This is a genomic window from Chryseobacterium sp. SN22, from assembly GCF_008329705.1.
Classification (GTDB): Bacteria; Bacteroidota; Bacteroidia; order Flavobacteriales; family Weeksellaceae; genus Chryseobacterium.
This window is the reverse complement of the sequence record NZ_VTSX01000016.1, coordinates 57,672-115,342: the sequence shown is the minus strand read 5'-3', so window position 1 is coordinate 115,342 and position 57,671 is coordinate 57,672. Positions and strand designations below refer to the sequence as shown.

At 40.9% G+C, this 57,671-nt stretch carries 59 protein-coding genes (2 of these 59 cut by a window edge); 22 read left to right on the top strand and 37 right to left on the bottom strand.

The genetic code is table 11. From position 1 onward, the window contains the following. The 23 genes from FY557_RS12435 to FY557_RS12325 form a co-directional block, all read right to left on the bottom strand. A protein-coding gene (locus FY557_RS12435) for a hypothetical protein (protein WP_149247569.1) crosses the window boundary here: on the bottom strand, positions 1-527 show its 5' portion. It extends 154 nt beyond the left edge of the window; 527 of the gene's 681 nt are visible here — the first part of the coding sequence; its start codon is at positions 525-527; its stop codon lies off the left edge, out of view. Beyond that, positions 505-1,050 carry an RNA polymerase sigma factor gene (locus FY557_RS12430; RefSeq protein WP_149247568.1) on the bottom strand — a complete coding sequence of 182 codons (546 nt, stop codon included), beginning with the start codon at positions 1,048-1,050 and terminating at the stop codon, positions 505-507. The genes FY557_RS12435 and FY557_RS12430 overlap by 23 nt, the downstream gene beginning before the upstream one ends. Positions 1,051-1,164: 114 nt before the next feature. Continuing rightward, positions 1,165-2,547: a nucleoside permease gene (locus tag FY557_RS12425; protein WP_149247567.1), complete on the bottom strand. Its 1,383-nt coding sequence runs from the start codon at positions 2,545-2,547 to the stop codon at positions 1,165-1,167. A 19-nt stretch (positions 2,548-2,566) separates the two neighbouring features. Then, a complete protein-coding gene (locus FY557_RS12420; protein ID WP_149247566.1) occupies positions 2,567-3,166 on the bottom strand; it encodes a bifunctional nuclease family protein in 600 nt (199 codons plus the stop codon). Positions 3,167-3,376: 210 nt separating this feature from the next. After that, entirely contained in the window at positions 3,377-4,324 is a 948-nt protein-coding gene (locus tag FY557_RS12415; RefSeq protein ID WP_149247565.1) for an electron transfer flavoprotein subunit alpha/FixB family protein, read from the bottom strand. A 113-nt stretch (positions 4,325-4,437) separates the two neighbouring features. After that, complete coding sequence (locus FY557_RS12410) at positions 4,438-5,184, bottom strand: electron transfer flavoprotein subunit beta/FixA family protein (RefSeq protein WP_149247564.1); 747 nt, start codon at positions 5,182-5,184, stop codon at positions 4,438-4,440. Positions 5,185-5,372: 188 nt separating this feature from the next. Further along, positions 5,373-6,080 carry an SDR family oxidoreductase gene (locus tag FY557_RS12405; protein ID WP_149247563.1) on the bottom strand — a complete coding sequence of 236 codons (708 nt, stop codon included), beginning with the start codon at positions 6,078-6,080 and terminating at the stop codon, positions 5,373-5,375. 177 nt (positions 6,081-6,257) lie between these two features. Next, positions 6,258-7,637 carry a dipeptidase gene (locus FY557_RS12400; RefSeq protein ID WP_149247562.1) on the bottom strand — a complete coding sequence of 460 codons (1,380 nt, stop codon included), beginning with the start codon at positions 7,635-7,637 and terminating at the stop codon, positions 6,258-6,260. A gap of 151 nt (positions 7,638-7,788) precedes the next feature. After that, entirely contained in the window at positions 7,789-8,091 is a 303-nt protein-coding gene (locus tag FY557_RS12395) for a hypothetical protein (RefSeq protein WP_149247561.1), read from the bottom strand. Positions 8,092-8,222: 131 nt separating this feature from the next. Beyond that, positions 8,223-9,371, bottom strand: coding sequence for a class I SAM-dependent methyltransferase (locus FY557_RS12390; protein ID WP_185151717.1), 1,149 nt, complete (start codon positions 9,369-9,371; stop codon positions 8,223-8,225). Positions 9,372-9,446: 75 nt separating this feature from the next. Next, entirely contained in the window at positions 9,447-9,887 is a 441-nt protein-coding gene (locus FY557_RS12385; RefSeq protein WP_149247560.1) for a DinB family protein, read from the bottom strand. A 57-nt stretch (positions 9,888-9,944) separates the two neighbouring features. Next, complete coding sequence (locus FY557_RS12380) at positions 9,945-11,096, bottom strand: methylmalonyl-CoA mutase family protein (protein ID WP_149247559.1); 1,152 nt, start codon at positions 11,094-11,096, stop codon at positions 9,945-9,947. 133 nt (positions 11,097-11,229) lie between these two features. Further along, positions 11,230-11,586 carry an FtsB family cell division protein gene (locus FY557_RS12375; RefSeq protein ID WP_149247558.1) on the bottom strand — a complete coding sequence of 119 codons (357 nt, stop codon included), beginning with the start codon at positions 11,584-11,586 and terminating at the stop codon, positions 11,230-11,232. Between the two features lie 2 nt (positions 11,587-11,588). Then, positions 11,589-12,203, bottom strand: coding sequence for a uridine kinase (gene udk, locus FY557_RS12370; protein WP_146939602.1), 615 nt, complete (start codon positions 12,201-12,203; stop codon positions 11,589-11,591). A 415-nt stretch (positions 12,204-12,618) separates the two neighbouring features. Next, positions 12,619-12,933 carry an ATP-dependent Clp protease adaptor ClpS gene (locus tag FY557_RS12365; protein WP_149247557.1) on the bottom strand — a complete coding sequence of 105 codons (315 nt, stop codon included), beginning with the start codon at positions 12,931-12,933 and terminating at the stop codon, positions 12,619-12,621. Between the two features lie 11 nt (positions 12,934-12,944). After that, a complete protein-coding gene (locus FY557_RS12360; RefSeq protein WP_149247556.1) occupies positions 12,945-14,303 on the bottom strand; it encodes a hemolysin family protein in 1,359 nt (452 codons plus the stop codon). A 108-nt stretch (positions 14,304-14,411) separates the two neighbouring features. Then, positions 14,412-15,275 (bottom strand): ATP synthase F1 subunit gamma, encoded by an 864-nt coding sequence (gene atpG / locus FY557_RS12355; protein WP_149247555.1) that lies wholly within the window; start codon positions 15,273-15,275, stop codon positions 14,412-14,414. 74 nt (positions 15,276-15,349) lie between these two features. After that, positions 15,350-16,927, bottom strand: coding sequence for a F0F1 ATP synthase subunit alpha (gene atpA, locus FY557_RS12350; protein WP_149247554.1), 1,578 nt, complete (start codon positions 16,925-16,927; stop codon positions 15,350-15,352). 18 nt (positions 16,928-16,945) lie between these two features. After that, the gene (gene atpH, locus FY557_RS12345; RefSeq protein WP_149247553.1) at positions 16,946-17,485 is read right to left on the bottom strand and encodes an ATP synthase F1 subunit delta; all 540 of its coding nucleotides are present in this window, start codon (positions 17,483-17,485) and stop codon (positions 16,946-16,948) included. 2 nt (positions 17,486-17,487) lie between these two features. Then, complete coding sequence (locus tag FY557_RS12340) at positions 17,488-17,985, bottom strand: F0F1 ATP synthase subunit B (protein WP_149247552.1); 498 nt, start codon at positions 17,983-17,985, stop codon at positions 17,488-17,490. An 86-nt stretch (positions 17,986-18,071) separates the two neighbouring features. Next, a complete protein-coding gene (gene atpE / locus FY557_RS12335) occupies positions 18,072-18,266 on the bottom strand; it encodes an ATP synthase F0 subunit C (RefSeq protein WP_002979108.1) in 195 nt (64 codons plus the stop codon). Between the two features lie 45 nt (positions 18,267-18,311). Then, complete coding sequence (atpB, locus tag FY557_RS12330; protein WP_149247551.1) at positions 18,312-19,412, bottom strand: F0F1 ATP synthase subunit A; 1,101 nt, start codon at positions 19,410-19,412, stop codon at positions 18,312-18,314. A 60-nt stretch (positions 19,413-19,472) separates the two neighbouring features. Then, positions 19,473-19,844, bottom strand: coding sequence for a hypothetical protein (locus FY557_RS12325; protein ID WP_149247550.1), 372 nt, complete (start codon positions 19,842-19,844; stop codon positions 19,473-19,475). Between the two features lie 196 nt (positions 19,845-20,040). Here FY557_RS12325 and ffh point away from each other — a divergent pair, with 196 nt between their 5' ends. Continuing rightward, positions 20,041-21,402 carry a signal recognition particle protein gene (gene ffh, locus FY557_RS12320; RefSeq protein WP_149247549.1) on the top strand — a complete coding sequence of 454 codons (1,362 nt, stop codon included), beginning with the start codon at positions 20,041-20,043 and terminating at the stop codon, positions 21,400-21,402. 30 nt (positions 21,403-21,432) lie between these two features. After that, the gene (locus tag FY557_RS12315; protein WP_149247548.1) at positions 21,433-21,717 is read left to right on the top strand and encodes a TM2 domain-containing protein; all 285 of its coding nucleotides are present in this window, start codon (positions 21,433-21,435) and stop codon (positions 21,715-21,717) included. Between the two features lie 90 nt (positions 21,718-21,807). On the opposite strand, the gene FY557_RS12310 is transcribed toward FY557_RS12315, so the two are convergent. The 6 genes from FY557_RS12310 to FY557_RS12285 all read right to left on the bottom strand — a co-directional run bounded on the left by FY557_RS12310 (position 21,808) and on the right by FY557_RS12285 (position 26,512). Then, positions 21,808-22,443: an OmpW family outer membrane protein gene (locus FY557_RS12310; protein ID WP_149247547.1), complete on the bottom strand. Its 636-nt coding sequence runs from the start codon at positions 22,441-22,443 to the stop codon at positions 21,808-21,810. 41 nt (positions 22,444-22,484) lie between these two features. Then, complete coding sequence (locus tag FY557_RS12305; RefSeq protein WP_149247546.1) at positions 22,485-23,153, bottom strand: outer membrane beta-barrel protein; 669 nt, start codon at positions 23,151-23,153, stop codon at positions 22,485-22,487. Between the two features lie 86 nt (positions 23,154-23,239). Next, positions 23,240-23,899, bottom strand: a complete 660-nt coding sequence (locus tag FY557_RS12300; protein WP_149247545.1) for an outer membrane protein — start codon at positions 23,897-23,899, stop codon at positions 23,240-23,242. Between the two features lie 210 nt (positions 23,900-24,109). After that, on the bottom strand, positions 24,110-24,631 hold the full coding sequence (locus FY557_RS12295) for a hypothetical protein (protein WP_149247544.1): 522 nt from the start codon (positions 24,629-24,631) through the stop codon (positions 24,110-24,112). A 109-nt stretch (positions 24,632-24,740) separates the two neighbouring features. After that, positions 24,741-25,415 carry a porin family protein gene (locus FY557_RS12290; protein WP_149247543.1) on the bottom strand — a complete coding sequence of 225 codons (675 nt, stop codon included), beginning with the start codon at positions 25,413-25,415 and terminating at the stop codon, positions 24,741-24,743. 137 nt (positions 25,416-25,552) lie between these two features. Beyond that, positions 25,553-26,512, bottom strand: coding sequence for a PhoH family protein (locus FY557_RS12285; protein WP_149247542.1), 960 nt, complete (start codon positions 26,510-26,512; stop codon positions 25,553-25,555). Between the two features lie 135 nt (positions 26,513-26,647). Here FY557_RS12285 and FY557_RS12280 point away from each other — a divergent pair, with 135 nt between their 5' ends. From FY557_RS12280 to FY557_RS12245, 8 genes are all read left to right on the top strand, one after another. Then, entirely contained in the window at positions 26,648-27,475 is an 828-nt protein-coding gene (locus FY557_RS12280; RefSeq protein WP_149247541.1) for an S-adenosyl-l-methionine hydroxide adenosyltransferase family protein, read from the top strand. Positions 27,476-27,538: 63 nt separating this feature from the next. Then, positions 27,539-28,852, top strand: coding sequence for a dihydrolipoamide acetyltransferase family protein (locus tag FY557_RS12275; protein WP_149247540.1), 1,314 nt, complete (start codon positions 27,539-27,541; stop codon positions 28,850-28,852). Between the two features lie 128 nt (positions 28,853-28,980). Further along, positions 28,981-29,604, top strand: coding sequence for a hypothetical protein (locus FY557_RS12270; RefSeq protein ID WP_149247539.1), 624 nt, complete (start codon positions 28,981-28,983; stop codon positions 29,602-29,604). Positions 29,605-29,873: 269 nt separating this feature from the next. Further along, the gene (locus FY557_RS12265) at positions 29,874-31,169 is read left to right on the top strand and encodes a GEVED domain-containing protein (protein ID WP_149247538.1); all 1,296 of its coding nucleotides are present in this window, start codon (positions 29,874-29,876) and stop codon (positions 31,167-31,169) included. A 310-nt stretch (positions 31,170-31,479) separates the two neighbouring features. Then, positions 31,480-31,821 (top strand): 30S ribosomal protein S6, encoded by a 342-nt coding sequence (gene rpsF, locus FY557_RS12260; protein WP_149247537.1) that lies wholly within the window; start codon positions 31,480-31,482, stop codon positions 31,819-31,821. 31 nt (positions 31,822-31,852) lie between these two features. After that, complete coding sequence (gene rpsR, locus FY557_RS12255; protein ID WP_002979091.1) at positions 31,853-32,155, top strand: 30S ribosomal protein S18; 303 nt, start codon at positions 31,853-31,855, stop codon at positions 32,153-32,155. Between the two features lie 110 nt (positions 32,156-32,265). Next, on the top strand, positions 32,266-32,775 hold the full coding sequence (gene rplI, locus FY557_RS12250) for a 50S ribosomal protein L9 (protein ID WP_149247536.1): 510 nt from the start codon (positions 32,266-32,268) through the stop codon (positions 32,773-32,775). A 269-nt stretch (positions 32,776-33,044) separates the two neighbouring features. Further along, positions 33,045-34,142 carry a hypothetical protein gene (locus FY557_RS12245; protein ID WP_149247535.1) on the top strand — a complete coding sequence of 366 codons (1,098 nt, stop codon included), beginning with the start codon at positions 33,045-33,047 and terminating at the stop codon, positions 34,140-34,142. A gap of 42 nt (positions 34,143-34,184) precedes the next feature. Here FY557_RS12245 and FY557_RS12240 read toward each other — a convergent pair whose 3' ends face one another. Beyond that, positions 34,185-34,754: a thioredoxin family protein gene (locus tag FY557_RS12240; protein ID WP_149247534.1), complete on the bottom strand. Its 570-nt coding sequence runs from the start codon at positions 34,752-34,754 to the stop codon at positions 34,185-34,187. A 79-nt stretch (positions 34,755-34,833) separates the two neighbouring features. Here FY557_RS12240 and FY557_RS12235 point away from each other — a divergent pair, with 79 nt between their 5' ends. The 3 genes from FY557_RS12235 to FY557_RS12225 are packed head-to-tail and all read left to right on the top strand — an operon-like array spanning position 34,834 to position 37,283. Then, positions 34,834-35,718 carry a lysophospholipid acyltransferase family protein gene (locus tag FY557_RS12235; RefSeq protein WP_149247533.1) on the top strand — a complete coding sequence of 295 codons (885 nt, stop codon included), beginning with the start codon at positions 34,834-34,836 and terminating at the stop codon, positions 35,716-35,718. Between the two features lie 6 nt (positions 35,719-35,724). Beyond that, positions 35,725-36,702, top strand: a complete 978-nt coding sequence (locus FY557_RS12230; RefSeq protein WP_149247532.1) for a glycosyltransferase family 2 protein — start codon at positions 35,725-35,727, stop codon at positions 36,700-36,702. Positions 36,703-36,728: 26 nt separating this feature from the next. After that, on the top strand, positions 36,729-37,283 hold the full coding sequence (locus FY557_RS12225; protein WP_149247531.1) for a 3'-5' exonuclease: 555 nt from the start codon (positions 36,729-36,731) through the stop codon (positions 37,281-37,283). A gap of 172 nt (positions 37,284-37,455) precedes the next feature. On the opposite strand, the gene apaG is transcribed toward FY557_RS12225, so the two are convergent. The 7 genes from apaG to glgB all read right to left on the bottom strand — a co-directional run bounded on the left by apaG (position 37,456) and on the right by glgB (position 48,215). After that, a complete protein-coding gene (apaG, locus tag FY557_RS12220; protein WP_149247530.1) occupies positions 37,456-37,845 on the bottom strand; it encodes a Co2+/Mg2+ efflux protein ApaG in 390 nt (129 codons plus the stop codon). Positions 37,846-37,926: 81 nt separating this feature from the next. Continuing rightward, positions 37,927-39,189, bottom strand: coding sequence for a 2-oxoglutarate dehydrogenase complex dihydrolipoyllysine-residue succinyltransferase (gene odhB / locus FY557_RS12215; RefSeq protein WP_149247529.1), 1,263 nt, complete (start codon positions 39,187-39,189; stop codon positions 37,927-37,929). Positions 39,190-39,227: 38 nt separating this feature from the next. Further along, complete coding sequence (locus FY557_RS12210; protein ID WP_149247528.1) at positions 39,228-42,041, bottom strand: 2-oxoglutarate dehydrogenase E1 component; 2,814 nt, start codon at positions 42,039-42,041, stop codon at positions 39,228-39,230. 113 nt (positions 42,042-42,154) lie between these two features. Next, a complete protein-coding gene (locus FY557_RS12205; RefSeq protein WP_149247527.1) occupies positions 42,155-43,195 on the bottom strand; it encodes an SRPBCC domain-containing protein in 1,041 nt (346 codons plus the stop codon). Positions 43,196-43,298: 103 nt separating this feature from the next. Continuing rightward, complete coding sequence (locus FY557_RS12200; protein ID WP_149247526.1) at positions 43,299-44,567, bottom strand: glucose-1-phosphate adenylyltransferase; 1,269 nt, start codon at positions 44,565-44,567, stop codon at positions 43,299-43,301. Between the two features lie 97 nt (positions 44,568-44,664). Continuing rightward, entirely contained in the window at positions 44,665-46,071 is a 1,407-nt protein-coding gene (locus FY557_RS12195; RefSeq protein WP_149247525.1) for a glycogen synthase, read from the bottom strand. A gap of 152 nt (positions 46,072-46,223) precedes the next feature. Beyond that, a complete protein-coding gene (gene glgB, locus FY557_RS12190) occupies positions 46,224-48,215 on the bottom strand; it encodes a 1,4-alpha-glucan branching protein GlgB (protein ID WP_149247524.1) in 1,992 nt (663 codons plus the stop codon). Between the two features lie 218 nt (positions 48,216-48,433). Between glgB and FY557_RS12185 the strand changes: the two genes are divergently transcribed. The 9 genes from FY557_RS12185 to FY557_RS12145 all read left to right on the top strand — a co-directional run. Beyond that, on the top strand, positions 48,434-49,555 hold the full coding sequence (locus tag FY557_RS12185; RefSeq protein ID WP_149247523.1) for an alpha/beta hydrolase: 1,122 nt from the start codon (positions 48,434-48,436) through the stop codon (positions 49,553-49,555). A gap of 4 nt (positions 49,556-49,559) precedes the next feature. Next, positions 49,560-50,975 carry a leucyl aminopeptidase family protein gene (locus tag FY557_RS12180; protein WP_149247522.1) on the top strand — a complete coding sequence of 472 codons (1,416 nt, stop codon included), beginning with the start codon at positions 49,560-49,562 and terminating at the stop codon, positions 50,973-50,975. Between the two features lie 140 nt (positions 50,976-51,115). After that, a complete protein-coding gene (locus FY557_RS12175) occupies positions 51,116-52,327 on the top strand; it encodes an acetyl-CoA carboxylase biotin carboxylase subunit family protein (protein WP_149247521.1) in 1,212 nt (403 codons plus the stop codon). 116 nt (positions 52,328-52,443) lie between these two features. After that, positions 52,444-53,157, top strand: coding sequence for an alpha/beta hydrolase-fold protein (locus tag FY557_RS12170; protein ID WP_149247520.1), 714 nt, complete (start codon positions 52,444-52,446; stop codon positions 53,155-53,157). A 240-nt stretch (positions 53,158-53,397) separates the two neighbouring features. Next, entirely contained in the window at positions 53,398-54,351 is a 954-nt protein-coding gene (locus FY557_RS12165) for a RimK family alpha-L-glutamate ligase (RefSeq protein ID WP_149247519.1), read from the top strand. Positions 54,352-54,375: 24 nt separating this feature from the next. Next, entirely contained in the window at positions 54,376-55,494 is a 1,119-nt protein-coding gene (locus FY557_RS12160) for a carboxylate-amine ligase (RefSeq protein ID WP_149247518.1), read from the top strand. Positions 55,495-55,525: 31 nt separating this feature from the next. Then, positions 55,526-56,359, top strand: coding sequence for a type 1 glutamine amidotransferase (locus FY557_RS12155; protein ID WP_149247517.1), 834 nt, complete (start codon positions 55,526-55,528; stop codon positions 56,357-56,359). 71 nt (positions 56,360-56,430) lie between these two features. Beyond that, a complete protein-coding gene (locus tag FY557_RS12150; RefSeq protein WP_149247516.1) occupies positions 56,431-57,615 on the top strand; it encodes a hypothetical protein in 1,185 nt (394 codons plus the stop codon). Positions 57,616-57,634: 19 nt separating this feature from the next. After that, positions 57,635-57,671 carry the 5' portion of a hypothetical protein gene (locus FY557_RS12145; protein ID WP_149247515.1) on the top strand. The gene runs 422 nt beyond the window's last position, so only the first 37 of its 459 coding nucleotides appear in the window; it begins with the start codon at positions 57,635-57,637; its stop codon lies beyond the right edge, outside the window.

Here is a 57,671-nt window from a genome sequence, read left to right as displayed (position 1 = left end):
ATATACGTTGTTTTCGTTTCCGCTGCTACCGCAACTTCCGGTAAAGAAGAAATTGTATTTTCAATTTTTACGGGTACGACCTGGGAAATTATGGGCTTCTGTACCGCAAGGTGCTGTATGCTGACCTGCGGAATTTCAGGCTGACCCGTTTTGTTTTCCGCTTTTGTTTCTGCATATTTTCCCTTATGTACGGCCAATGCTTTTATTTCTTTTTCCGGATTTGTTACCTTATCAAAGAGGTCAGGATTTGGAAATTCAGGATACCTGATGCTTTCCGATCCTTTGTTTATGGCATAACCGCTCTCCTTAGAATCAGAATCATTTTGATTATCCAAATAAACCATCGTTCCGAAGGACATCAGCAGCAAAACAACCGCTGCATATTTCCATCCGTTAAAAGAAACTTTTGATGTTCCTTCAGGCATTGCCTCCAGCTTATGGTCCAGCTTTTCCCACAAATCGGCAGAAGCCTTGACTTCCATTTCCTCGTAGCCCGATTTCAGTTTATTTAGCATACTGTTTTTCATCTTCTTTTTGTTTTAAAAAATCGGTAAGCCATTTTTTGGATTTGCTCAGCTGGCTTTTGCTGGTGCCTTCGGAAATATTCAGGATCTTCGCAATTTCGTGGTGCTTTTTCTCCTCAAAAACATACAGGTTAAAAACAAGTCTGTAACCATCGGGCATTTTAGAGAAAATCTCTTCCATATCAATTTCCCCGCTTTCTTCTTCCCATCCATCATCTGCACTTTCCAGATCGCTGATCTCGACATCGGAATACAGGATATTTCTATTTTTCCTGATAAAACTGATCGATTTATTTACCACGATTTTTCTCAGCCAGAACGGAAAGCTTTTCCATTCCCTGCACTCATCAATTTTTGAGAAGCAGGTAAAAAAGGAATTCATCAGGATATCTTCGGCATCATGGAGGTTGTTTACGTAAGAATTGGCAATAGCCAGCATTTTCGCTGAAAGCAAGTCGTAAAGCGCTTTCTGCCCTTTACGATCATGCTTTTTTGCCAGCTTAAAGTTCTCTTCCAAGTTCCTCATGGTTCTGTTTCTATCTATAAGACGCGGTATTTTTCAAAAGGTTGCCTGAAAAACAAAAAAATTGCACCTTTTATGAAAGTGCAATTTTTTATGTTGATAATCACTGGAATAAAATTAATGTTTTATTTCTGAAATTTCTGCAGGATTATGCTTGTGCCTGAACAAGACCGCAAACAGAACCGCCAGAATCAGTGCATAGGCAGCAAAAGAAAGCCAGATGTTGTGCCAGTCTTTTACCATCACCACTGAAGATAACGATCCGTCCGGATTCACCACCGCATTAAAACTTTTCTTCAAAATTTCCAGGAACGTCGGATTATCCGGAGTGGTTTCCAGATACGTTGATAAGGAAGAAGCCGTGGTAAACTGATGGGTGAAAAACTTATCGATTGCCCAACCGGCCGCATAGCTTCCGAAAACAGCCCCGAAACCGTTGGTCATCATCATAAATAATCCCTGTGCCGAAGAACGGATCTTCCGGTCGGTGGTTGTTTCCACAAAAAGGGATCCTGAGATATTGAAGAAGTCGAAAGCCATCCCGTAAACGATACACGAAAGGATAATCAGTCCCAATCCGAATCCTTCCGGTACGCCGTAAGCAAAGAAGGCAAACCGTAAAACCCAGGCGATCATCGACATCAGCATCACTTTTTTAATTCCGAATTTTTTCAGAAAGAATGGAATCGCAAGAATAAACAAAGTTTCCGAAACCTGAGAAATAGACATGATGATGGTAGACCGCTGTACGACAAATGAATCCGCGTACTTCGGAAAGTGCTCAAATTCACTTAAGAAAACGTCTCCGTAAGCATTTGTAAGCTGTAATGCCGCACCTAACAACATCGAGAACAAAAAGAACAGTGCCGTTTTGTAGTCTTTAAACAATTTGAAGGCATCCAGTCCGAGCTGTTTTGATAAAGGAGCATCCTTATCAATTAATTTCTGCGGCGGACACTTCGGTAAGGTTAATGCATAAATTCCAAGCAGAACGGCTACTCCTCCCGCAATATAAAACTGCCCTTCGGTTGCCTTATTGCCGGTAAGATTGGTAATCCACATGGCTACGATGAATCCGATGGTTCCCCAGACACGGATCGGCGGAAAATCTTTTACGACATCCAGATCGCTGTTTTTAAGAATGGTATAGGAAATTGAATTCGCCAGCGCAATTGTGGGCATGTAAAAGCACATGGCCACCAGCATCACGGTAAAGAATGAACCGGGATCGGCAGAATGCGGTAAGATAAAAAGTACAATCCCGTACAGAATATGTAAAACCGAAAAAATCCGCTCGGCATTTACCCAACGGTCGGCAATGATTCCGGTAATGGTCGGCATAAAAATAGAGGCAATCCCCATGGTTCCGAAAACGGCCCCAAACTGAGCACCGTCCCAGTGTTTCGTACCAAACCAGAAATTCGCCATCGTAATCAGCCAGGCTCCCCAAACGAAGAACTGTAAGAAGCTGAGGATGGTCAGACGTAGTTTTAAATTCATTTTATAATTATAATATCTCTTAGTCGATTTTCTTTTTTCTCCGCCTGATTTCTTCCTGAATTTCCAGCGCGGTATCATAATCTTCTTCTTTCACCGCCTCGTCCAGAAGCTTCTGAAGCTCTTCCATGGAAACGGATCTTAAATTATCTTCTTCCTGCACAGTTTCCGAGAACGTTTCTTCTTCTTTGGAAACATCTTCAAGCTCAAGGAGGATCCCGGCTTCACTAAGTACCTGCTGGGTAGTAAAGATCGGCGCATCAAAACGGACGGCCATCGCTACGGCATCCGAAGTCCTTGCATCAAGGATGAGTTCTTCATCCGTCGCTTTATTTTTAAAGTTGATATTTGAAAAGAAAACACCGTCCACGATCTGATAAATGATCACCGAAAGGAGTTCGTAATTGGCAGAAACGATAAATTTTGTGAAAAGGTCGTGCGTAAGCGGGCGAGGCGGATGAATGTCTTTCTCAAGACCGAGAGAAATGGATTGTGCCTCGAAATTCCCTATAACAACAGGTAATTTAATATGTGTTTCTTCATGTTCCAATAATAACGCGTACGCCCCGGATTGTGTCTGGCTGTACGATATTCCGCGAATAATTAACTGTTTATAATCCATAGCTACAAATATAGATTAATTTTTCAAAGTTTTTTTCACTTTTAGACAAAAATAAAAGCCCAAAAAAGGGCTTTTATGAGTGAATTATCCTGATTGGCAAATTGTAAATTTTATTTTTATAAGTGAATTTGCTTTGCCGGTAATTGTTTTTAATTAAAATAATACCAAATTGGCAGGCGAAGCAAACCGACCCTTCACAATTGACCTTGATTATCCTTTCAGAGCTTTAATTTTCTCCGTTAATGCCGGAATAATCTGGAAAGAATCTCCTACCACTCCGTAATCGGCTGATTTGAAGAACGGTGCTTCAGGATCGCTGTTGATTACGACAATGGTTTTTGAAGAGTTAACTCCTGCCAGGTGCTGAATAGCTCCGGAAATTCCTACAGCAATGTAAAGATTTGGCGCAATCGCTTTCCCCGTCTGCCCAACGTGCTCGGTATGAGGTCTCCATCCGATATCCGAGACCGGCTTGGAACAGGCTGTTGCCGCTCCTAAAACATTGGCCAGATCCTCGATCATTCCCCAGTTTTCAGGACCTTTTAAGCCTCTTCCTGCAGAAACCACAATTTCAGCCTCCTTAAGATCCAGTTTTCCTGAGCTCTGCTCGTGGGAAATGACTTTGGTATCTTCATTAGCAACCGAAAGGTTTTTCACTTCTTCCGAACCGGAAACTGCATTTTCCTTAACTCCGAAAGCATTCTGGGAAACGGTAACAATTACTCCTGTTCCTTCTGCTTTGGCATGCATAAACCCTTTTCCTGAGAACGCTCTTCTTTTCACCTGGAACGGCGAAAGGCTTTCCGGTGCTTCCAGTACATTGGTAATTAAAGAATAGCCGTTCATAATCGCCATCATGGGTGCAACAGACGATGCATCGGTGGTGTGAGGAAAAACGATGATGTTTCCGTTTGCCACTTCGCTTACCGCCTGTGCGTAAGCTTTGGCGGAGAAATTTTTAAGACCTTCGTCTTTGATGTTGATGACATTCGATGCTCCATATCTGTATAATAAATCTGAAGAATCGGTAGGGTTTACAGAGATTGCCGTTACGGTATCTCCGGCCTGGTCTGCTATTGCCTTAGCATAAGACACTGCTTCAAAAGCCGCTTTTTTGTAAACTCCGTTTATATTTTCTGCGTATACGAATACTGCCATTTTAATTTTGTTTAAAGTTTAAGGTTTAATGTTCAAAGATCCGAGATTTTTTCGGTTGATATTTTAAATTTAAAAATACATATCCAATTTCTTGAATCTTTTACTTGGCTCTTTTAAATCACTTTCGCTTCTTCGTGAAGTAATCTTACCAATTCATCCAGGTTATCGGGAGAAACCATTTTCACGGCTGCTCTCGGCGGCACACTGTCATAAGATACGCCCTGAACTTTTACTTCGGATGAAGAAGGCTCCACTACCTGCAAAGGTTTTGTTCTTGCCGACATGATCCCTCTCATGTTCGGGATGATCAGTTCTTTTTCATCTACCAGACCTTTCTGTCCTGCGATCACGGCAGGTAATTTAACGGAGATCGTTTCTTTTCCGCCTTCAATTTCTCTTACGGCAGTTGCTTCGCTTCCGTTTACGTCCAAACCTACGGATGCATTTACAAAAGGCTGATTCAACAGCTGGGCAAGCATTCCCGGAACCGAACCTCCGTTGTAATCGATGGATTCTTTACCGCAAAGGATCAGATCATATCCTCCGTTCTGTGCAACTGCAGCGATTTCTTTCGCCGTGGAAAAGCTGTCTTTAGGATCAAGGTTCACTCTTACCGCATCGTTCGCCCCGATGGCCAATGCTTTTCTGATTACCGGTTCTGTAACCGCATCTCCTACGTTGATTACCGTTACCGTAGCACCCTGAGACTCCTGCAATTTAATAGCTTTCGTCAGTGCAAATTCATCAAGCGGGTTGATTACCCACTGGATTCCGTTTTTGTCGAATGCAGATTTATCTGCCGTAAAGTTGATCTTGGAAGTAGTATCCGGAACACTACTGATGCAAACTAATATTTTCATATGTTGTTTAATTTTTATTTGCCTTATGTTACCTTAAGGCTCCATACGTGCTTTATTATTCTCTTGGTATAAAAGCGGATGATTTTTATACCGGGATTTTTATTAAATTATGTTTTGCTAATATAAATAAAATATATATTATGCATGCATAATACTTATTAATTTATTATTCAACGCATTAGATGTTTTCAGTTGCCTGGTTTTGTTGCCCTAAACTCAATCTTGCTCGGCAAAACCCGCGGATTCATTTTTAAAATATCCAAGACCAGATTTCCCATGTCTTCCGGCTGAATTTTCCATGCATCCTTTTCGGAAGGAATATTCCCGTTGAAATTTGTGGCTACGGAACCCGGCATGATCACCGTAGACTTGATGTTGTATTTCCGCAGATCAATCATTGCTGCCTGGGTAAAGCCCACCACTCCGAACTTTGAGGCGTTGTAGCCGGCACCGTTCTCAAAGAAATTGGCTCCTGCCAGGCTGGCCACCGTGATGTAATACCCTTCCGTTTTCTTCAGTTCTTCCACTGAAGCTTTTAAAGTATAGAAAACACCGGTCAGGTTGGTTTCAATCATATCGTTCCATTCTTCTGCGGATAGCTGGTCTACCGGCTTAAAAACCCCTAATCCGGCATTGGCAATCACAAAATCCAGTTTCCCGAATTTCTCTTTCACAGATTGTACCGCCTTTTCTTCACTATCCAGGTTTTTAACGTCGGATACAATTCCCAAAACGTTTTCCGAATATGGTTTCAGTTCCTGTTCGGCTTTTTCCACATCTTCTTTTTTTCTTCCCGAAAATGCAACGGATACCCCGTTTTCCAGCAGGATTTTAGCAATTCCGAAACCGATTCCTTTGGTTCCTCCGGTAATATAAGCGACTTTATTTTCTAACATCGTATTTTGGATTTAGTTCCTAAAAATAAGAAAAACGCTCCAATTGGAGCGTTTTTACCAACTAACATTTGTCAGTATTTTATTTTCTGATGAATTTTCGGTGCAAATTCAATCTTTTTTGTTTAAATATCAAAATCAGATCCATTTTAACGGTCAGGATTATGATAAAACAGTTTCCTATTTCGCATAATTCTCAAAAAACAAAGGAATACTTTCAATTCCCTTGTAGAAATTGAATAATCCGTAATGCTCATTCGGAGAGTGGATGGCATCTGAATCGAGCCCAAAGCCCATTAAAACGGATTTGGCGCCTAAAACCTGCTCAAACATAGCCGTAATCGGGATGCTTCCGCCTCCTCGGTATGGAAGGACTTCTTTTCCGAAAGCAGTTTCCATCGCCTGTTTTGCTGCCGTGAACTCTTTGGTATCCGTCGGCAGGACGTAAGGCATTCCTCCGTGGTGTGGCGTTACTTTTACTTTTACGTTTTCAGGAGCGATTCTCTTCAAGTAAGCCGTAAATTTTTCCGTGATTTCTTCCGGGGTCTGATAAGGAACCAGACGCATGGAAATTTTAGCGGATGCCTTGGAAGGAATTACAGTCTTCGCTCCTTCCCCGGTGTAACCGCCCCAGATACCGTTGCAGTCCAAAGTAGGACGGATCGAAGTTCTTTCCAGGGTTGTATATCCTTTTTCCCCTTCAACACCATTCAGGCCGATGGATTTCTTAAATTCTTCCGGATTGTCTTTCAGTTTATTCATATCGGCCCTGTCGGAATCAGATACCGTTTCTACATTGTCGTAGAACCCGTCTATGGTAATGTGCCCGTCTTCGTCGATCAGTTTGGCAATCATTCTTGAAAGTACGTGAATCGGGTTTGGTACGGCACCTCCGTAAAGTCCTGAGTGAAGATCCCTGTTCGGGCCTTCGATTTCCACTTCCACATAGCTGAGGCCTCTTAAGCCCGTGGTTACCGTAGGCTGCTCGTTACTGTAAATATGGGTATCGGAAATCAGGATACAGTCGCAGGATAGTTTTTCTTTATTTTCGTTAACAAAATCTCCCAGGCTTACCGATCCTACTTCTTCTTCACCTTCCAGGATAAATTTAACATTGCAAGGAAGCGCATTGGTTTTCATCATCGCTTCAAAAGCTTTCAGGTGCATGAAAAACTGACCCTTATCATCCGCAGAACCTCTGGCAAATATCGCCCCTTCCGGGTGAAGTTCCGTCTTTTCGATATACGGTTCAAAAGGAGGTCTGGCCCATAATTCCAACGGATCAGCCGGCTGAACGTCGTAGTGCCCGTATACCAGAACCGTAGGCAGGTTGATATCTAAGATCTTTTCCCCGAAAACGATAGGATATCCTTTGGTCTGGCAGACTTCCACATTGTCAGCCCCTGCATTTTCCAGGTACGCTGCTACAACATCCGCACATTTCAGAACGTCATCTTTATAAGCCGGATCCGCAGAAATAGAAGGAATTCTCAGTAATTCAAACAATTCATCCACGAAACGCTGTTTGTTTTCGCTGATGTAATTTAAAGTCTCTTGCATTGTAAAATATTATTTTGTTAAAAGTAAAAAATTTGCCCCGCCGGAACAAACAAAAACAGATAATTTTCCTCAGGTTGGTATGAGGTTACTTTACATCAGTGTACAAAAAATGTCCTGCGTTTCCGCAGGACATTTTTATATTTTCTGATCATTAATGTTCAGCCTTAGGATTTTGGGATCCCTGTGGAATAGGAGTCGCATCCGAATGTTTTCCGTCTTCCACTTTTTGTGTTGGTGCTCCGGCAGTATCGGTTTTCGTTGGCGTCTCATGCCCGTCGTGCGCATCCCCTCTGTATTTGGAAAGGTTATCCTGCTCACCGCTGGTCTGCTCGTCGTCGGAATACCGCTCTACCCCTTCTTCCAGCTTGATAACGTCTTTATTTCCGCCGGCCTGGATTTTTTTACAGCTTACCGCCACCGTAGCAAGGGCTAAACATATCACTAATTTTTTCATATGGAAAATTTATTTTTTAAAGTTCATCCGGAACGCTTCAGAGCAGCCGGGTGTCTGTTTCCGGCAGCAGGCGTTCCTACTTACGTTTGATTGCCCAAAATTAAGAAATCCTACATTTTACGGCAACATTTTTATATGGATTTTAGAATTATTTTTCCTTTTTTGGACTGTGTAAAAATAAGGTAGTTTTCGCCGCCGTCTTTCAGGTTGTACTTTTTCCTGATTTCTTCCGGTTTTAAGGGATAATTTTTCGAAATGATATTAAATTGGCTTTTCTTCTGAATCTGTTTAGCGTCAATGGCTTCCATTTCAAGAATACGTCCCGGAAAATCCAGTATCTTCAGGTCAGAAGTATAAAGATGGGTATTCGGATGCAGTTTTTTCAGTCCGAATTTCTGGGAAATCAGATTAAACATCCCGGCTTTTAAAATGGTGTTATTCGGAAGGTAGATGAACTTTTCCGGTTCTCCGTATTCTGCGGACTGATTTTCTGCTGAGCCGAATTGAAAACGAAATGTGGGTTCTCCGCTCTCCAGGTTTACACATTGGCAGCTTATTTTGTTTTGGCTTTCCTTTGATAAGAATACCACCACTTCTTTTACATCGTTTTTTAAGGCGATGATCTCAATCCTGAAAATACCGGGTAAAACCGAAACAAGGTATTTTAAATCGATGAGCGGTGAGAGTTTAATCACTACGTTTTTCGAAATGGAAAGCAGTTTTTCCTGAATTTCCAGAATATTGGGTGAAAGGTCTTCCAGCAAAAAAACTTTGTTTTTTTGGATATCCCTACGTGCCGGATCCAGATAGACTGTATCAAATGATGCATCGTTTTCTTCCAGGAAATCTTCCAGCTTCCGGTTGATAAATGTGGCTTTCCTTTCCAAAATATTCCAGTTGTGCTCCACCATTTCCAGAAGCTCCCTGTTTTGCTCAACCAGGGTGATTTCGTGAAAGTTTTTGGATAGGTAATATGCATCAATCCCGAATCCGGAGGTAAGATCGATGAATTTATTCCCTTTTAAAATTTCCGATTTGTAAAGTGCTGTCTTTTCTGAAGAAGACTGTTCGAGACTGAGCTGTGGCGGAAAAACAATCCCGTCTTTTAATAAAAAAGGGAATTTTTTCCGGGCTACCTGTTTTCCTTTGATCTGCTGCACGATTTCATGCATGGAAACTTCAGGAAAAGGAGACTTCTTTAATAACAAAGCATGCAGATCTGTATTGAGATTTGCATTGATGTATTGCTGGATATTTTGATCTACTACTTTATTAACCACAGATTTGAACGGATATTTTTTTGTTAAACGGCACTTAATTTTCAATTAGCAGACAATTCAGCAAGACGATTTGGATTACCTTTTATAAAAAATATAGTCCGTCAGAACCGGATCAATTCCATCTTGCCTCAGGAGGGAATTGATTTGTCCGCGATGATAGGTCGAATGATTGATTGCCTGAAAAAGCATTTCAAAGACCGTATTTTCGAATTTTATCCCTTTTGAATTTTCGTACTGAACCTTCTGATCAAAATCAAACTTTTCCACAATTTCAATACTCCTGTTAAAATTCTGCTGATTAATATCATTCAGACTTTCAAATGGATTGATCTGCCATACTTCGCATGGACTTTCGCCAGAGATCCTCGAATTCCAGATTTGCTGGGCATTAAGGGTATGATTGATCAGACTGATTATTTTCGGATCAGCTTTCTCCATATTCTCCGTAATAACAGCAATCATTTTTCTGTTAAAATAACAGGTATATTCAAATAAATCAATCAGTTTTTCGGTCATCTTATCTGAATTATAAATTTTGTTTAGCTAAAATGAGGCTTACTCAGTCATTTACACTCACTCAAACATTTCGGCCCAGCGAACAGCTTTAATGTCTTTTTCGCTGTATAATTCTTCAATTGGTCTTTTCGCTTCCAGTTTAGGATACAGGTTTACACCGATCAGCTTTATTTTTCCTTCTTCCACCCATTTCTGTTCTTGTACGGCATGGTCATAGATTTTCTTCTGGATAATTCCCTGTTTTAAAAGCTGCAGGTAGCCTCCGGTTTCTTCAATCTCTACAAAAAAAGCCCATGCTTTTTCTGCAATCTGTCGGCTAATATCTTCTACATAATAGCTTCCGTTAGAGGCATCTTCAAAGACATTGATAATACTCTCGTAGGCTAAAACAATCTGTTGTTTGAAGGAGATTTCTTCCGAATTTTCGGTGCTTCGGTCAACCAGATAATTATTGCTGAATACCGCATCAGCACCTCCGATCATGGCTGAAGCCAATTCCAGGGTAGAGCGGATCAGATTATTTTCCTTATCGGAAACGGCTTTATTCCGGAAAGAAGTTTCAGCAAAAATATAGGGAATTTCATCCAGACCATATTCTTTGGAAAGCTGATTAAAAACAATTTTAAATGCCCTCAGCTTTGCCATTTCAAAGAAATAGTTGGGTCCGATGGCAATTCTGAATAGTAATTTGTTTAGAATTTCCGTACCATAAATTTCCACCAGTTCTTTTGTTTTGGCCAGCGCAACCCCGAGTTGCTGATAAATCGCCGCTCCGGCATTCTGATGAAGGGAAATATCAACGCAAATATTTCTTCTGAACTGTTTGGCCAGCAATTCTTTCACCAGCTGATCATCAATCACCGCCTTTTTCTCATCAAAAACATCGATTAACGAAAAATACTGGTCTTCTTCTTTCGGGCTGATGTGTCCGGCCAGGTCTGTATTATTTACAAAAATGGTTTTCTGTTCAAGATTCTCCACATTCCGATCCAGTAGAAACGCGAATACATCGTCTACCAGGCTTTCGTGATAATTTGCCACCAAGTGGGTACTTTCCTCGATTTTAGGCAGGTTTGCCAAAGGCTGTTCCACAGATTCGTAAAAAGGTTTCACCTGAATTCCTTCCAGGTTTTCTTTTTTAAGAACGGAATAAATATCATCGGTCTTAAGCTGTTTCTTTACTAAATTTTCCCAGGCGTTGTCTGACATGGCGTAGTGGATTATGGTAATGGGTAAATTGTGAATATTTAATTGGCAGTATTGCTTGCAAGTGAATAAATGAATCTTGAAATACCTGAATTGGCAAGCGAAGCGAATTGAGCATTCATCATTTCCAGTTTAGCTATTTTTTTGCAACTTTTGTACTGTCTACCACCAGAATAAAGATTTCTTCATTCGGTTTTTTCATGAAATAATTTTCGCGGGCGTATTTTTCCTTTTCAGATTTGTTGTTCATCAGCTTTTTATAGAACGCATCATTTTTTTCATATTCGGTTTTATAATACTGAAGCTGCTCTTCATATTTATTGATTTCGCCGTTGAGCTCGTTAATTACAAGGAAAGAAGTTTTGTCAAAGAAAATCATCCAGACCAGAAACAGGCAGATGGTAATGGTATATTTATTCAGAATATACTTCTGAATAAGCTTAAATGTTTCAGACTTCGGCTGAATGTCCCTGATCAGTTTATTTTCTTTCATGACTAATGTTTTCTCAACGAATTTTTAATAACAGTTGTTAAAAAGTCGATGGCAACAGAATTCTGCCGCATGTTCGGGATAATCAGATCCGCTTCATTTTTTGAAGGCTCGATAAATTCCTGGTGCATCGGCTTTAAAGTCGTCTGGTAACGGTGCAGCACCTCGTTAAGATCCCTTCCCCTTTCCTGCGTATCCCTCCTGATCCTCCTGATCAGCCTTTCATCGGAATCAGCATGTACGAATACCTTGAGGTCGAATTCTTTCAGCAGCTCCTTGTTGGTCAGCACAAGAATTCCTTCTACTACCAATACGTTTTTAGGCTCTACCGTAACATGATCGCCGGTTCTGGAATGTGTTACAAAGCTGTAAATTGGCTGCTCTATCGGCTGGTTGTTTTTTAATGCTCTTACGTGTTTGATCAACAGGTCGAAATCGATGGACTTCGGATGGTCATAATTCAAGGCTTCCCTTTCTACCAGGGTAAGGTTATGGTTATCATGATAATAATTGTCCTGTGAAAGGATGTTCATTCCCTCAATATCCAGCTGCTGGATAATTTTGTCCACCACCGTCGTTTTACCGGATCCGGTACCTCCTGCAATTCCTATTACAAGCATTCTTTTTGTTCTTTTATAGTTTTTACAAATATACTATTTTATTTAAAAGCCTGAAGCAGGTGAAGCAAGATAGTATTTTTTAAGGACTGAAATTAATCTGTTTTAAAAAGTAAGTAGATGGATTTGATTAGCTGGCGGCATCAGAAAAGATTTACGTAAAATTTTGGGGAACATTTCCGTTCGTAGGGGGTATTTCGACAAGCTCAGCATAAACTATTCGCTTTTATACTAAATAAATTTTTATTGATCTTAAATAAGCTCTGAACACTTATTTTTTTAACTAAACTCAATAATATTTATTTTATTTTCAGCATAGGAAATTTCCGGTATCCGGCTTCCCTCTTCCATCCAATAATCGATCTTATCCTGAGCTGCATTAACCCTAACAAAAATCCGGCAATGTTGCCGGACTGTACTATACGATTTCGCTGGTTAATTCCCTTGAAAGTAATTTTTCATGCATGGGTTTCAGGAGATCCAGCGAACCTGTTTTTACGGTACATTTGCCTTTGAAATGAACCAGCAAAGTGCATTGTTCCGCTTGTTCCAAGGTATGTTTACAGATTTCAATCAAAGAATCGATGACGTAATCAAAGGTATGAACATCATCATTATGCAGTACCAGTTTATAGACTTCATCCGTCTCTTCCAGTACCAGAACTTCTTCTTCATACTTCCGTTTCGGGTCGTCGTAATCTTTTATATGGTTGTAAAACATATTGTTATTCATTTAAAAACAGATTAAACCTCTCCTATTTTCTCCGCTAGGTCATTGATGTTATTGGGTTCCTCATACACCAGTTCTACAAGTTCCACGCTTTTGTTATTCATTTTCAGAATTTTAAACTGATAATTCTCAAGCTCAAACTCCTGGTTTTCCTCCGGGATATCTTCCAACGCGTGAAGAATGAATCCGGCCAGGGTATTGTATTCGCTTTCTTCCGAAAGGGCAAGTTTCTTCGGTAAGAATTCATTGATTTCATCTAACGGCTGCGTAGCCTGTACCCAATAGGTGTTTTCGCCGATCTTATCCACGATTTTCTCTTCGTCATCTTCTTCATCCTGGATTTCTCCTACCAGTTCTTCAAGAATATCTTCCAGGGTAATAATTCCCTCGGTTCCGCCGAATTCATCGATGACAATAGCCAGATGCTGCTTCTTCTGCTGGAAAATTTTCAGTAAATCTGAAATTTTCTTGCTTCCTACAACAAAGAAGGCATCTCTCATGAGTTCCTTAAGATCATCATGGTTCAGCTCGCCTTTTCTTTTCACGAATTCCCTGATAATTTCTTTGGTGTACAGGATGCCGATGATGTTATCGATGGAGTCCATATATACCGGAATCCTGGAATAACCGCTGTCCATGATTTTATTGATGATCTCATTCACGTCCTCCTCAAAATCAATAGAAGTAATATTCTGACGCGGAACCATAATTTGTTTAGCTGAATGATCCGTAAAATCAAAAGCATTTTTTATAATCTCGTAGTTTTCCTCTTCGATTTCCCCACTGTCCGCACTCTGCTTAACCAAAAGCTGAAGCTCCTCGGTGGAATGAATTTCATGCTCCGACGCCGGATGAATTTTCACCAGCCTTAAGAAGGTATTGGACATCAAGTTCATCAACCAGATAAACGGTTTGAAGACAGTATAGAAAACCCTTAACGGGATGGCTGTCGCCATGGTGGTCGCTTCCGATTTCCTGATGGCAATGGATTTCGGGATCAGCTCGCCGAAAACAATGTGCATAATCGTAATGAGAACAAAACTCGTAATTACCGAGATTGAAGTAACGGTAGCCTGACTGAGCTCAACGTTAAGAGAATCGAAAATATTTTCAACAATATGGTGTAAGGCGCTTTCTCCTACCCAACCCAGGGCAAGGGAAGCCAAGGTGATTCCAAGCTGTGTGGCCGAAAGGTATTCATCAAGATGCTTGATGATGTGTTCCGCCTGCTTGGCCATAGAGTTCCCCTCTGCGGCTTTCAGCTGGATCTGTGAATAACGAACTTTAACGATTGAAAATTCTGCGGCTACAAAGAAGCCATTAAGTAAAACAAGTAATAAGGCCAGCAAAAGCCTGACTATGTCCGAATCCATTTAGAAGTGATATAAATTTGTTCCTACAAATATATACAAAATAAAAATAACAAAAAAAGCATCGTGGTACACGATGCTTTAATATAAATACTATGGTAAAATAATTATTTATGAATTTTTCAAAGCTTCAGCTCCGGAAACGATCTCAAGGATCTCGTTGGTAATAGCTGCCTGTCTTGCTTTGTTGTAGAAAATAACCAGATCATTTTTCAGTGCCTGGGCATTATCGGTTGCTTTATGCATGGCTGTCATCCTTGCTCCGTGTTCGGAAGCTACCGAATCAAGAACTGCTTTGAAAACCTGAGTCTTAATGGACTTAGGAATCAGATTGTCAAGGATTTCCGCTCTGCTAGGTTCGAAGATGTAATCTGTTTCCACCTGAGGTTCTGTAGTTTCAGGCATTGAAATCGGAAGAAGCTGTTCGGTGGTTACTTCCTGCGTTGCTGCATTCACGAATTTATTATAAATTAAATAAACTTCGTCAAATTTACCTTCTCTGAAGCTGTCCATTACCGCTTCTGCCACATGGGAAACCGCTTCAAAGCTCAGCTTATCGTAAATTCCGCTTTCGTTGGCATATACCGTACGGTTTCTTCTTACTGCATCAAAAGCTTTTTTACCGATAGAAAGTACTTCTACTTCGTATTGGGAATTGTTCTGAAACTGAGTGTTCAGTTCCTTAACGATGGATGAATTAAAAGCTCCTGCAAGACCTCTGTTTGAAGTAACGGCGATGAAAAGGATTCTTCTCACCTGTCTTTTCTGAGCATAAACCGAAATCTGGTCGGGATCCGAGCTTGAATTTACATTCTGGATCAGTTCCTGAAGTTTCTCAGAATAAGGTCTCAACATCACGATGGCGTCCTGTGCTTTTTTAAGTTTCGCAGCGGAAACCATTTTCATGGCACGGGTAATCTGCATCGTTGATGAAATTGATGTAATTCTGCCTCGTATTTCTTTTAAGTTTGCCATTATTTTGGTTCAAGGTTTAAGGTCTGAAGTTTAAGGTTTAAAACTTTGAATTCTAAACCTTAAACATTGAATTTTTAGTTATATTTAGAAGCTAGGTCGTTAGCTGCCTGCTTAAGAACGCTGGTGATTGAATCATCAATTTTTCCTGCTTTGATAGCTGCCATCGTATCCGGGTGCTTGGATCTCAGGAACTCGATGTATTCAGTCTGGAATTCTTTTACTTTTCTGATCGGAACGTTTCTCAACAGGTTTTCAGTACCTGCATAGATCATCGCTACCTGGCTGTCTACCGGAAGCGGAGAGTTAACCGGCTGCTTTAACAACTCTACGTTTCTTTCCCCTTTTGAGATAACCGCCAAAGTAGAAGCATCAAGATCGGAACCGAATTTAGCAAACGCTTCCAATTCTTTGTATTGCGCCTGGTCTAATTTAAGCGTACCGGAAACTTTTTTCATTGATTTGATCTGAGCGTTACCTCCTACCCTTGATACGGAGATTCCCACGTTGATCGCCGGACGAACCCCTGAGTTGAATAAATCAGATTCCAGGAAAATCTGTCCGTCGGTAATGGAGATTACGTTGGTCGGGATATAGGCGGAAACGTCACCTGCCTGAGTTTCGATAATCGGAAGTGCCGTTAACGATCCTCCTCCTTTTACGATCGGCTTCAAAGATTCCGGTAAGTCGTTCATCTGGCTTGCAATGGTATCGTCAGCGATTACTTTTGCCGCTCTTTCCAATAATCTGGAGTGAAGATAGAAAACGTCCCCAGGATAAGCTTCACGGCCCGGTGGTCTTCTCAATAGAAGAGAAAGCTCACGGTAAGCAACCGCCTGCTTGGACAGATCATCATAAACGATCAAAGCCGGTCTTCCGGTGTCTCTGAAGAACTCACCGATAGAAGCTCCTGCCATCGCAGAATATACCTGCATCGGAACCGGATCTGAAGCGTTAGCTGCAACGATTACGGTATAAGCCAAAGCTCCTTTGTCTGATAAAGTTTTAACGATTTGTGCTACGGTAGAAGCTTTCTGCCCGATTGCAACATATATACAGTATACAGGCTGGCCTGCATCATAAAATTCTCTCTGATTGATGATCGTATCAATCGCCACAGTCGTTTTACCGGTTTGTCGGTCACCGATGATAAGCTCTCTCTGTCCTCTTCCTACAGGAATCATGGAGTCGATGGCCACGATACCCGATTGTAAAGGCTCAGTTACCGGCTGTCTGTAGATAACTCCCGGTGCTTTTCTTTCCAATGGCATTTCGTATAAATCTCCTGTAATAGGACCTTTACCATCGATCGGGTTACCCAGAGTATCCACTACTCTTCCCAACATGCCTTCTCCTACTTTAATCGATGAGATGGTGTTGGTTCTTCTTACGGTGTCTCCTTCTTTTACTAATTTACTTTCCCCCAATAAAGCAACCCCTACGTTGTCTTCTTCAAGGTTCAGTACAATACCTTCTACATCACTAGAAAATTTCACCAACTCTCCGTATTGTACGTTTTCTAACCCGTATACACGAGCAATACCATCACCGATGGTTAAAACTGTACCTACTTCCTCAACGTTTGATTGAGTATCGAAGTTGGCCAATTGCTGTTTTAAGATCGCAGATACTTCTGCCGGATTTATTTCTGCCATTGTATGGTTGTTTTTTTCTTAATTTAAATGAAAATCTTTCTTAATGATGTTAAGCTTGGATTTTACAGAAGCATCAATCTGCTGATCTCCCACTCTTAAAATATAACCTCCTAAAATCTCAGGCTTTACATTAACCTGCAAATCAAAGTTGGTCTTAAGGTTAACAAGATTGGATGCTCTTAAAATCTGCTCAAGGTTCTCTTTCGACAGCTGAGCTGCCGTCGTAAGCGTTACGCGCTGTACTCCGTTAATATCTTCAACCTTATTGATGAATTCCTGAGCGATATTTTTCAGCTGGTTTTCACGACCGTGCTTGATCACCAGGGTAATCAGGTTTTGAGAAGATTGTGATAATCCCTTAAAAATCTGGCTTGCTACCTCTACTTTCTTTTTGGAATCGATGTAAGGCGTCAGGAAGAATTTGTTTAAGTCTGCAGATTCTTTCATCAGCTTTACCACATCTTTCATTTCAGAAAATACAGTAGCCGTCTGACCTGATTCGTTGGTAAAATCAAGTAAACCTTGTGCGTATCGTTTAGCTACTTTAGATGTAAGCATTCTTAGTTAAGGTTTGATTTGTTTAAATAATTCTGAACTAATTCGTTTTGAGCTTCGCTGTTGTCAAGCTTCTGTTGAAGGATCGATTCCGCAATGTTCACTGATAAAGTACCGATCTGGGATTTGATGTCTGCCATAGCAGCATTTTTCTCAGCGTTGATGGTTTGCTTAGCAGCTTCAATCATTTTATCGCCTTCAGATTTAGCAACATCTTTAGCTTCACCTACGATTCTATCTCTGATTTCTCTGGCTTCTTTAAGGATGGCATCTCTCTCGACTTTAGCCTCACGGATGATTCTATCGTTATCCTCTTTCAAAGTTTCGACCTCTTTTCTTGCCAATGTAGCCTGATTAAGAGCATCAACAATAGAAGTTTCTCTATCGTTAATTGATTTTAAAATAGGTTTCCAAGCAAATTTGCCTAACAATAATAACAATGCCAGAAAGATAATTGTTTGGATAATAAATAATCCTGATGAAAACTGGTGAATTAATTCCATTATATAAATGTATAAATAATTATTACTTTTTTTCTTAAATAACCACTATCTGTAACCAACCGTTACAGATAGTGGTTTTAGTTTAATTAGTTTACTGCAAATAGAGCAGCAAACGCAACACCTTCTACAAGGGCAGCTGCGATAAGCATAGCTGTTTGGATTTTTCCAGATTGTTCAGGTTGTCTAGCGATAGCTTCAAGAGCAGCAGCTCCGATTTTACCAAGACCGATACCTACACCTAGTACTACGATACCAGCACCTACAATTTTAGGGATTTCCATAATATATAATTTTAAAAAATTTGTTTCTTACTTTATTAAACTTAATTAGTGAGCCGCATGGTGTTCGTGCTCGTGATCCTGTACAGCCATTCCGATAAACAGGGCAGATAACATCGTGAAGATATAAGCCTGTAAGAATGCTACCAATACTTCCAAAAGATAAATTACCAATGTAAGGAAAGGGAATGCAACTCCTGCAACTACATTTTTAAATACATAAATCAATCCGATCAAACTCATTACAACAATGTGTCCTGCCGTCATGTTGGCAAAAAGTCGGATCATCAATGCGAAAGGTTTTGTAATGGTTCCTAATAATTCAATCGGCAACATGATCAGTTTCATCGGTACTGGAACGCCCGGCATCCAGAAAATGTGTTTCCAGTAATCTTTATTAGCAGAGAACGTTGTAATAAGATACGTAAGGATAGCCAGGAAGAATGTCATCGTAATATTACCGGTAACATTAATCCCGAAAGGCATCAATCCTAAAACGTTCAGGAATAAGATGAAGAAAAATACCGTTAAAAGATAACCGATGAATCTTTTATATTTATGCCCGATGTTCGGGATAGCAATTTCGTCTCTTACGAAGATCACCAAAGGCTCCAGGAATCTTGCTGCTCCTGTAGGAACCTGAGATTTTTTATAAGACTTTGCCATTCCTGTAAACAACAATAACATGAAGATTGAAGTCAATAAGATGATCAGCACACTTTTCGTAATAGAAAGATCCAATACCTTTTCTGAAGTTACATGACCTTCTTTATCGAAAGATAAATTTCCGGCTACATCTGTCTTATAAATTTTTTCGTGGTGCAATTTATAATAAGATCCGTCTACTTCCGTTGTTTCTCCATGAATAAAACCTTCCTTGTTGCTCATGAAAGAATGAAATCCGTTATCATAAAAAATAACAGGAAGTGGAAAACCGATATGGTGACCTTCTTTATCCACCATCAATGTAAAGTCGTGAGCATCCAACAAGTGATGATCGATGTACTCTTTGTTTTCTTTACTTACTTTGTCTTTCTCTGAAAGCTCCGTGTTGGCAGAACCTGCCTCGGCAGTAGCCTCACCATGCTGGGCAGACACTAAGTTTAATACAAAAATACTGTAGAATAAAACTGCGAATTTCTTAAACATTGATAGGTTTTTTTCGTTGTGCAAAAATATAATATTTTTTCTGGTTTACAATAAATAATTTTACTGTTTTTTATCATGATTAATCAGCTTAATTGCATAATAGGTAAGCAGTGTGGTAAGGATAAAATACGGAATAATAAAATGGAATTTATATCCCGGAATTACCTCAAAGTTCAGTTTTTTCCTAATCAGGTACATCAGACCGAATTTTAAAAGAATAAGCCCGATTACCGATAATCCTAAAAATTCCGGCGCTACCCTATTGATCAGAACGATAAGCGTTACCATCATCATAAACATCACACTCAGGAACAGATAAAACTTTACAATGACAATTTCGTCCAGATGGAAAACGAATTTCCATAAAGCGAAATGAACAAGGAAGGTTAGAAAAAACAGGACTGTTACCAGAATGTTGGGATTGATCTTCATTTTAAATTTATTTTTAACCTAACAACCATTAGGCTAATTTTAATTTATGGCAAAAATAGGCTTTTTCCCCCGGATTTCATCATCATTTGATTTATATCATCCCTGTAAATTGCATCTTATATATAATATTACCTTCCCGACCGTTTATAAATACCAAAAATTCCTTATTTTTGCAGACCTATAATTTACAATAAATATGTTCAACAGTTTACAGGATAAATTAGACAAAGCGCTGCACAATATTTCAGGACGTGGAAAAATCACGGAAATCAACGTAGCGGAGACCGTAAAAGAGATCAGAAGAGCGCTGGTGGATGCCGACGTTAATTATAAAGTTGCAAAAGACCTTACCAAAAGAGTTCAGGATAAAGCCTTGGGACAGGATGTTCTTACCTCGCTGACGCCGGGCCAGCTGATGACCAAGATCGTTCATGACGAGTTGGTGGATCTGATGGGAGGCTCTCAGGAAGGCATCAACCTTTCCGGAAAACCTTCGGTAATTCTTATTGCGGGTCTACAGGGTTCCGGGAAAACGACTTTCTCCGGGAAATTAGCCAGTTATTTAAAAACGAAAAGAAATAAAAAGCCTCTTTTGGTTGCCTGCGACGTTTACCGTCCGGCGGCGATCGATCAGCTGAAAGTTTTGGGTGGCCAGATCGGCGTTCCGGTTTTCACGGAAGAAGGTTCTATGGATCCTTCAAGCATCTCACAGAACGCCATCAATTTTGCGAAATCGAATGGCCATGACATAGTAATTGTCGATACGGCGGGACGTCTGGCGATCGATGAGCAGATGATGAATGAAATCAAAACGGTTCATTCTACGATTAAACCGAACGAAACTTTATTTGTTGTAGATTCCATGACCGGTCAGGATGCAGTGAATACGGCAAAGGCATTCAATGATGCTTTAAATTTCGACGGGGTTGTGCTGACGAAGTTAGACGGTGATACCCGCGGTGGAGCTGCTTTAACGATCCGTTCCGTAGTGGAAAAACCGATCAAGTTCATCTCTACCGGTGAAAAAATGGAAGCTTTGGACCTTTTTTACCCGGAAAGGATGGCCGACAGGATCCTGGGAATGGGAGACGTTGTTTCCCTGGTAGAAAGAGCGCAGGAGCAGTTCGACGAAGAAGAAGCCAAAAAACTTCATAAAAAAATCGCCAAAAACGAATTCGGTTTTGATGATTTCCTGAAGCAGATCAACCAGATCAAGAAAATGGGGAACATGAAAGACCTGATGGGGATGATTCCGGGGGTCGGAAAAGCGATCAAAGATGTCGAAATCAGTGATGATGCCTTTAAACATATCGAAGCGATCATCTACTCCATGACTCCGGAAGAACGGAGAAGACCGTCAATCATCAATACCCAGAGAAAAAACCGGATTGCCAAAGGTGCCGGAAGAAAAATCGAGGACGTGAACCAACTGATGAAGCAGTTCGACCAGATGGGCAAGATGATGAAGATGATGCAGGGCCCTCAGGGAAAACAGATGATGCAGATGATGAGCAAAATGCCGAATATGCCTGGAATGGGCGGAATGTTCGGAAAATAACCACCGAAAAACAGTTAAAAAAATATTATTATGGAAATTAATGAAAAACAAGGGAACTACAATTACAACCAGGGAGCTCCTTACAAGTCTGAGAAAAAAGTAATTGCAGGGATCTTAGGAATTTTACTGGGCACACTGGCTATTCACAAATTTTACTTAGGCTATACCAAAGCAGGAATCATCCAGCTGGTATTAGGGATTGTAACCTGCGGAGTGGTTGGAATTATCGGTTTTATCGAAGGAATTATTTATCTTACCAAATCTGATGAGGAATTCGACAGGACGTATGTTCAGAACCAGAAAGAATGGTTCTAAGCTCAATTGAAATAAAAAATAAATCCGGCTCAGTAATGGGCCGGATTTTTTTAGCACTTTGTCAAAGTTTCAATCTTTGACAAAGTTTTTTTATTTATCAGATTTCTGAGCTTTGGCTTTGATGAAATAAGAAAAACCTACATTTACACCAAAAGTGTTTACGTGCGTTTTAACATCGGTATCCATAAATGTTTCTTTGTTGGAAAACTGATCGTAAGAAACGCCTAAGTTAATCCCTAAAGACTGAGTAGCCATATACGTCACTCCTCCTTTTACTTTCCATGCCAGACCGTCTACTGTTGTTTCATCCGAGCTGGAAACACCCATTGCATTGATTTGCTCTTTGGTTTTTGCAGATGCATATCCGATCCCTGCGCCTAAGAAAGGAACAAACTTGCTGTCGTTTGCAAAATAATAAGTAGCCGTAGGCATTACAGAAAAGGTTGTTGTAGTATCCTTTGCTCCATCATACTTCGTCATAGTACTGGTAAGCCCCAGATCGATTCCAACGGCCAATTTATCGATAACGAAATAACCGACAGAAGGCGTTAATGAAAAAGTGCTTACTTTTGGCCCGTCTGCAGACTGACCTGCTACCTTCACCTTAGTCGTTACATTATTGAATCCGAAACCGGTATTTCCACTGAATACCCAGTCTCCTTTGGTCATTTGTGCATTTGACAAACCGAAAAGTGCCACTGCACCTGCTAATAATAATTTTTTCATAAAAATTTAATTATTTAAAAAAGTTTAGTTTTATTGTAGATTTATTTTGCAAAAATATATTTCACCCCGAAAGAGACCGCAGACAAATTTAGGCCGAAATCGTAGTTTTTACCATCACGGGCATCAATCTCTTTGGATTTAAGATTCTTATAGCCAAACTCCCCTATCGTTGCTTCGACAGACCAGTTTTTATTCAGGAAATAATCAAAACCCGGTTTTACATTAATTCCGATGGAAGTATATTTACTGTCATAAGAGACCGCTTGTTGGTCCACGGATCCGGCAGAACCGTAGATATTGGTGATCAAAGCATGTTGATTGATTTTTCCGAATTCTAAAGGAATCTGAAGCTGCCCGAAAAAGTATAGTTTTTCCGATAAAGTCCAGTACTTCCTTACAAAAGGAGCTACCGTAACGGCACTTGTTTTTCCTGTATAATCAATAAACGTAGTAAGAAATTCACCGCCAAGGGTTTGGGTGTAATCCAGTTTGCCGACGGTATATCCCAGACCGGTACCAATGGCGAGATTCGGAGCGATGAATACGCCGGCCGTCGGAATGATTTTGAAAGTCTGATCGGTAAAATCCGAATTTGCGACTTCCGTCTCGGTATAATTTACCTGTCCGGAAATGTAGACGGTTCCTGTTTTAATCTGAGCATTTGAAAAGCTGTACAGCAAAGCCACACCGGCGATTAATAATTTTTTCATGATAATTAGTTTTAAAAAAAATGGTTAAGTGAAAAAAGCCCTGAGTTAAAAAACTGAGGACTTTTTCATCTTATATAATTTGTTTATTACTTGGCAAAAACATATTTAACTCCGAAAGTTACGGTAGATAAATTTAAACCAAAGCTGTAATTGTTGGTAGCATCACCATCTTTCGGCTTATAGTTGTTGTATCCGAATTCTCCGATAGTCGCTTCAATAGACCAGTTTTTGTTAAGGAAATAATCAAGACCCGGTTTTACCGTTACTCCGATCTGAGTATATTTTGCCTCAGAAGAAGAAGATACCGTAGTTACAGAAGATCCTGAAGTACTTACTGTCGTATTTTCAGTTTCAGTTTTTCCAAACTGCATAGGTACTGCCAACTGACCGAAGATATACAATTTATCTCCTAAAGTCCAGTACTTTCTTGCAAAAGGAGCCACCACGAAAGCAGGCTGCTTTGTTTCATTGGTTGTTACCACGGTAGTTCCAGGCACCATGAAATTGTTTACAATATTCGTATCTTTCTGAGTCTGGTATCCGATTCCTAAACCGATTGCAAAATTGTTGCTTACAAAATACCCAACCGTAGGCAATACGTTGAAGTTTTCCGTCTTATTGTTTCCGTTGTTTCTCTCTTGTTGAGAATAACCTACAGACCCTGATAAATAAGTAGTTCCTGCTGCAATCTGAGCGTTAGATAAACCGAAAAGTGCAATTGCACCCGCCATTAATACTTTCTTCATTTTTTTAAAAATTTAATACTTTCTGACCGCAAATTTACAGTGGTAGTCGTGAATATTAAAATTTGTTAATGTGATTAATATCATTGTCCCGTCCTTCTGATTTGCGGAAATAAAATGTATTAAACAAGGCAGTTTATATTTTTTACAATTTTTTAAATAAAAAAGTTCCGATTCTGCAACCGGAACTCATTATATTTAATTTTAAAAATTTTACTTCAGGAAGAAATTTACCCCGAAATTCACTGCTCCGAAGTTAAATCGGTCGTCACCATGCCAATGCGGGCGAGGTCCGGGACCATGATCTTTATATCTGCTGCCGATATTCTGGAATCCCAGGTACAGTTCAACGTTCTTCATCTGGTATCCTACCCTTGGAGCTACATAAAGCCCGCTGTTGATGTAGTTTTTGGTGGAAATTGCAGCTCCCAGGTCCAGTCCCACAAAAAGAGGAACTTTGTTAAATGTATATTTACCTGAAACGGCAAGGGGAATGAATCCGAAATCTTCCACATTGTCTTTTCCGAAAAAGTGGGAGTACCCCGTAGTTGCGCCAATATCCAATCCTTTGGTAATATTCCACATATACGCAGCGTCAATTCCTAAAGTTACACTGGCTGCATCCGCTGCATCTCCAAGGGGAGCACCTACATGGCCGCCAAGCCTGAAACCCTCCTGAGCCTGCACAAGCCCTCCGAATAATGCAAAAACACCTGCTAATACTAGTTTTTTCATTTCAATAAGTTTAAAATTAGAATGTATATTTTATTAATTAAAATCCTATACAAAGCAAAAAAGCGATACAAATTTTGTACCGCTCTGTTATTTTATTTTAAATAAATTCTTAGTTGCCTCCGAATTTAAAACCAACACCTACCTGTAGAAAGCTGTTTTTTAAAGTTTCGTTTCCTTCCGGTTTTTTAATAAGATTAGAAACACCAAGATTGTATCGGGCATCAAAGAATAAACCATTTTCCAATGTATATTCTGCGCCTACAAATGGAGCCAGATTTAAAGTGTTAACATCATCCTTTACATCTCTGGATGAGCTTTCAGATTCAGAAATAGTTTCTCCCATACTTGATCCTGTTACAGAAGCGGTATAATCCACTTTTGCAGAAGTTACAATACCTACGTTAAGACCTAAGCCAAAAGCCAAATTTTCAGTTGCATAGAATTTAGCACTTACCGGAATCTGTACAGTTCCTAATTTCCAATCCGTTTTCTCAGTACCTGTAACATTTACACCATTCTCGTTATAAGATACAGATTCTTCCTGTTTACCTCCAATAGGAGAATATAAGACTTCACCCTGTAATGCAAATTTATCACTGATTTTATATTCTGCTAAAAAACCGGCGTAAAAAGTAGATTTTGCATCAAACTTATAAGTTTCACCGTCACTTTTACCTGTAAGCATTGACAATGAATAACCTGCTTTAGGTCCGAATCTGAATTCCTGAGCTTTTAGGCTCAATCCCATAACAGCGACTGCTGCAAAAAGTAATATTTTCTTCATGATTGAATAGTTTTTAGTATTCGGGGCAAAAATAGTATTTTTTTTTAAATATCAAAATGATATTCTTTTCTATGGCATAAAAAATATGCGGAACAACTTTTACTGTTCCGCATCCGTATTTATATTCTGAGTGAGAATTATTCGTTTCTGTTTTTTTTATCCTCGGCATTGTAGGCCAAAATGATTTTTTTAACAACAGGGTGTCTTACCACATCCTCTTCCGTTAAATGCACAAATCCTATCTCCTTTACATCCTGAAGGATTCTCATGGCTTCTTTCAGTCCGGATTGCTGTTTGGGCGGAAGATCGATCTGCGTCGGGTCACCGGTAATGATGAATTTGGCGTTCATCCCCATTCTCGTTAAAAACATCTTCATCTGGGAATGCGTAGTGTTCTGTGCTTCATCAAGAATTACAAAGGCATCATCCAGCGTACGTCCTCTCATAAAAGCAAGCGGAGCTACTTCGATTACTTTTTTCTCGATAAATCCTTCCAGCTTTTCATGAGGAATCATATCTCTCAAGGCGTCATACAGAGGCTGTAAATACGGATCCAGTTTTTCTTTAAGATCTCCGGGCAAAAACCCCAGGCTTTCCCCTGCTTCCACGGCAGGTCTTGTCAGAACGATTCTCTTTACCTGTTTTTCCTTTAAAGCTTTTGCAGCCAGGGCAACACTGGTATATGTTTTCCCTGTTCCTGCAGGTCCGATGGCAAAAACCATGTCTTTTTTCTCCGTCTCTTTCACCAGCTTTTTAAGGTTGGTGGTTTTTGCTTTGATGATCTTGCCGTTTACCCCTTTTACAATGATGTCCTGATCAAAAACCAGCTGCTTCTCGTTTTCGTCTTTGATATTCAGTATATTTTCAACATCTTTCAGGCCGATGGAATTGTTGTTTGAAATATAATTAACGATATCATCCAGCTTTTTCTTAAATATATCCAGAGCCTCCTGATTTCCCATTGCAAAAATAAAATGATCCCTGCCGGTAATTTTAAGGGTCGGAAAAGTTGATTTGATTAAATTGAAATATTGGTTATTCACCCCATAGAAGATCTTCGCGTCGATGTCCTCCAAATCATATGTTAATTCAAACATGCAGTCGTAGTATTAATTTTAGATTTTAAATGTAATGCTTTTTTTGAAAACATATATCAAATTCTTTTCCATTATTTACCGGGCTTTCCTTTTATTTTAAATAAATTTGCATTTCTATCATTTTATCAGCTATCCATGCCAATCATTACCCTTACTTCAGATTTCGGAAATTTGGATTACAGAGTCGCCGCTGTAAAAGGCAGTATTCTTTCTCTGAACCAGGAGGTTAATATTGTCGACATAACCCACGACATCCAGGCTTTTAACCTGATACAGACCTCTTACATCGTAAGAAATGCTTACAAACATTTTCCGAAAGGCACCATCCATATTATTTCTGTAGACAGCTTTCACAACCGGTCCAGAATAAATATTCTGTACAAATCCGACGGGCATTACTTCCTCGCAGCAGATAACGGAGTACTGAGCCTGATTTTTTTTGACATTAAACCGGAGGCAATCCATGAAATTACTTTAAACAACCGGTTTGACGATATCATCAATTTCACATCCACGGATATCTTTGTTCCTGCAGCAGTACATCTTGCCAATGGCGGCCTCCCAGAAGTAATCGGCCGGAAAATAGATGCCGCCAAGCAGCTGTTGTTTCCGAAACCCGTCTACAATGAGTCTGAAAAGATCATCATAGGGGAAGTAACATACATTGATAATTTCGGAAACATAATCTCAAATATCAACAAAGATTTTTTTGAAACCATTAATAAAGGATATGAAAATTTCACGATAAAATTCAGGAACTTAGCACTTTCGAAAATATTTTCGAATCATACGGAGGTGGTATCCGACTGGGAAAGGGAAACCGAATTCCACGGCCAGTCCGCAGCCATTTTCAATGACAGCCAGCTTCTGGAACTCACGATTTATAAAGGCAACAAAAAAAACGGGGCAAAATCATTGTTCGGGATGAACGTAGGCGAGAATATTTACATTGAATTTTTCTAAAATTTAATATTTCATAAAAAAATCGATTTTTTTTATATATTTGTCAAAATCTAAAAATTAAAAATGGCAGAATACAAATTATTGCTTCCTTCCATGGGAGAAGGTGTTATGGAAGCGACAATTATCACCTGGCTGTTCGGCGAAGGCGATACTGTAAAAGAGGATGATTCCGTAGTAGAAATTGCAACCGACAAAGTAGATTCAGACGTTCCGACACCGGTTTCGGGAAAAATCGTAAAGATCCTTAAACAGAAGGACGAAGTTGCAAAAGTGGGTGAAGCCATTGCTATTTTAGAAATTGAAGGAGAAGGCGGAAACACAGTTTCAGAAGAAGCTCCGGCAGAAACTGCGACAGCATCTCCTGATGCGGAAACCCTGAAAACCATTGAAGAACCGCTGAAGGTATCGGCTTCTACAGAGTTTTCGGGAGACCTTTACCTTTCTCCGCTGGTAAAATCCATTGCACAACAGGAAAACATTTCCGAATCTGAACTGAAGTCCATCAAAGGAAGCGGTCTGGAAGGAAGAATTACCAAAGAAGATATTTTAGCTTACGTTAAAAACAGAGGCAACCAGCCTGCACCACAAGCGGCTCCGGTACAACAGGCAGCTCCTGCCCAGCAGCCGGCACAGACTTCCGCTCCTGCGGCAACCATTACGGCTGCTGCCGGCGACGAGATCATCCCGATGGACAGAATGAGGAAAATCATCGCTGAAAACATGGTAAAAGCCAAGCAGATTGCTCCTCACGTTACCTCCTTCATCGAAACGGATGTTACCAACGTTGTAAAATGGAGAAATAAAAACAAATCCCTTTTTGAAAAAAGAGAAGGTGAAAAACTAACTTTTATGCCGATCTTTGTGAAAGCGGTAGTAAAAGCCATCCAGGATTTCCCAATGATCAATGTTTCCATCAGCGGTGAAAACATTATTAAAAAGAAAAACATCAATATCGGTATGGCCACTGCCCTGCCGGATGGAAACCTGATCGTGCCTGTAATTAAAAATGCAGACCAGCTGTCTCTTTCAGGATTGGCAAAAGCGATCAATGACCTGGCTTACAGAGCAAGAAACAAAAAACTGAGACCTGAAGATACGCAGGGCGCAACCTACACGATTTCCAATGTCGGAAGTTTCGGAAACCTGATGGGAACACCGATTATTCCCCAGCCGCAGGTGGCGATCCTCGCGATCGGTGCAATCGTTAAAAAACCGGCTGTTCTGGAAACTCCGGATGGTGACGTGATCGCCATTAGAAACCTGATGTTCATGTCCCATTCTTATGACCACCGGGTGGTAGACGGTTCCCTGGGAGGAATGATGCTGAAGCACGTTCACGATTACCTGCAAAACTGGGATCTGAACACGGAAATATAAGTAATGATAATAACAATCGGTAATGAGTAATTTTTACCTGTGAAAATAGGAACCTTCGGATTTTTCCGGAGGTTTCCTGTTTGAGATCCGGTAAAATAATTTTATCTTCAAATTAAATGATTTGCAAAATGGAACTTGATTTCAGAAAATTAGACGCTGCAAAACTTTTTGACTTCTCTAAAGAACAGGAACAATTGATTTTCGAAATTTATGACCGGTTATTCAGAATTTATGATCTATCGGTGGTTGCGGTAGAGGACTCTCCTTTTCACTTATTTAATTCCGGTGAAGAAAATTCTTTATTCAGTCCGAAAATCTGTTATTTTATTACGGATAAAAATAAGAAAAGCCCGTTTTACCTTTTCCTTGTCAGCAAAACCGGCACTACGGTAAAAGGTGCCCGCACAACAACTTTATATGACAGCCTGCAAATCTGGGGCATGAAATTACTGGATGATGATTACGGGTTTATATCAGTCAACAAAAAGAAATGGGCGGATAAGATAGCGGGTATTTTCAACCGATTTACTGTAAACTTCAGAGACGGGGAATTCAATAATTTTTATGTACTAGGCAGCGACAGATTTAAAACGATGGCTTTTTTAAGTAAAGCCCGTCAAGAAATCATCAAAGCATTTTCCGATGAAGATTTTAAATTAGAAATCAAAAATAACATCCTGAACTTCGGATTGCCTAAAAATCTTACGGTAGCTAACGCCTTATATGTAGCTGAATTTTTAGAACGGGTGTAATAGGATGTCTTTTCTAATACTTATTCATAAATGATTATAATTTATCCGAGATATAATTGACAATCACAAAAGAAATAAATATTAATATAGTATTTTCTCACTATAGTAAGAAATAAACAACATTAATACTTTATTATTTTTACATTTCTGTTAATATTCAAAGTTTCTGTAAAATATTTTCAAAACCAACAGAACCAGAATGTAAATTATTGATATTTCTACTATTATGCTTTTTTCTTATATTTGACGGAATCCAAAAATTAATAATTATGCGAAAAAAACTACTTCAGTCCGTATTAATGGCTCTGCCGTTATTGAGCTTCGGCCAGGTCATTCTCAGTGAAAATTTTAATGGTACTGCTATTCCTTCTACCTGGACCATACAACAATCCAATGCCAATGAAACCTGGAAAATAGCTACCGTCTCATCCGGCAGTGTTGCGGCGGTTGATTATGATGATACTCCGGGACAACAAAACGAATGGCTGATTTCTCCTTCTATGAATCTTGGTAACGCCACCTATTACTATCTTAAATTTAAAGCGGGCCTGAGCTATTACTGGTCGGTCGATCCCAGTAATAATTACGATGCTTTGGTGAAGATCTCCACTGATAACGGAGTTACCTGGACCCAGGTCTGGTCTGAAAACAGCTTGGGAACATTTACCAATTATGAGATGAATCCTGTAATGATCGATATCAGTACTTACAAAAATAACCCGAGTGTAAAAGTCGCCTTCCAATACGTAGGTCTTGACGGAGCCGCTTTGTATATTGACGATTTTTCGGTGGAAGGTTCAAGTTCCGCTCAGCTGAATTACTGCGGACCGCTGGTCTTTGACAGCGGATTTGGAGATAATGATGAACCGATTACGCTGGTAAATTTTGCCGGGATAAACAATATAACCGATTCCGAAGCTTATGTAGGAAATTACCATGAATTCTTCTTATCGCAGACTGCTAATGTAACAGCAGGCCAATCCTACCCTATTACTTTAAAAGGCAATACGGAAGGAGATTACGAAAACAGTTTTGCCGTGTTCATTGACTGGAACCAGAACGGAGTGCTTAATGATCCCGGGGAAGTCTATGCGGTAACCCAAACCATCTACGGATCCACCGGGGAAGATGCCGTCCAGGCTGTTCACTCCATCACGGTTCCCGCAGGTGCACTGCCAGGAAATACGAGAATGCGTGTGAAAAAGATCTTCGGTATTATTGATGATGAACCAAGCCTTATAGACCCTTGTGCTGGTTCCGATTACGGACAGGCAGAAGATTATACGGTGAATGTTGTAGCATCGGCTCTTGCTGTTAATGAAGCCGGTAAAAAAGATGCGGCATTCACAGTATACCCTAATCCGACAAGCGATGTTTTAAATTTCGATTCCAGAATAAAGGTAAAATCTGTAAATGTTGTCGATTTATCTGGAAGAGTTGTAATCAGCGCTGAGATTAATCAGAACAAATTCAATGTAAACTTATCACCATTGCCTGCCGGAACCTATATGGTAACTGCACAGACGGAAAACGGGTTACAATCTGCAAAAGTGATTAAAAAATAATCTTAATCACCAGTCATAACAAAAGGCCTGCAATACAGATTGCAGGTCTTTTTGATCTAATAATACAGTTAATGTTTTTAGCTATAATCTGCAGGACTTTCTCTGGATCCGGCACGTTTTCGCCACCTGATAACCGCTATCTTTAGAAATGATGTATCAGAGGCACCTAATCTTCCTTTTCATGAGTGGAAGATTATTAGTTCAATACATTTATAAGCAGAAAGACGATAAATAATACTTAAAACTTGTATAGTTTATAAATTTATACTACTTTTGCACCTCGAAATAATTAATAAATTCATTTAACATTATGAACAATTACGAAACTGTTTTCATTTTAACTCCCGTTCTATCTGAAGCTCAGGTGGAGGAAGCAGTGAACAAGTATGTAGATCTTATTAAAGAAAAGAACTGCGAAATCGTTGCTAAAGAAAACTGGGGATTAAAAAAATTAGCTTATCCGATCCAATTGAAAAAGAACGGATTCTACACTTTAGTGGAATTTAAAGGCGAAGGTTCTGTAGTAGCTGATCTTGAATTGGCATTCAAACGTGACGAGAGAGTGATCCGTTACCTGACTACAAAACTGGACAAGCACGCTGTAGACTACGCTGTAACAAGAAGAGCAAAAGTAAAAGCAGCTAAAGCTTAATTATTAACCCTATTTTTTTAAAAGACAAGACATGGCAATAGACGAAATGGCTAAACAAGCCTCAGCTGGAGGAGAATCTGAAGTAAAATTCCTTACTCCGCTTGATATTAATACAAAATCTGAAAAGAAATATTGTAGATTCAAAAAATACGGAATTAAGCACGTAGATTACAAAGATGCTGATTTCTTATTACAATTTGTAAACGAGCAAGGTAAAATCTTACCAAGAAGATATACCGGAACTTCCTTAAAATACCAGAGAAAAGTTTCTGCTGCAATCAAAAGAGCAAGACACCTGGCGTTACTACCATACGTAGCTGACTTATTAAAGTAAAAAATATTACAATCAGCCATTAGCTTCGCGCTTTTGGCTTTTTGTTGCTGAATACATCATTAATTCTAACTTGATTTTAGACTTCTAAAATCTAAAAAAGGACAACAACAATGAACATTATCCTAAAAAAAGACGTAGAGAACTTAGGTCTTGAATTCGACACGGTAAACGTGAAGCCTGGTTATGCAAGAAATTTCTTAATTCCTCAGGGAATCGCGCTTTTGGCTACCCCTAAAAACATCGCAGCTCTTGAAGCTACTTTGGAAGCAAGAAAAGAAGAAGAAGCTAAATTAATCGCTGCTGCAAACGCTGTAGTGGATCAATTGAAAAAAACTTCAGTTACAATTCCTGCAAAAGTAGGTTCAGGTGATAAATTATTCGGATCAATCAACAATGCAGATCTTTCTGCTGCTTTAGAAAAAGCAGGAGTATCTGTAGAGAAAAAATACATCAAGATTCCTGGTAACACGATCAAGAGAACCGGTAGAGTTACCGCTAACATCAGATTGCACAGAAATGTTGAGTACAACTTCGAATTCGATATCGTATCTGACGCTCCGGTAGAAGCTCCGAAAGCAGCTCCTGCTAAAAAAGAAGAAACTTCTTCTGAAGAAGCTTAATCATACTTTTATAGTATTTTTACATATCATGCTGTCTCTTTGAGGCAGCATTTTTTATTTAATTATTCCTTACTTCGATAAATAAAAGCACACGGTACAGAATACAATCCCAAACATACCCAATGAAAATCCTATCCCCATCTGTGCTTCCGTTAGTTCATTTTTTCAGTACTTTTGGTTCATTATTCTCGCAAATACTACTGCATCTATTAAAAAAGATCAGCGAAAATAACCTTGGTTTAAAATGAATTAATAACGTATAATTAGTTATGAGGAAAATTTATCTATCGGGAGTCCTGGTATTTGGAAGTATGGCATTCATACAGGCCCAGTACGAAAAAAACGTAGGAATTAATATTGCCACTCCTACCGCTACCCTTCATCTTAAAGGAAAAGGCTCTACTAACGCCACACAGAGCTTAAAAATCGACAATTCCACAGGAACCAACCTTCTTACAATAAATGACGACGGAACGGCTTCAGGCGCTTTTCTTTCCAACAGCGGAGGGAGCAATGGGAAAAATGCTCTGGTAAAAACCACAGCCGAATCTGCAGGAAGCAACTGCACAACGGGCGGTATGAAAATTGAAACCGGTACCGATAACAACGCGAATGGGATTCTGGATACTTCTGAAATTACAGATATCCGCTATGTCTGCAACGGGGCCAACGGACAGGGTTTTTCCAGCGGATCTGCAGGTGCCCAGATTTACCTCACGTCTTCCTCTTCTCCCTATGCACCGCAAACCCCAAAAACCATGACGGGAGATATAAGCATAACGGACGATGGAGTTACTGCCATTGCAGATAATGCCGTAACGACAACAAAATTGGCTGCCCAGTCGGTAAGCATCGGAAAAATTTCCGCTACAGGTACACCCGGTTCTGCTACTTTCCTCAGGGGAGACGGAACCTGGGCTGCAGCGGGAGGAGGAAACTCACTGCCAAGCCAGGCCAACAATGCCGGTAAGTTTTTAACGACCGACGGGTCTGCTCCTTCATGGGGAACGCCGGGCATTTCCAATACCCCCTTCAAAAGGGTAAGTATAGGCAACGGCAACAACGGTTATACGGTGTTACTTTCGGATCTGAACGGAATCGTTCTTTTCGACTGGTCTGCCGTTACTACTTCTGCAACCATCAACCTGACATTTCCGTCACCTGCAGATGCGGGATACGGAGCCCGGCTGAAGATTTCCTACACCTCTTTCGCAGGCGGGACTAACTGGGCCAGTAATGCGCAAACGCCTTCCGGATCCTTTTACGGAGGATTTTCCAAAGTACCTGCCAATACTTTTGTCTCCGTTTATTTTACCTCAGGTTTCTTCTGCGACGGAACCAACTGGTATGAAATACCTGAATCATAAAACATAGAAAAATAAAGCCGGGAAAATTTCCCGGCTTTATTTTTATGATCTTGGAGTCCATGTATTGAAGAACTCCTTCACTTTTTCAAGGCTGTATCCTTTTCCTTCTTCCAGCACATCACTTTGCTGGACGTGGATCATTTTACCGTTCTGATCGAGGATAATGAAAACCGGATAACCGAATTTGTCTCCCGGATTTCCATATTTCGCGAAAATCTTTTCATTTTTATTTTCCGGAGAATAGTTCAGGTGGTAGTATTCATAATTCTCATCTACGATCTTTTTCAGTTCGGGTGTTGTCTGTACAAACTGGTTGAATCTAAGGCACCAGATGCACCAGTTTCCTCCGGCCTGAATCATGATGTTTTTCTTTTCTTTTTTTGCTTTTGCGACTAAATTCTGAAGGTCTTTTTCAGCATCCGCTTTCGGATCGTAAGGTTTTGGGAGTTTCGCTTTTTCTTCCGATGCCTTTTTCTTTATATCCGGTTCTGCCTGTTCGGTTTTCACAGGCAAAGCTTTATCAGTATCCTTGGATTGAGGTTTATCTTTTAGCTCCTGGGAAAATGCTACAAAGCTGAACCCCAGAAAAGCTGTTATCATTAATTTTTTCATACTATAAAATTAAAAAAATAATACTTATTGGCAGCAAAAATAGAACCATAATTTTATTATGCGTAAATTTGCCTGTTTTATGAATTTTCTTATTAAAATATTAAATCTTATTTCCAAACTCCCGCTGAAGGTTCTTTATATGTTTTCAGATATTATCTTCTTTCTGAATTATTATATCGTAGCCTACCGTAAAAATGTTATTACCCAGAATCTGAAGAATTCTTTTCCGGAAAAATCTCCGGAAGAGATCCAGCAGATCAAAAAGAAATTTTATCTCAATTTTTCCGATTATCTGGTGGAAACCGTAAAATCCTTTACCATTTCCGAAACGGAATCCCGGGTAAGAATGCAGCATATCAACCAGCAGGTATTCCACGATGCCAAAGCAGAAGGTAAAAATGTGATTATGCTGGCGGGGCATGTTTTCAACTGGGAATGGATCAACGCGATGGCCAGGTTTATTCCGCAGGAGCATTGCCACCCGGTATACCGGAAAGTAAACAACGATTTCTGGGAAAACCAGATGAGAAAAGTACGCAGCCGGTTCGGAAATGAAGCCCTGGAAGCCAACGAGGTGATCTTAAATATCTTCAGATCCAAAAACGACGGGAATTCGGCTTATATGTTCGTTGCCGATCAGACGCCGCATTTTTCCCATGTCACTTACGGACTGGAATTTTTGAACCAGAGAACGCCCGCTTTTATCGGCTACGACAAGTTGGCGACCAGAATGGATCTTGCTTTCATCTATTGTGAAATGAAAAAGGTGAAACGCGGCTACTATCAGGTGAATTATCACCGGATTTATCCCGACGGGGAAAAGTTTACCGAAAATGAAGTGGTAAAAAAATTCCATAAGCTACTGGAAAATACGCTGCGCAAACGTCCGGATAATTACCTCTGGTCGCACCGGAAATGGAAATACCAGGATTCTATTAAAAAATTTGATTCAGAAAAAATATAGCTTCTCATGCCGAAAAAATTAGCGGTTGCCATTTTAAACTGGAACGGAAAGGGCTGGCTCGAAAAATTCCTGCCGGATGTGGTCCGGTTTTCCCGGGATGCCGATGTTTATGTTATTGATAACTTATCGACAGATGATTCCGTAGAATTTCTGCGCACTCGCTTTCCATCGGTTACAATCATTAAAAACGATAAAAATTACGGCTTTGCAGGAGGTTATAATGAAGGTTTGAAACAGATTGACAATGAGATCTACTGTCTTCTTAATTCGGATGTGGAAGTTACGGCAAACTGGACGGAACCTGTTCTGGAATTGTTTGAAAGAGATCCTTCCATCGCAGCAATTCAGCCTAAAATTTTAGCCTACAACCGTAAAACCTATTTTGAATTTGCTGGAGCGGCAGGCGGGCTGATCGATAACATCGGGTATCCTTACTGCCGAGGAAGGCTGTTTGATGATGTAGAGGAAGACAACGGCCAGTATGATGACGAATCTGAAATTTTCTGGGCTTCGGGATGCTGCTTCTTTATCCGTTCAAAAGATTTTTGGGATCAGAAAGGTTTTGATGAGCGGTTTTTCGCCCATCAGGAAGAAATCGATCTCTGCTGGAGGATGATCAATTCAGGAAGAAAGATTTTTTACACCTGGAAGTCCAAAGTGTACCACGTAGGCGGCGGTACGCTGAATAAGCAAAGTCCTAAAAAAACATTCTTGAATATCCGGAATAATCTTTCCATGGTTTTAAAGAATGCTCCTTTCCCACAGCTGGTGGGTATCATTTTTCTGAGGCTTTGCCTGGATGGGCTTGCAGGTATTTATTTCGGCATCAAGCTTGGATTTTCGCATTTCATAGCGGTCCTGAAGGCGCATTTCAGCTTTTACGGATATGCGGCAGGAAGCTGGAAACGCAGACAGAAACATCAGAAAAGCAAATTTTATCAGACAGAATGGATTATTTTTAAACATTTTCTGGGAAAAAAATAAGTTCATCTTAAATTAAAATAAAGATTATGGATTTTTGTGCCATCGATTTTGAAACTGCAACTCACGAGAGAAACTCTGCGTGTGAGTTGGGAGTGTGTATTGTTCAGGATTCTAAGATTGTCGAAACCAAGACCTGGCTCATTAAACCACCAAGCTTTCCGTATTTCAGTCCGTTTAATGTCGATGTTCACGGAATTGTTCCTGATGATGTTAAAGACGCGCCTACTTTCGATGAGATCTGGTATGAGGTGGAAGAAATGATGTACGGTACTTTGATGATTGCCCACAATGCCGGTTTTGATGCGGGTGTTTTACGGGGATGCCTGAACCACTACGGAATGTTTACTCCAAAAATGAACTACCTTTGCAGTATTCAGCTGGCTAAAAAATCATGGGACTACCTGCCGAAGTACGGACTGAAACCTTTGGCAGAATACCATCAGATCAGTTTTAACCATCACCGTGCCGGTGCTGATGCGGAAGTCTGTGCAAAGATCTCTTTGCTTGCTTTTGAAAAGCTGTTCCTTACCAGCAATGAAGAAGTATCGGATTTTATGAAACTGAAAATTAAAAAACTCTGATTCAGCAGGTTTTAGTCAGCTTATCTCTAAAATGTAATTTAAATTATTTACAGAAAAAAAACAGATTGGTTGGTTAATCAAGATTCGAAATAACTTTTGTTGGGTAAAAGATAATGTTATTTAATACTAAAGAATTTTAGTTATATACTGAAAACTGCCAGCACCCATCTTGTTAATTACTCAGCACTTCAGATAATAAATTGAATTTCGGAATATCGATCTCAAAATTTTCCTGGGTTTCCATATTTCTAACCAGGTATTTTCCGCTCATATTACCCACACCGGAGCGAAGCATCACATTGGAAAAATAAGTAAAATTCTCGCCGGTAGCGATCTCCGGAGTAAGACCAATTACCCCGTCACCGGTAATTTCGGTATATCCGAAACCGACATCGAAGATCAGCCATTTTCTTTTAATGATTTTTATCGGAAAACTGCCATCATTTTCAATCGTAATATGGTATTTGAAAACGTGTCTGTTTTCAGAGGGGTAACTGTTTTTGCTATCATATTCAGGAACTACTGAAACTTTGATATTGGAGGTCATTTTTGAGAACATCATCTTAGTATTTGATAGATAGGATACAAAAATCTCGCCTTTTTGAGACGAGATCTTAATTTATAGGGTAATTGTTTTTTAATCTTACAATCCGAGACCTTTTCTTTCGTCTCCGTTCATTAAGATTCCAACCGGGTTATCAATAGCTTCTTTTACCGCTACCAGGAATCCTACGGACTCTTTTCCGTCGATAATCCTGTGGTCATAAGACATCGCTACGTACATCATCGGGCGGATTACCACCTGCCCGTCTACCGCAACCGGTCTCTGGATGATGTTGTGCATTCCCAGGATCGCAGATTGGGGAGGGTTGATGATCGGTGTAGACAACATAGAACCGAAAGTACCGCCATTGGTAATGGTAAAGGTACCGCCCGTCATTTCATCAACCGTGATTTTTCCGTCTCTCACTTTGATCGCAAGGTCTTTGATGTTGGCTTCAACACTTGCAAAAGACATATTTTCCGCATTTCTCAATACCGGTACCATCAATCCTTTAGGACCTGAAACCGCGATTGAAATATCACAGAAATCATAGTTTACTTTGAAATCACCGTCGATGGATGCATTTACATCCGGATACATCTGCAATGCTCTGGTCACCGCTTTCGTAAAGAAAGACATAAAACCAAGCCCTACACCGTGTCTCTGGGCGAATTCTTCTTTATATTGCTTTCTCAATCTGAAAATCTCGGACATATCAACTTCGTTGAAAGTCGTCAGCATTGCTGTTTCATTTTTCACGGAAACCAGTCTCTGCGCGATTTTTCTTCTAAGAACTGACAGTTTTGTTGTGGTTGTAGAACGGGAACCTGTAGCCGTTACCGGATTTCCTCCCATTGCAGGAACGGCAGCCAGTTCAGCATCAGATTTCGTTACTCTTCCATCTCTACCGCTTCCTGAAACCTGTGAAGCATCCATTCCTTTTTCGTCAAGGATTTTTTTAGCTGCCGGAGACGGAGCTCCTGTAGCATACGTTTGAGTTGCAGCCGGAGCAGGTTGTGCCGCCGGTTTAGGAGCTTCCTGTGGCGCAGGCTGAGCAGTTTTCGGAGCTTCTTCCTGTTTTGGAGCTTCCGCAGCAGGAGCTTCCCCCCCTGCAGGTTTTGCAGCATCCATATCGATCAGGCAAACCACTTGTCCTACCTGTACCACGTCTCCTTCTTCAGCTTTCAAAGTGATGATCCCACTTTGTTCAGCAGGCAATTCAAGAGTTGCTTTGTCTGAATCCACTTCAGCAATGGGCTGGTCTTTTTCCACATAGTCCCCATCTTTTACAAGCCAGGTTGCAATTTCAACTTCTGTAATGGATTCGCCCGGTGAAGGAACTTTCATTTCTAAAACTGACATATCGTATTTTTTATTTTTTTATTGATTATTATTTTTTATTAAGCAGTTACAGGTCTTTTTACCGGCGTATCATTTCTGTCGAATACCCTGTTGATTACACCATTCTGGTTTTTCTCAAACATTTTATGGCTTCCCGGAGCCGGAGCACCGCTCGGTACCGGAGCGATCACCTGGATTCCCGTGTCCCTGAAGTTTCTCAGGATATAAGACCATGCCCCCATGTTTTCAGGTTCTTCCTGAGCCCATACGATTTCTTTTCGGTTTGAATATTTTTCAAAAATGGCTTCGATGGCATCCGTCTGAAGAGGATACAGCTGCTCGAATCTTACCAATGCTATATTTTCAGCATTCAGTTCTTCCTTTTTAGCCAGCAATTCAAAGTACAGTTTACCGGAGCAAAGTACCAGTTTTTCAATTTTTGCAGGATCTGCATTAAGATCATCAAGGATCGGCTGGAATCCTCCGGTTGCAAAATCTTCAAGCGGGGAAACCACCTTCGGATGCCTTAACAGTGATTTGGGACTCATCACGATCAATGGCTTTCTGAATGCCCATTTCAGCTGTCTTCTCAACAGGTGGAAATAGTTGGCAGGCGATGTAATATTTGCAACCACCATATTTTCATTTGCACAAAGCGTCAGGAATCTTTCAAGCCTTGCTGAAGAGTGCTCTGCACCCTGACCTTCCGAACCATGAGGCAACAGCATCACCAGACCGTCCTGGATCTTCCATTTTTCCTCTGCCGCTGCAAGATATTGGTCGACGATGATCTGGGCTCCGTTTACGAAATCCCCGAACTGCGCTTCCCAGATGGTCAAGGTATTAGGCGAAGCCATGGCATATCCGTAATCAAAGCCTAACACCCCATATTCTGAAAGGTGCGAGTTATAAACATCAAACCGGCTTTCGGAAACGTGTCTCAGAGGGATATATTCTTCTTCCGTATCTTCTGTTTTTACGACCGCATGTCTATGGGAAAATGTTCCTCTTTCCACATCTTCACCGGAGATTCTTACGTTATGGCCTTCTACAAGTAAAGTTGCATACGCTAACCATTCTCCAAGGGCCCAGTCTAAGGAATTGCCTTCAATAGCTTTGATTCTGTTTTCGAACAGTCTCGTGATTTTATTCAGGAACTTTTTATCTGCCGGAAGCGTAGACATCTTAAGCGCCAGTTCCTTCAGTCTTTCAAGATCGAATTTCGTATCCACGGCTTCCTGAACTGCTCCTCTTTTGGCAATCGGATAATTCGTCCAGTCATCAGCCATGAAAACATCCATTACGTTTTTCTCGATTTCTTTGGACGCGTCGAAATCTTTATCCAGCAGCGCCTTGAATTCAGTTTCCATTTTAGCAATAACATCATTGGAAGTAACGTTATCTTTTAACAACTGATCTTTATAGATTTCTCTTGGATTCGGGTGCTTGGAAATTGTTTTATACAAATTAGGCTGTGTAAATCTCGGTTCATCCCCTTCGTTATGACCGTATTTTCTGTAACCCAGTAAATCGATATATACATCTTTACCAAATTTCGCTCTGAAATCGGCTGCAAAGTGAATCGCATGGACCACCGCTTCCGCATCATCCGCATTTACGTGCATCACAGGAGATTCCGTAACTTTTGCAACATCTGTACAATACGTGGAAGATCTTGCATCCATGTAGTTGGTCGTAAAGGATACCTGGTTGTTTACAACAATATGAACGGTTCCACCTGTTCTGTACCCTTCCAGCGTCATCATCTGAGCCACTTCATAAGCGATACCCTGGCCCGCCAATGCACCGTCACCATGAATGATGATCGGTAAAACTTTAGAATAATCTTTGTATTTGTCATCAACTTTCGCACGGCAGATTCCTTCCACAAGGGCAGCTACGGTTTCAAGGTGCGACGGGTTCGGTGTTAAATTGATAGAAACTTCTTCACCGGAAGCCGTTTTGATCTTTTTGGATGAACCCAGGTGGTATTTAACGTCTCCTGAGAATACGTCTTCTTCAAATTCCTTTCCTTCAAACTCGGAGAAGATCTGCTTGTACGATTTTCCGAAAATATTCGTAAGCACGTTGAGCCTTCCCCTGTGAGCCATTCCTAAAACCACTTCATCCACACCTAACTGGGAAGATCTGGTGATCAGCTGGTCCAAAGCAGGAATAAGGGTTTCTCCTCCTTCCAGGGAGAATCTTTTCTGGCCGACAAATTTTGTATGAAGATAATTTTCGAACGCTACTGCCTGATTTAATTTTAATAAAATTTCCGTTTTTTCATTCGCTGAAAGACTTGGATGGTTTTCATTCACCTGAAGCCATTGCTTGATGAAATCTTTCTCTTCTACATTGTTGATGTGCATGTACTCTACCCCGATGGAATCGCAGTAAATGTTTTCAAGGTGGGTAATAAGTTCCTGTAAGGTAGCAGGTCCTTTCATTCCGGTTTCAACCGCACAGTTGAATTTTGTATTTAAATCCGATTTGTCCAGACCGAAATTTTCGATGTCCAGGGTCGGGGTATAATGTCTTCTTTCCCTAACAGGGTTTGTCTTTGTAAACAGATGACCTCTGGTCCTGTACGCCTCGATCAGGTTGACTACTTTAAATTCCTTTCTGATGTGTTCGGGAACCTCACCATTTGAAGCGGCCTGTGCAGCCTGCTGTACCACAGGAGCTGAAGCAGCCGGAGCCTGAACATATTGAACGTTATCTTCGTCTCCGTAGTTCTCCAAAGCAAAATCGAAGCCCTGAAAAAAGGCTTTCCATGATGGTTCCAAAGAGTCCGGATATTTTAAGTACTGCTGGTATAAATCCTCAATTAACTGAGAATGAGCTGCGTTTAGGAATGAAAATCTGTCCATTATTACAGTTTATCTGTTATTAAAATTTGTTTGTCGAATTAAGCTTCAAATTTAATAAAAAAAACCGACTTGGAACAGCCTTTAAACTATTAAAAAAAGTATAAAATATTTTATTACTTAAATACTGATAATGAGAGTTTCATATTGACATCCTGGTCTTCCATAGGGCGTTCTATGAAAGTCTGACGAATATCATTAAAACGCATCTCGTCTTTCTTGGCTTTCTGGATTAATTGTTGTATCGCCTTCACCCTTCCGGTATAATTTCCCTTGTAATACATCACATAATTCCGGGCCGGATTAAGCGTTCTGAAACTGAAATTGTTATCCGTAACGCCGAACTTTTTAGACAGCGGAATTCCCAGGAAATAAGACACTTCTTTGTCTTTATAATTATCGGCATCAGTAACCAGAACCGGATAACCGAATTCATCATCTTTTTTACCTAAATCCATCGTGGTATAATTATATATTTTATTATAATTCATCACGATATTTTTATACAGCGCATCTTTTTTGTTGGAGGCACTTACATTGATCCCGAGAAGCAGTTTCTCTTCTTCGTTTTCAACCATAATGCTGTCATATTTGATGGCCGCCATCTGGTTATCCTTCTCCACTTTATTGCCGAGAACATTTTTCAGATTGGTCATGCTGTTGTCTATATTTTCAGCAAAGCGGTCTTCCGTCCAGAAATTCCCTACCCTCTTTAAAACGGATAGTTTCGGGGTATGAACCACCCAGGTAATTTTCGTTTTTTCCGCAGATAGAGCTTTGAATTTAACATCCACTACCGTCGGGCTTTCATTACGGTCTTCGAAAAGCTGGTACCGGAGCGTTTTATTCGGGTTTTCATAACGGATGAACATTTCGCCATCGGTATCGTTCTGAGGGTCAACATAACTAATGGAACTTCCCTGTCCTTCATAGGGCGTATAATAATCGATATCGACCGATTTGGAACTCGTAAAGAAGTTGTTCCAGCGCGTAAAATGCTGCAGGTTATTGAACTGTGAAAAGACTTTCTCCAAAGGGTAATCGACCTCTTTCTCTATCTTGAAGTCCTTGCTTTCATCCACAAAATAGTACATCGAAGCCGCATAAGCCCCGATCAGCAGAATAACAAGCGCCGCTATGATCTTAAAAAAACGCATGACACAAATGTATAGAAAATAACAAGAGTGACCAATATAGGGGCCACTCTGTTTTAAAATTATTTAAGAATAAAAAGCGATTTGATAATGAATTCCAATGCTTTTATCCAATATGCGTTCCCGCTCTCAGCACCGCTCCTTTCTTCACGACGATAATTCCATCCTGAACCGAGTGTGTTCCGTAATCGCCATCCTGGAGATGTTTTCCTCCTATAATTCTTACATTGTCTCCGATGTAGCAGTTTTTATCTAAAATAGCTTTTTCAATGTAGCAGTATTTTCCGATTCCCATATTCGGCTGGCCATTGTCATCGTTTTCAATGATTTCGGCCGTCCCCTGGTAAAAGTCAGAACCCATCACATATGAATTAACAATCGTGCTTCCTTTGTCGATTCTTGTCCGGTTTCCGATTACGGAATTTTCGATCTTATCGGCCATGATGATACATCCGTCCCCAAAAACAGCCTTGCTTACATAAGAGCCGTTGATCTTCGACGGCGGAAGCATTCTCGCCCTGGTGTAGATCGGGGAAGAGGAAAACAGGTTAAACTGAGGAAAGTCCTGGCAAAGATCCAGATTGGCTTCGTAGAATGACTCGATGGTTCCGATATCAGTCCAGTATCCTTCGTATTGATAGCTTAAAGTGGTATATTTACCAATGGAATTCGGAATAATGTCTTTTCCGAAATCATCTCCCGCGCCTTCATCAAACATCTTTTTAAGGATGCTTTTGGTAAAGATATAGATTCCCATAGAAGCAAGGTATTCTTTACCGGCATTTTTGTTTTCATCGGAAACTTCTGATTGCAAGCCGTCCAGCATATCGTAGCCCGGCTTTTCGACGAAGGAAGTAATATTTCCTTCATCATCGGAGCTCAGGATTCCAAAACCGGTAGCGTCTTTTGCATTAACAGGGATCGTTGCAATAGTTACATCACCGCCTTTTTCAATGTGGAAATCCAGCATTTCCTTAAAGTCCATCTGGTACAGCTGGTCTCCGGAAAGAATCAGGATGTATTCGTAATCATACTTTTCCAGATGCTTCATCGACTGGCGTACGGCATCTGCCGTTCCCTGATACCAGCTTTCGTTTTCTACATTCTGTTCCGCCGCAAGAATATCTACGAATCCTTTGCTGAAAATATCGAAGTGATAAGAATTTTTGATATGCGAATTCAGTGAAGCTGAATTAAACTGCGTCAAAACCAGGATCTTATTCATTCCCGAATTCAGGCAGTTGGAAATAGGAATATCGACTAAACGGTACTTTCCGGCAATCGGTACAGCCGGCTTGGACCTTGAATAGGTAAGAGGGAATAATCTCGTTCCTCTTCCGCCTCCTAAAACAATGGATATTACATTGCGATTCATATGTACATTTATTTTTTAATTCTTATAATTCTAATTTCTAAGCGGCATCAGGTATTCACAGGCTGAATAGAAACTAAGTTTTCAATGGTATAATGTATCAGTTCCTATACAGGTTTATATATTTTTCCGCCGAGGTTTCCCATGAAAAATCGAAATTCATATTGGCATGAATCAGGTTTTCCATTGTTCCTTTCTGATTGTAAATCATCAGGGCCCTGTTCATGGCACGAAGAATATCATCTACTCCCGGGAAAATAAAATTCAATCCTGCTCCGCCTGTCGAAATATCATTTACCGTATCCCGCAATCCTCCCGTATATCTTACGATAGGAACCGTACCATATCTCATGGAATACATTTGGTTCAGTCCGCAGGGCTCAACTCTCGATGGCATCAGCAAAAAGTCCGCCGAAGCATATATTTTATGCGAAAGATGTTCCTTATATCCGAGGTCCAGCGCAAAATTGCTGTAAATATAATCGTACTCTTTCAGCTTATTTTCGATATAGGCATTTCCGGATCCCAAAATCATGAGGTTTAAAGCGCCGTGAGTCTGTGTGATGCTTCTCCAGACAACATCCGGAAGGAAATCTGCCCCCTTTTCCGTAGCAAACCTTCCGATAAAGGCAAACAAAGGCAGTTCCGGCCTTAGGCCATATTCTTTGCAGAGCTTTTCTTTATTCTTTTTCTTCAGCGCTACAGCATTTTTATTGTTAAAATTAAAATCCAGCATCGGATCGGTTTCCGGATTCCAGACTTCCGTGTCGATCCCGTTGATAATCCCGTAGGCCTTTCCAAACTCTTCGCGCACCAGGCTTTCCAGTCCTCGGAAGCTTACAAAAAGCTCTTCCATATATCCCTGGGAAACCGTGGTGAAAGCGTGGGAACATTTAATCATACTGGCCAAAGGATTAATCAGCCCTTCCCAATCCATCAGTCCCCATTTGTACCGGTCGAACGACGGGATATAATTGGCCATTTCCCAACTCATCATTCCCTGGTATTCTCCGTTGTGAATGGTAGCAATGGTTTTCACACCTTTTAAAAAAGAAAATTCCGGGCAGTGTTCTACCATAAATGGAATCAGTCCTGTATGATAATCATGGCAGTGCAAAACGTCCGGGCGGATCTGCATGGCACTGAGCCAGTGAAGAACGCCGTGCTGAAAACCGATGAACTGAAAGTTTTCGTCCTGATAACCGTAAGGATTATCACGGTCCAGCAATCCGGGGATTCTTACCATATACAATTCAAACCCCAGCACATCCGATTTTTCCTTTAAAACCTGTACCTGCAGCATATTTGGCCCCTGGTGGATGAACCCATCAAAAACTATGTCAAACTCGTGGTCGTGAACAAAAGATTTGTTATACCAGGGCATAACCACCTTCGCATCAACCCCTTTAATTTTATTCTGATATTTCGGCAAAGCTCCCACTACATCGGCCAGGCCGCCAACTTTTGCTACCGGATAACATTCCGTGCTGATATGAAATACTGTCATATTCTTGCTGTCATTTATTGTTTACTATTCTGAAGTTTTTTTACTTGTTTTTTTACTGTTAAAGGGATGCAGCTCAAATATAAAAGCACAGCCATTTTCTGTGTATTCCAACATAAACTTATCAAATTATCCTTTCCAGAAACTTTTTAAGATCATCGCATTTTCTTTCTGGATCGTTTAGTATCGGAATCACCTTTCTTATCTTTTATTTTTCTTGCTTCCGTTTTGCTTATATTCTTTTCTTTCCTTTTTAAAATTACCCCGGCCAACGGTGGCAGTTTAATGCTGATCGACTTCTGATAGTTTTTGTATTCTTCCTGATCCTCCCTGAAAATATCGGGTTCAACGCCGCTGCCTGCATACTTTTCGTCATCGGAATTGAAAACAGTCTCCCACCGACTCTCTGAATCGACACCGATCTTATAATCCAAAACCCTTGGTGTTAAATTCAGAATAACCATGAGGACATCCTCTTTCTTTTTTCCTTTTCTCAAATAAACGTACACCGAATTGTCCGTATCATCTGCTTCGATCCATTCAAAACCTTCCGGGCTGAACTGGTTTTCATAAAAAGCCGTTTCTTTGCGGTAAAGGCGGTTCAGTTCTTTTACCAAGGTCTGCAATCCTTTGTGAACAGGAAAATTCAGCAGATGCCAATCAAGGCTTTTCTTGAAATTCCATTCGCCGGTCTGTCCGAATTCATCGCCCATAAAAAGCAGTTTTGCCCCCGGGTGCGTAAACATGTAGACGTACAGCGCGCGGAGATTGGCGAATTTCTGCCATTCATCACCTTTCATTTTGTAGATGAGACTGGCTTTTCCATGTACCACTTCATCGTGAGACAGCGGCATCATGTAATTCTCATTATACATATACATGGAAGCAAAGGTTAGCTTATGATGGAAAAATTTTCTGTCGATGGGGTCTTCCTTAAAATAAGCAAGCGTATCGTGCATCCAGCCCATCATCCATTTCATTCCGAAACCTACGCCGCCGTTATGAACAGGTTTGGTAAGCATCGGAAAGTCGGAGCTTTCTTCTGCAATGGTGATGATGTTATCACCGAATTCTTTATATACTGCGGTATTGAATTCCTGAAGGAAAGCTTTGGCCTCCAGGTTGACGTTTCCGCCATAGATGTTCGGTTCCCATTCTCCTTCGTTCCGGGAATAATCCAGATGAAGCATGGAAGTTACCGCATCTACCCGCAATCCGTCGGCATGATATCGTTCCAGCCAGAACATCGCATTGGAAATCAGAAAAGATTTCACTTCGTTTCTCCCATAGTTGAAAATATAGGACTTCCAGTCAGGATGAAAGCCTTTTCGCGGATCCTCATGTTCATACAAATAAGAACCGTCGAACCTGTGCAGACCGTTGGCATCACCCGGAAAGTGCGAAGGCACCCAGTCTAAAATTACCCCGATGCCATTCCGGTGAAGTTCGTCAATCAGAAACATCAGATCCTGCGGCGAACCGAAGCGCGAAGTTGCGGCATAAAAACCGGTAATCTGATAGCCCCAGCTCGGATCATACGGGTATTCCATTAAAGGCATAAATTCGACATGCGTAAAAGCCATTTCCTTCAGATAGGGAATAAGTTCTGCAGCAAGATCACGGTAATTCAGAAATTTCTCCGGATTGTGTGCATCCCGCATCCATGATCCGACGTGCATCTCGTAGACGGAAATGGGAGCCTTCAGGGTATTTTTTTTCCAGCGGGTGTCCATCCATTCTTTATCCTCCCAATCGTACCAGGTAGTGGAAACGAGTGAGGCTGCCTGGAGATTCTGCTCCCAGCTTAAGGCGTAGGGGTCGCTTTTTTCCAGAATTTTACCGTGAGAGGTCTCAATGGCATACTTGTACAGCGTTCCCCAGGTAAGGCCGGCAATGAAGCCTTCCCAAATTCCGGAACCATCCCAGCGGGGAAATAAAATATGATCTTTATGATTCCAGTTGTTAAAATTGCCGAGTACCGAAACTTTTTTGGCGTTAGGCGCCCAAACTGAAAAGTAAATGCCCTGCACTCCATCTTTTTCAGCTGAGTGTGCCCCAAATTTGTCATAAAGTTTATAATGCTTACCTTCTCTGAAAAGATAAATGTCCTGATCTGTAAATAGAGTGTATGTTTTAACCGAATTCATTACGGTTTTAATTTAATTTTATATTTTTTTCTGAAACTACGGAAAATACCGACAACAAATATTAATTATAAGTGAATTAATTATTATGTTAACCTGCCTCTAATGCTAGTTTCTATCAAATATAAAGCTTTTCAGCCAGTAATTCCTTGATTCAGGAAATTATTTGCGGTAAAAAGATTTTTTATAAATTTATCCTTTAAAATTTAGCAGAGATACTGATGAAGTTTGAACTTTATACCGCAGAACAGGATGAACGAATTATTTACGTTACCGGGAATTTCAATGGCTGGAATCCCAGGGATCAGCGTTTTCGGCTCAGCTCAAAAGATGCCCGGCATTATTCCATTGAAATTGACGATCAGCTGCTGCCTGGTCTTGTGGAATATAAATTCACCAAAGGCGGTTGGGAAAACGTAGAACTGGATCATCACGGAAATATTACCCCGAACCGGAAAGTGTTGAAATCCTCAGGAACCATTTCTGACACGGTAGATAAATGGAGACTAAACTGGGGACCGTTTAAGGATGAATACTTCCCTATTGTCGAAATAATTTCGGAGAAATTTTATATTCCGCAGCTGGACCGCTACCGAAAAATATGGGCTCTTCTACCCTATGATTATCATATTTCCGACAAGAGTTATCCCGTGCTTTATCTGCAGGATGCACAAAACCTGTTTAATGAAGGCAGCGATTACGGAAACTGGGAAATTGATAAAAAGCTTTCCGTACTTTCGGAATACGGACGCGGCGAGGTCATCATTATTGCCATTGAGCATGGAAGCGAAGACCGGATCAAAGAATACATCTTTGACAATGATCATGTGGCCAACGGTTCGGAAGGAAAGAAATACATCCGTTTCATCACAGATACTTTAAAACCTTTCGTAGACCGGAACTACCGCACCAGAAAAGACCGCGAGCATACAGGGATAGGCGGAAGTTCCCTCGGTGCCCTGATTAGTATTTACAGCGGTTTTCTTTATCCTGAAGTCTATTCCAAGCTTTTGATTTTCTCTCCCTCACTTTGGGTGGAACCGAACAATAATTTCCCGATGATGAATTTCAGGGTTCCCTTTAAAACGAAAATTTATCTTTACGGCGGCGGGCAGGAAGGTTCTAAAATGGTAAAGCGAATCCACACCTTTGAAGAATCTCTGAAACGCTGGGAAGAGAACCGTCTTTTCGATTTTGAAATAAGGACCAGCATCAATCCGGAAGGCACCCACAGTGAATTCTACTGGTCCCAGGAATTCCCGAGAGCCATCGAATGGTTATATTACAACAATATTGAAAACCCTGTAGAGGTAAAACCAAAGCAGGACAGCATTAAAAATTAATATCATGAAGCTCATCAACAAAAAAAATAAAAATTATACCCAGGTATTTCATCTTTTTACGGAAGAAGATTGGGCGAAATCCGACAGAAATTTCCACAAAAGCATTTCCGCTTTTTTTACCGGGAAGAGGCATGAAGTCTTTATCCATGTCCATGAGGAAGGAACTGCTTACTTTATCGGCCTGGGAAAACCGGATCTTCAGAATTTTGAAATCCAGCAGGTAGCAGTGAAATTTTCCCAGACTTACAAAGAGAAAGTGCAGGCAGTACCGACCCTGCTGCTGGCGGACTTTATGAACGAAAGGCAGTTTGAAGAATTTATAAAAGGCCTGCTGGCCGGGACTTACCAATACCCTTTCGAAAAAAACCACGCTTTCTGGAACCCTAAATTAGAGCTGCATTTTGAAAATTTAAGCCAGAAAAAGTTAGACTATATCGGTAAAAAAACCGAAGCCATCAGCAACGGGCAGGCCGCCTGTCAGGAATGGCTGAACAAACCGGCCAACCTTAAAAAACCGGATATCTTCAGTTTGTATCTGAAAAATTTAGCTAAAAAATATGATATCAGATATACGGCATTTAACAGAAAGAAATGTGAGGAACTCGGCTTGGGAGCTTATCTATCCGTTAATCAGGGAAGTGCATACGATGCAGCCTTTACCATTCTGGAATATAAAACGACCGTTAAAAGCGCTAAAACCTTCGGGCTGGTAGGAAAATGTGTTCTGTTTGACACGGGAGGCGTGTCTTTAAAAAATCCGGATAATATGCATTATATGAAATCGGATATGGGCGGTGCAACAGCTGTTCTGGGAACACTGATTTACGCTGCGGAAATGCAGCTTCCGGTAAATATTGTAGCGGTTTTGCCGATCACCGACAATGCCATTTCCGAGAAAGCTTTTCTTCCAAGCGATGTGATTACCGCTTACAACGGAAAAACTATCGAGGTCTTAAACACCGATGCGGAAGGCCGGATGATCCTGGCAGACGGACTTTCTTACCTGGCGAAAAATTTTAAAACCGATTTCCTGATTGATCTTGCCACCTTAACGGGAAGCTCGGTACGGATGTTCGGCGATACCTGCGGGGCAATGTTTTCAAACAATGAAGAACTAAAAAACCTTCTGCTGAAAACCGGCGACAGGACTAATCAGCGCCTCTGGAACCTGCCGCTGTGGGACATCTGGAAAGACGATATACAGTCTGATGTCGCCGACCTTAAAAATATTTCCATAAAGCCAATTGGAGACTGTATCATAGCGGCAAAATTTCTGGAACAGTTTATTGAAAACCATCCGAAGTGGGCCCATCTGGATATTGCCGGAGTTGCTTTCGGAAGTGTAGGCTATGCAAAAGAAAAAGCGGCAACCGGATTTGGCGTGCAGCTGCTGGCAGATTTAATCGAAAATTATCACTAAAAATTAGTTTATTACAAAAATTCTCTGTATAATTGATATAGCATTTTCAAAAGTGCATGATATGTTTATTTTTAATACTGAATAATTAATAAAAAATCATTTTTATTTTTGAAAATCCACCAAAAAACTAAAAACATTATATGGAGGAGAAAACTATAGTGTGTATCTCATGCTATTACAAGGGTTACGATTTCATGGATGAAATGAAAAAACTCGGTAATAAAGTCATCCTGATAACATCTGAGAATCTTAAAGAGAAAAACTGGCCCTGGCATGCCATCGACGAGGTATTCTACATGCCTGAAATAAAACCGTCGGTATGGAACCTCGATCATCTCGTTCAGGGATTTTCTTATCTGATGCAAACTAGGAAAATACATGCTGTAATTGCCCTCGATGATTATGATGTAGAGAAAGCTGCACTTATCCGTGAAACCTTCAGGATCCCGGGAATGGGACAGACAACGCACCGCTATTTCAGAGACAAGCTGGCAATGCGCCAGAAGGCAAAAGATTCCGGCATCAATGTTCCTGAGTTTACCGCTGTTTTCAACAATGATGAGGTCAATGCCTTTGTCGATACGGTTCCTGCGCCCTGGGTTCTGAAACCACGCTCAGAAGCTTCTGCCTCAGGAATCAGAAAGCTGACTTCCAAAGACGAGCTTTGGGAAGCTCTTAATAATTTGGGAGAAGAGCGTCACCTTTTCCTGCTGGAAAGCTTTAAACCCGGTGATGTCTATCATGTAGACAGCCTTACCTTCAACAAAAAAATCGTTTTTACCTCCGCTTCAAAATATCTTGCTCCACCGATGCAGGTTTCCCACGAAGGCGGCGTTTTCAGAACCAAAACTCTGGGCCGGTATTCAGATGAATTTCAGGCACTGGAAAAGTCCAACGCCAGCGTTCTTTCCAATTTCGGACTGATGAACGGTGCTACCCACACCGAATTTATCAGAAGCAAAGAAAACGGAAAATATTATTTTCTAGAAACGTCATCACGGGTGGGTGGCGCGCATATCCCCGATCTGGTAGAAGCTTCGAGCAGCATTAACATCTGGCGGGAATGGGCTAAAATTGAAGATGCCCTGCTGAGAAAGAAAGATTATAAAGTTTCAAGACCAACCGGGTACTATTCAGGACTGATCGTTGCACTGATCAAAGATCAGCATCCTGATTACAGCATATTTGAATGTGAAGAAGCTGTAAGATTCCTGCCGATTGATTATCATGTGGGCATCGTCTACAAATCCAAGGATGCGGATATCATACAGGAACGGCTGGACAAAGCCACTGAAAAAATCCAGGCTAAAATGTTGAATATTCTTCCTCCGAAAGATAAGCCCACCTCATAACTTTTCAAATACGAATATCCCGGAAACAACAGAAGCCGGTTTCATTTTTAAGTTTTGCCATCTATTAAACAACAGCAATCAAAGGTTTTAGAACCTTTTAAATCCAAATAACAAAAATGCCGAAAATAGAACATACCGATTACTATTCACATATCTTAGGAACCAACATCAAAGTTGAGGTAACAGGACATTACGGCTATCCGATCATTATGTTCCCGACTTCACAGGGGCTTTATACCCAAAACCACGATTTTCAGCTGAACGGAAGCATCAACTGGTTTGTCGAACAGGGAAAGGTAAAGCTTTACAATATCCAGACGATCGACAGCTGGAGCTTTTATGACGAAAGCATTCCGCCACAGCAGAGAATCAGGAATTACGAAAAATATATGCAGTTCCTGCTTAAGGAATTTGTGCCTTATATCCAGAAACTCCATCATACCCACCGTATTGCCGTGGCCGGAGCCAGTTTCGGAGGGTATCATGCTGCTAATTTTGCCTTTCGGTTTCCGGATGTCGTGTCTCATTTATTCTGTCTTTCGGGAGCTTTCAGCATCAGGAATTTTATGGATGGTTATTCTGATGATCTGGTGTACTTTAATTGTCCGAGGGAATTCGTAATGAATGATGAAGCCTGGAAATACAAACACATGCACATCGTTCTGAGCACCTCCGATCAGGATATCTGCAGAGATAAAAATGAAGAAATGGCAGAAATCCTGTCTTCCAAAGGAATTGACTTCTGGTATGATGAAAAGAAATGGATCAGCCACGACTGGCCCCTATGGAGAATGGTGTTCCCGACTTTTATCGGGTCATTTTTCTCTTAACGTTTTTAAAATATTAATTTCAACGCAAAGTTGGCAAAGATTTTTTTACTACTAAGTGTTTTTTAAGTCTATAAAGGTGCTTTGAAAAACTCAGTATAAACTTCACCGAAAAATGCAGTGTTTTTAAATGAGATTACAGCATCCTTTATTGAAAACATTTTATTTGTCATTGCAGTAAATCAGTCCAAGGACATATTTAATTTAATTAAACAATAAATAACCCAACATTAAAAATACATTATGGCTAAAAAAGTAGGAATTTTATTCGGGATGGAAGATACGTTTCCCTGGGCATTTATCGATAAGGTAAATGAACTCGGCAAGGGGGAAATCGTTGCTGAACCGGTAAACATCGATAAGCTTGAACAGGGTGTCGATTACGGATATGCAGTCATTATCGACCGGATTTCACAGGATGTTCCTTTTTACCGTGCTTATCTGAAAAATGCAGCACTGAACGGAACGTATGTCATCAACAACCCTTTCTGGTGGAGCGCCGACGAAAAATTTTTTAACAATGCTTTAATGAGCAAGCTTGGGATCCCGCTTCCGAAAACCGTCCTGCTCCCTTCTCACGAAAGGCCGGCGAATACGTCGGAGACATCTTTCAGGAATCTGAAATTTCCTCATGACTGGGATTATATTTTCGATTATGTAGGATTTCCGGCATACATGAAACCTCACGACGGCGGCGGCTGGAGAAACGTTTACCGTGTGGAGAGTCCGGAAGACCTATGGGCAAAGCTTGGCGAAACGGAGCAGCTGGTGATGATGGTACAGGAGGAAATTATTTTTGACGATTATTACCGCGTGTATTGCCTGGGCCAGAAATACGTCCACATCATGCCTTACGAACCGAGAAACGAACCTCATCTGAGATATGAAACGACGCATAAAATCGAGGGCAAAGAACTTAAAAAGATTTTGAAGACCATCAATGATTACACGCTTAAAATGAATAAGGCCCTAGGCTACGATTTCAACACGGTGGAGTTTGCCGTACGCGACGGAATCCCATATGCCATTGATTTCTGCAATCCGGCTCCCGATGCCGACCGGAATTCGGTGGGCGAAGAAAACTTTGCCTGGATCGTAGAGCATGCCGCCAAATTAGCCGTGGAAAAAGCAAAAGAATATGTTCACGGAAAACCGAATATCTCGTGGGGAACCTTCGTTAAAGATTCTGTAAAATAAGAACCTCTAAAAACACGAAAAAAAATGCATCAGTTTACTATCGGAATCGAAGAAGAATATCAGATCATTGATGTTGAGAGCAGGGACCTGATTTCTCATGTTTCGAAAATTATCGAAGGCGGAAAAGCGGTTTTAAGTGAAAACTTAAAGCACGAAATGCACGAATCCATGATCGAGATGGAAACGGGGATCTGCCAGAATATCCAGGAAGCTAAAGCAGAACTGACGAACCTGAGAAGGCATCTCATTAAAACGGCACACGAACAGGGGCTCCGTGTTTCCGGCGGCGGAACGCATCCTTTCTCCAACTGGGAACACAACACCATTACGGACGGGGAACGTTATAATAAAATCGTAGATGATATGGGCGACGTTGCGCGGGGAAATTTGATCTTCGGGCTTCACGTCCACATCGGGATCCCGAACCGTGAGGAAGGGGTAAGAATCCAAAATGTAATGCGGTATTTTCTGCCGCATGTCTACGCTTTGTCTACGAATTCCCCTTTCTGGATCGGAAGGAATACGGGTTTCAAATCGTACCGTCAGGAAATCTTTGTGAAGTTCCCGAGAACCGGGATTCCGAGCTTTTTCAATTCACTGGCGGAATTCGACAGCTATGTGGATCTGCTGGTAAAAACGGGAACCATCGACAATGCCAAGAAAATATGGTGGGACCTCCGGGTGCACCCGTTCTACCCGACCATTGAATTCAGGATCTGCGACATGCCTTTACGGATCGATGAAACCGTCTGCCTCGCAGCCATTATGCAGGCCCTGGTCGCAAAGATCTACAAACTGCACCAGCAGAACCTGAGCTTCAGGAGCTACCGAAGGCTGTTGCTGAATGAAAATAAATGGAGGGCTTCCAAAAGCGGCATCGATGCCCACCTGATTGATTTCGGCAAAGAAGAATCCGTTCCTTATCCTGATTTATTAAAAGAGCTGCTGGAATTTATCGACGATGTCGTGGATGATCTGGGATGCCGTAAAGAAGTGGAATATGCCTGGACGATCCTGGAAAACGGAACCGGCGCAGACCGGCAGCTTAAGATATTCCACGAGACGGGCGACCTTACCAAAGTGGTGGATTATATGATCTCCGAAACAGAATACGGAATCACCCACAGCGAAACGGCTTTATAATATTTCGGTAACTTTGCAAAAAATTAGGTGTATGAAGGATATACGGATTGCTTTGCTGGACATGAACAACAATCAGATAAACCAGGGATTTAAAAATATTAAAGAAATCTCTGAGGCCTTTCAGCAAAACACAGAAGAGCATGTACATATTGAAACATTTGATGTAAGATTTAAGAATGAAATGCCGGCGGTTGGGGATTTCGATATTTTCATTTCCTCAGGCGGACCGGGCAATCCGCACCGGGAAGGCCTGGAATGGGAAGACCGGTTTGCCGATTTTCTGGATGGTATTTTAGAGCACAACCAGTCGAATGGCCGGAAGAAATACCTGTTCCTGATCTGCCATTCTTTTCAGCTGGCCGGCATCCATTGGAAACTCGGAACGATCAACAGAAGGAAGTCCTACTCCTTCGGAGTGATGCCAATTCATAAAACCGAAGAAGGCGAACAGGAGTTTCTGCTTAAAAATTTACCCAATCCTTTTTACGGTGTGGATTCCAGAGCATTTCAGTTTATCGAGCCTGATTACGCCCGTTTTGAAGAACTGGGCATGCACATTGTCGCAATTGAAAAGTTCCGTCCCCATATCAATCTTGAAAGAGCGGTGATGGCCGTGCGTTTTTCGGAAGAGATTTTCGGAACCCAGTTTCATCCTGAAGCCAATCCGGCCGGAATGATTGAAAACCTGAAAATTGAAAAAAACAAAGCAGCCATGATCGAGAATTTCGGAATGGAAAAATACCTGGAAACCATCGACCGGATTGATGATGACGATAAAATTATTCTGACGCAGGCGCAGGTTCTCCCAAGATTCCTGGACCTTGCGAAAAATAACATTCTGAATCAGATACGCGCCACCGTTTAATTACAATCAATAGAAAATATCTTAAATCGGGCATTCACTGTCCGATTTTTTAAATCACAAAAAGAAAAAATATGATCCCAAAATACAGAGAGCAGTTCAATCAGGAATTTTCACCGGAAAAATATGCCCAGCTGAAAGAAATACTGAAACAGAAAAGCGGTATCGAGCCTGCATTCAGGATATCCGAGAGTCCGCTGTTCCTGACCAAAGAATTTGAAGCTAAACTTCTGGATGCCAGCGAAAGCATTATCGACCAGATCAAAGCTTTACCGGCGGAAACTTTACAGAAAGCCATCCCGGCAAACTGCCGCGTCCCGAACGACACGGACCAGCCGCATTTTTTCACCATCGATTTCGGGATCTGCAGAAGTGAAAACGGCGAAATAGAACCGCAACTGATCGAGCTTCAGGCCTTTCCTTCCCTGTATGCTTTCCAGAGGATTTTTGAGGATACTTTTTGTGAAGTCTACCCATTTCTTTCGGAAATCAGGAGTACGATGCCCGATGAGGCTTTTAAAAATTATTTAAAAGAACTGATTGTAGGCAACAAAGATCCTAAAAATGTCATTCTTCTTGAAATTTATCCCGAAAAGCAGAAAACGGCGATTGATTTTGTCTTTACGGAGCAGCTGCTGGGCATTAAAACGGTTTGCCTGACGAAAATAAAAAAAGAAGGTAAAAAATTGTTTTACGACAACAACGGAAAACTGACGGAAATCAAGAGGATTTACAACCGCGTTATTTTCGACGAGCTGGACAGGATCCCGGATCTGAAAACGGAGTTTGATTTCCGTGAGGATGTTGAGGTAACCTGGGTAACCCATCCGAACTGGTTTTTCAAGATTTCCAAATTCCTGGTGCCGCTTTTACAGCACGAGTTTGTCCCGAAAAGCTATTTCCTGCATGAATTTCCGGAACATGGAAACCTTGAGGAGTTTGTACTGAAGCCGTTATTCTCTTTTGCCGGCAGCGGCGTGAATTTAAATCCGACCCGGGAAATCACCGATGCCATTGAGGACAAGGAAAACTACATCCTGCAGAGAAAGGTACGGTATGAACCGGTTTTTGAAGATATTCACGGAGATTTTTCCAAAGCGGAGATCAGATTATTGTATATTTGGCGCGAAAAAGACGAACGACCGATCCTGCTGGAAAATCTGGGAAGAATGACCAAAGCCGCCATGGTAAACGTCGACTTCAATAAGAAGGATGCCATCTGGATCGGAAGCTCGAACGCTTTTTTTGCAGAAGAATAATTTTTAAAACTGATATATTATGGAAGAAAGCTCAGCTTTTCAGGAGTTTGAAACGA

Bases quoted from the DNA above. Each gene is read 5' to 3' on its own strand.
- FY557_RS12230 (WP_149247532.1), top strand. From the start codon at position 35,725: ATGCCGAAAAAATTAGCGGTTGCCATTTTAAACTGGAACGGAAAGGGC.
- udk (WP_146939602.1), bottom strand. From the start codon at position 12,203: ATGCTTGTAATAGGAATTGCAGGAGGTACCGGATCCGGTAAAACGACG.
- FY557_RS12280 (WP_149247541.1), top strand. From the start codon at position 26,648: ATGCCAATCATTACCCTTACTTCAGATTTCGGAAATTTGGATTACAGA.
- FY557_RS12155 (WP_149247517.1), top strand. From the start codon at position 55,526: ATGAAGGATATACGGATTGCTTTGCTGGACATGAACAACAATCAGATA.
- FY557_RS12285 (WP_149247542.1), bottom strand. From the start codon at position 26,512: ATGTTTGAATTAACATATGATTTGGAGGACATCGACGCGAAGATCTTC.
- atpG (WP_149247555.1), bottom strand. From the start codon at position 15,275: ATGGCAAACTTAAAAGAAATACGAGGCAGAATTACATCAATTTCATCA.
- FY557_RS12400 (WP_149247562.1), bottom strand. From the start codon at position 7,637: ATGCAAGAGACTTTAAATTACATCAGCGAAAACAAACAGCGTTTCGTG.
- FY557_RS12395 (WP_149247561.1), bottom strand. From the start codon at position 8,091: ATGAAAAAATTAGTGATATGTTTAGCCCTTGCTACGGTGGCGGTAAGC.
- FY557_RS12275 (WP_149247540.1), top strand. From the start codon at position 27,539: ATGGCAGAATACAAATTATTGCTTCCTTCCATGGGAGAAGGTGTTATG.
- FY557_RS12170 (WP_149247520.1), top strand. From the start codon at position 52,444: ATGCCGAAAATAGAACATACCGATTACTATTCACATATCTTAGGAACC.
- FY557_RS12385 (WP_149247560.1), bottom strand. From the start codon at position 9,887: ATGACCGAAAAACTGATTGATTTATTTGAATATACCTGTTATTTTAAC.
- FY557_RS12210 (WP_149247528.1), bottom strand. From the start codon at position 42,041: ATGGACAGATTTTCATTCCTAAACGCAGCTCATTCTCAGTTAATTGAG.
- FY557_RS12365 (WP_149247557.1), bottom strand. From the start codon at position 12,933: ATGAATAACAATATGTTTTACAACCATATAAAAGATTACGACGACCCG.
- FY557_RS12165 (WP_149247519.1), top strand. From the start codon at position 53,398: ATGGCTAAAAAAGTAGGAATTTTATTCGGGATGGAAGATACGTTTCCC.
- FY557_RS12300 (WP_149247545.1), bottom strand. From the start codon at position 23,899: ATGAAGAAAGTATTAATGGCGGGTGCAATTGCACTTTTCGGTTTATCT.
- FY557_RS12270 (WP_149247539.1), top strand. From the start codon at position 28,981: ATGGAACTTGATTTCAGAAAATTAGACGCTGCAAAACTTTTTGACTTC.
- FY557_RS12360 (WP_149247556.1), bottom strand. From the start codon at position 14,303: ATGGATTCGGACATAGTCAGGCTTTTGCTGGCCTTATTACTTGTTTTA.
- FY557_RS12225 (WP_149247531.1), top strand. From the start codon at position 36,729: ATGGATTTTTGTGCCATCGATTTTGAAACTGCAACTCACGAGAGAAAC.
- apaG (WP_149247530.1), bottom strand. From the start codon at position 37,845: ATGATGTTCTCAAAAATGACCTCCAATATCAAAGTTTCAGTAGTTCCT.
- FY557_RS12150 (WP_149247516.1), top strand. From the start codon at position 56,431: ATGATCCCAAAATACAGAGAGCAGTTCAATCAGGAATTTTCACCGGAA.
- FY557_RS12205 (WP_149247527.1), bottom strand. From the start codon at position 43,195: ATGCGTTTTTTTAAGATCATAGCGGCGCTTGTTATTCTGCTGATCGGG.
- FY557_RS12175 (WP_149247521.1), top strand. From the start codon at position 51,116: ATGGAGGAGAAAACTATAGTGTGTATCTCATGCTATTACAAGGGTTAC.
- rplI (WP_149247536.1), top strand. From the start codon at position 32,266: ATGAACATTATCCTAAAAAAAGACGTAGAGAACTTAGGTCTTGAATTC.
- rpsF (WP_149247537.1), top strand. From the start codon at position 31,480: ATGAACAATTACGAAACTGTTTTCATTTTAACTCCCGTTCTATCTGAA.
- FY557_RS12315 (WP_149247548.1), top strand. From the start codon at position 21,433: ATGGAAATTAATGAAAAACAAGGGAACTACAATTACAACCAGGGAGCT.
- FY557_RS12425 (WP_149247567.1), bottom strand. From the start codon at position 2,547: ATGAATTTAAAACTACGTCTGACCATCCTCAGCTTCTTACAGTTCTTC.
- atpH (WP_149247553.1), bottom strand. From the start codon at position 17,485: ATGCTTACATCTAAAGTAGCTAAACGATACGCACAAGGTTTACTTGAT.
- FY557_RS12200 (WP_149247526.1), bottom strand. From the start codon at position 44,567: ATGAATCGCAATGTAATATCCATTGTTTTAGGAGGCGGAAGAGGAACG.
- FY557_RS12340 (WP_149247552.1), bottom strand. From the start codon at position 17,985: ATGGAATTAATTCACCAGTTTTCATCAGGATTATTTATTATCCAAACA.
- FY557_RS12420 (WP_149247566.1), bottom strand. From the start codon at position 3,166: ATGGATTATAAACAGTTAATTATTCGCGGAATATCGTACAGCCAGACA.
- FY557_RS12240 (WP_149247534.1), bottom strand. From the start codon at position 34,754: ATGAAAAAATTAATGATAACAGCTTTTCTGGGGTTCAGCTTTGTAGCA.
- FY557_RS12265 (WP_149247538.1), top strand. From the start codon at position 29,874: ATGCGAAAAAAACTACTTCAGTCCGTATTAATGGCTCTGCCGTTATTG.
- atpB (WP_149247551.1), bottom strand. From the start codon at position 19,412: ATGTTTAAGAAATTCGCAGTTTTATTCTACAGTATTTTTGTATTAAAC.
- FY557_RS12415 (WP_149247565.1), bottom strand. From the start codon at position 4,324: ATGGCAGTATTCGTATACGCAGAAAATATAAACGGAGTTTACAAAAAA.
- FY557_RS12430 (WP_149247568.1), bottom strand. From the start codon at position 1,050: ATGAGGAACTTGGAAGAGAACTTTAAGCTGGCAAAAAAGCATGATCGT.
- FY557_RS12305 (WP_149247546.1), bottom strand. From the start codon at position 23,153: ATGAAAAAATTATTAATCGCCGGTGTGGCTTTGCTGTACAGCTTTTCA.
- FY557_RS12295 (WP_149247544.1), bottom strand. From the start codon at position 24,631: ATGAAAAAACTAGTATTAGCAGGTGTTTTTGCATTATTCGGAGGGCTT.
- FY557_RS12195 (WP_149247525.1), bottom strand. From the start codon at position 46,071: ATGACAGTATTTCATATCAGCACGGAATGTTATCCGGTAGCAAAAGTT.
- FY557_RS12380 (WP_149247559.1), bottom strand. From the start codon at position 11,096: ATGTCAGACAACGCCTGGGAAAATTTAGTAAAGAAACAGCTTAAGACC.
- FY557_RS12290 (WP_149247543.1), bottom strand. From the start codon at position 25,415: ATGAAGAAAATATTACTTTTTGCAGCAGTCGCTGTTATGGGATTGAGC.
- FY557_RS12185 (WP_149247523.1), top strand. From the start codon at position 48,434: ATGAAGTTTGAACTTTATACCGCAGAACAGGATGAACGAATTATTTAC.
- odhB (WP_149247529.1), bottom strand. From the start codon at position 39,189: ATGTCAGTTTTAGAAATGAAAGTTCCTTCACCGGGCGAATCCATTACA.
- FY557_RS12180 (WP_149247522.1), top strand. From the start codon at position 49,560: ATGAAGCTCATCAACAAAAAAAATAAAAATTATACCCAGGTATTTCAT.
- glgB (WP_149247524.1), bottom strand. From the start codon at position 48,215: ATGAATTCGGTTAAAACATACACTCTATTTACAGATCAGGACATTTAT.
- FY557_RS12310 (WP_149247547.1), bottom strand. From the start codon at position 22,443: ATGAAAAAATTATTATTAGCAGGTGCAGTGGCACTTTTCGGTTTGTCA.
- FY557_RS12410 (WP_149247564.1), bottom strand. From the start codon at position 5,184: ATGAAAATATTAGTTTGCATCAGTAGTGTTCCGGATACTACTTCCAAG.
- rpsR (WP_002979091.1), top strand. From the start codon at position 31,853: ATGGCAATAGACGAAATGGCTAAACAAGCCTCAGCTGGAGGAGAATCT.
- FY557_RS12375 (WP_149247558.1), bottom strand. From the start codon at position 11,586: ATGAAAGAAAATAAACTGATCAGGGACATTCAGCCGAAGTCTGAAACA.
- FY557_RS12405 (WP_149247563.1), bottom strand. From the start codon at position 6,080: ATGTTAGAAAATAAAGTCGCTTATATTACCGGAGGAACCAAAGGAATC.
- FY557_RS12235 (WP_149247533.1), top strand. From the start codon at position 34,834: ATGAATTTTCTTATTAAAATATTAAATCTTATTTCCAAACTCCCGCTG.
- atpE (WP_002979108.1), bottom strand. From the start codon at position 18,266: ATGGAAATCCCTAAAATTGTAGGTGCTGGTATCGTAGTACTAGGTGTA.
- atpA (WP_149247554.1), bottom strand. From the start codon at position 16,927: ATGGCAGAAATAAATCCGGCAGAAGTATCTGCGATCTTAAAACAGCAA.
- FY557_RS12160 (WP_149247518.1), top strand. From the start codon at position 54,376: ATGCATCAGTTTACTATCGGAATCGAAGAAGAATATCAGATCATTGAT.
- FY557_RS12245 (WP_149247535.1), top strand. From the start codon at position 33,045: ATGAGGAAAATTTATCTATCGGGAGTCCTGGTATTTGGAAGTATGGCA.
- ffh (WP_149247549.1), top strand. From the start codon at position 20,041: ATGTTCAACAGTTTACAGGATAAATTAGACAAAGCGCTGCACAATATT.
- FY557_RS12325 (WP_149247550.1), bottom strand. From the start codon at position 19,844: ATGAAGATCAATCCCAACATTCTGGTAACAGTCCTGTTTTTTCTAACC.